General features: G+C 61.1%; 57 protein-coding genes, 4 tRNA genes and 1 pseudogene (2 of these 62 only partly in view). 8 read left to right on the top strand and 54 right to left on the bottom strand.

Translation table 11 applies throughout. From position 1 onward, the window contains the following. Window positions 1–1,046 carry the 5' portion of a dihydroxy-acid dehydratase gene (ilvD, locus tag F3H95_RS23345; protein ID WP_149747717.1) on the bottom strand. It extends 790 nt beyond the left edge of the window, so 1,046 of the gene's 1,836 nt are visible here — the first part of the coding sequence; its start codon is at window positions 1,044–1,046; its stop codon lies off the left edge, out of view. Between the two features lie 262 nt (window positions 1,047–1,308). Here ilvD and msrP point away from each other — a divergent pair, with 262 nt between their 5' ends. The 3 genes and pseudogenes from msrP to F3H95_RS27510 form a co-directional block, all read left to right on the top strand. Further along, window positions 1,309–2,256 (top strand): protein-methionine-sulfoxide reductase catalytic subunit MsrP, encoded by a 948-nt coding sequence (msrP, locus tag F3H95_RS23340; RefSeq protein WP_149747716.1) that lies wholly within the window; start codon window positions 1,309–1,311, stop codon window positions 2,254–2,256. A gap of 2 nt (window positions 2,257–2,258) precedes the next feature. Next, on the top strand, window positions 2,259–2,891 hold the full coding sequence (gene msrQ, locus F3H95_RS23335; protein ID WP_149747715.1) for a protein-methionine-sulfoxide reductase heme-binding subunit MsrQ: 633 nt from the start codon (window positions 2,259–2,261) through the stop codon (window positions 2,889–2,891). A gap of 236 nt (window positions 2,892–3,127) precedes the next feature. Beyond that, window positions 3,128–3,223 (top strand): annotated as a pseudogene (locus tag F3H95_RS27510) (DUF817 domain-containing protein); the annotation flags it as partial. A gap of 96 nt (window positions 3,224–3,319) precedes the next feature. Here the strand turns inward: F3H95_RS27510 and rplQ are convergent. From rplQ to rpsL, 31 genes are all read right to left on the bottom strand, one after another. Then, window positions 3,320–3,745 carry a 50S ribosomal protein L17 gene (gene rplQ / locus F3H95_RS23325; protein WP_143128022.1) on the bottom strand — a complete coding sequence of 142 codons (426 nt, stop codon included), beginning with the start codon at window positions 3,743–3,745 and terminating at the stop codon, window positions 3,320–3,322. 44 nt (window positions 3,746–3,789) lie between these two features. Beyond that, window positions 3,790–4,800 (bottom strand): DNA-directed RNA polymerase subunit alpha, encoded by a 1,011-nt coding sequence (locus tag F3H95_RS23320; RefSeq protein ID WP_143128023.1) that lies wholly within the window; start codon window positions 4,798–4,800, stop codon window positions 3,790–3,792. A 184-nt stretch (window positions 4,801–4,984) separates the two neighbouring features. Continuing rightward, on the bottom strand, window positions 4,985–5,374 hold the full coding sequence (gene rpsK, locus F3H95_RS23315; protein ID WP_007766864.1) for a 30S ribosomal protein S11: 390 nt from the start codon (window positions 5,372–5,374) through the stop codon (window positions 4,985–4,987). A 130-nt stretch (window positions 5,375–5,504) separates the two neighbouring features. Then, window positions 5,505–5,873, bottom strand: coding sequence for a 30S ribosomal protein S13 (gene rpsM, locus F3H95_RS23310; RefSeq protein ID WP_143128024.1), 369 nt, complete (start codon window positions 5,871–5,873; stop codon window positions 5,505–5,507). 243 nt (window positions 5,874–6,116) lie between these two features. Next, complete coding sequence (locus tag F3H95_RS23305) at window positions 6,117–6,707, bottom strand: adenylate kinase (protein ID WP_149747714.1); 591 nt, start codon at window positions 6,705–6,707, stop codon at window positions 6,117–6,119. Beyond that, window positions 6,704–8,044, bottom strand: a complete 1,341-nt coding sequence (gene secY, locus F3H95_RS23300) for a preprotein translocase subunit SecY (RefSeq protein ID WP_143128026.1) — start codon at window positions 8,042–8,044, stop codon at window positions 6,704–6,706. Before secY ends, F3H95_RS23305 begins: the two co-directional genes overlap by 4 nt. 232 nt (window positions 8,045–8,276) lie before the next feature. Beyond that, window positions 8,277–8,750 carry a 50S ribosomal protein L15 gene (gene rplO, locus F3H95_RS23295; RefSeq protein ID WP_143128027.1) on the bottom strand — a complete coding sequence of 158 codons (474 nt, stop codon included), beginning with the start codon at window positions 8,748–8,750 and terminating at the stop codon, window positions 8,277–8,279. 16 nt (window positions 8,751–8,766) lie between these two features. After that, window positions 8,767–8,964: a 50S ribosomal protein L30 gene (rpmD, locus tag F3H95_RS23290; protein WP_143128028.1), complete on the bottom strand. Its 198-nt coding sequence runs from the start codon at window positions 8,962–8,964 to the stop codon at window positions 8,767–8,769. 11 nt (window positions 8,965–8,975) lie between these two features. Continuing rightward, a complete protein-coding gene (gene rpsE, locus F3H95_RS23285) occupies window positions 8,976–9,545 on the bottom strand; it encodes a 30S ribosomal protein S5 (RefSeq protein WP_143128029.1) in 570 nt (189 codons plus the stop codon). A gap of 150 nt (window positions 9,546–9,695) precedes the next feature. After that, a complete protein-coding gene (gene rplR, locus F3H95_RS23280; protein ID WP_143128030.1) occupies window positions 9,696–10,058 on the bottom strand; it encodes a 50S ribosomal protein L18 in 363 nt (120 codons plus the stop codon). Window positions 10,059–10,070: 12 nt separating this feature from the next. Further along, window positions 10,071–10,604 carry a 50S ribosomal protein L6 gene (rplF, locus tag F3H95_RS23275; RefSeq protein ID WP_143128031.1) on the bottom strand — a complete coding sequence of 178 codons (534 nt, stop codon included), beginning with the start codon at window positions 10,602–10,604 and terminating at the stop codon, window positions 10,071–10,073. Between the two features lie 42 nt (window positions 10,605–10,646). After that, window positions 10,647–11,045, bottom strand: a complete 399-nt coding sequence (rpsH, locus tag F3H95_RS23270; protein WP_149747713.1) for a 30S ribosomal protein S8 — start codon at window positions 11,043–11,045, stop codon at window positions 10,647–10,649. A gap of 13 nt (window positions 11,046–11,058) precedes the next feature. Beyond that, window positions 11,059–11,364, bottom strand: a complete 306-nt coding sequence (gene rpsN / locus F3H95_RS23265) for a 30S ribosomal protein S14 (protein WP_143128033.1) — start codon at window positions 11,362–11,364, stop codon at window positions 11,059–11,061. Window positions 11,365–11,396: 32 nt separating this feature from the next. After that, complete coding sequence (gene rplE, locus F3H95_RS23260) at window positions 11,397–11,954, bottom strand: 50S ribosomal protein L5 (RefSeq protein WP_143128034.1); 558 nt, start codon at window positions 11,952–11,954, stop codon at window positions 11,397–11,399. After that, entirely contained in the window at window positions 11,947–12,255 is a 309-nt protein-coding gene (rplX, locus tag F3H95_RS23255) for a 50S ribosomal protein L24 (protein ID WP_143128035.1), read from the bottom strand. The genes rplE and rplX overlap by 8 nt, the downstream gene beginning before the upstream one ends. A 14-nt stretch (window positions 12,256–12,269) precedes the next feature. Then, window positions 12,270–12,638: a 50S ribosomal protein L14 gene (gene rplN / locus F3H95_RS23250; protein ID WP_007770138.1), complete on the bottom strand. Its 369-nt coding sequence runs from the start codon at window positions 12,636–12,638 to the stop codon at window positions 12,270–12,272. Between the two features lie 235 nt (window positions 12,639–12,873). Beyond that, a complete protein-coding gene (gene rpsQ / locus F3H95_RS23245) occupies window positions 12,874–13,110 on the bottom strand; it encodes a 30S ribosomal protein S17 (protein ID WP_143128036.1) in 237 nt (78 codons plus the stop codon). Between the two features lie 12 nt (window positions 13,111–13,122). Next, window positions 13,123–13,323: a 50S ribosomal protein L29 gene (gene rpmC / locus F3H95_RS23240; protein ID WP_143128037.1), complete on the bottom strand. Its 201-nt coding sequence runs from the start codon at window positions 13,321–13,323 to the stop codon at window positions 13,123–13,125. Between the two features lie 12 nt (window positions 13,324–13,335). Then, complete coding sequence (rplP, locus tag F3H95_RS23235; RefSeq protein ID WP_015915745.1) at window positions 13,336–13,749, bottom strand: 50S ribosomal protein L16; 414 nt, start codon at window positions 13,747–13,749, stop codon at window positions 13,336–13,338. Between the two features lie 38 nt (window positions 13,750–13,787). Continuing rightward, on the bottom strand, window positions 13,788–14,507 hold the full coding sequence (gene rpsC / locus F3H95_RS23230) for a 30S ribosomal protein S3 (RefSeq protein ID WP_143128038.1): 720 nt from the start codon (window positions 14,505–14,507) through the stop codon (window positions 13,788–13,790). Beyond that, the gene (rplV, locus tag F3H95_RS23225) at window positions 14,507–14,896 is read right to left on the bottom strand and encodes a 50S ribosomal protein L22 (RefSeq protein WP_143128039.1); all 390 of its coding nucleotides are present in this window, start codon (window positions 14,894–14,896) and stop codon (window positions 14,507–14,509) included. The genes rpsC and rplV overlap by 1 nt, the downstream gene beginning before the upstream one ends. Window positions 14,897–14,898: 2 nt before the next feature. Beyond that, window positions 14,899–15,177 carry a 30S ribosomal protein S19 gene (rpsS, locus tag F3H95_RS23220; protein WP_075627127.1) on the bottom strand — a complete coding sequence of 93 codons (279 nt, stop codon included), beginning with the start codon at window positions 15,175–15,177 and terminating at the stop codon, window positions 14,899–14,901. 16 nt (window positions 15,178–15,193) lie between these two features. Further along, window positions 15,194–16,030 carry a 50S ribosomal protein L2 gene (gene rplB / locus F3H95_RS23215; RefSeq protein ID WP_143128040.1) on the bottom strand — a complete coding sequence of 279 codons (837 nt, stop codon included), beginning with the start codon at window positions 16,028–16,030 and terminating at the stop codon, window positions 15,194–15,196. A gap of 17 nt (window positions 16,031–16,047) precedes the next feature. Next, on the bottom strand, window positions 16,048–16,341 hold the full coding sequence (locus F3H95_RS23210; protein ID WP_143128041.1) for a 50S ribosomal protein L23: 294 nt from the start codon (window positions 16,339–16,341) through the stop codon (window positions 16,048–16,050). After that, window positions 16,338–16,958, bottom strand: a complete 621-nt coding sequence (rplD, locus tag F3H95_RS23205; protein WP_143128042.1) for a 50S ribosomal protein L4 — start codon at window positions 16,956–16,958, stop codon at window positions 16,338–16,340. Before rplD ends, F3H95_RS23210 begins: the two co-directional genes overlap by 4 nt. Window positions 16,959–16,973: 15 nt before the next feature. After that, a complete protein-coding gene (gene rplC, locus F3H95_RS23200) occupies window positions 16,974–17,615 on the bottom strand; it encodes a 50S ribosomal protein L3 (protein WP_143128043.1) in 642 nt (213 codons plus the stop codon). Between the two features lie 35 nt (window positions 17,616–17,650). Next, the gene (gene rpsJ / locus F3H95_RS23195; RefSeq protein ID WP_003547547.1) at window positions 17,651–17,959 is read right to left on the bottom strand and encodes a 30S ribosomal protein S10; all 309 of its coding nucleotides are present in this window, start codon (window positions 17,957–17,959) and stop codon (window positions 17,651–17,653) included. A gap of 326 nt (window positions 17,960–18,285) precedes the next feature. Then, window positions 18,286–19,461, bottom strand: coding sequence for an elongation factor Tu (tuf, locus tag F3H95_RS23190; RefSeq protein WP_143128073.1), 1,176 nt, complete (start codon window positions 19,459–19,461; stop codon window positions 18,286–18,288). A gap of 73 nt (window positions 19,462–19,534) precedes the next feature. Then, window positions 19,535–21,634 (bottom strand): elongation factor G, encoded by a 2,100-nt coding sequence (gene fusA, locus F3H95_RS23185; protein ID WP_143128072.1) that lies wholly within the window; start codon window positions 21,632–21,634, stop codon window positions 19,535–19,537. Between the two features lie 33 nt (window positions 21,635–21,667). Next, a complete protein-coding gene (gene rpsG / locus F3H95_RS23180; RefSeq protein ID WP_143128071.1) occupies window positions 21,668–22,138 on the bottom strand; it encodes a 30S ribosomal protein S7 in 471 nt (156 codons plus the stop codon). Window positions 22,139–22,211: 73 nt separating this feature from the next. Beyond that, window positions 22,212–22,583, bottom strand: a complete 372-nt coding sequence (rpsL, locus tag F3H95_RS23175) for a 30S ribosomal protein S12 (protein WP_003507760.1) — start codon at window positions 22,581–22,583, stop codon at window positions 22,212–22,214. Window positions 22,584–23,071: 488 nt separating this feature from the next. Between rpsL and F3H95_RS23170 the strand changes: the two genes are divergently transcribed. Together F3H95_RS23170 and F3H95_RS23165 are read left to right on the top strand one after the other, a co-directional pair. Beyond that, on the top strand, window positions 23,072–23,365 hold the full coding sequence (locus F3H95_RS23170; RefSeq protein WP_143128070.1) for a transcriptional regulator: 294 nt from the start codon (window positions 23,072–23,074) through the stop codon (window positions 23,363–23,365). A gap of 207 nt (window positions 23,366–23,572) precedes the next feature. Beyond that, window positions 23,573–24,280, top strand: a complete 708-nt coding sequence (locus F3H95_RS23165; RefSeq protein WP_149747712.1) for a phosphatase PAP2 family protein — start codon at window positions 23,573–23,575, stop codon at window positions 24,278–24,280. Between the two features lie 100 nt (window positions 24,281–24,380). Here F3H95_RS23165 and rpoC read toward each other — a convergent pair whose 3' ends face one another. The 13 genes from rpoC to F3H95_RS23100 form a co-directional block, all read right to left on the bottom strand. Next, window positions 24,381–28,589 (bottom strand): DNA-directed RNA polymerase subunit beta', encoded by a 4,209-nt coding sequence (gene rpoC, locus F3H95_RS23160; protein ID WP_143128068.1) that lies wholly within the window; start codon window positions 28,587–28,589, stop codon window positions 24,381–24,383. Window positions 28,590–28,776: 187 nt separating this feature from the next. Continuing rightward, a complete protein-coding gene (gene rpoB / locus F3H95_RS23155; RefSeq protein WP_143128067.1) occupies window positions 28,777–32,916 on the bottom strand; it encodes a DNA-directed RNA polymerase subunit beta in 4,140 nt (1,379 codons plus the stop codon). A 258-nt stretch (window positions 32,917–33,174) separates the two neighbouring features. Then, window positions 33,175–33,552, bottom strand: a complete 378-nt coding sequence (gene rplL / locus F3H95_RS23150) for a 50S ribosomal protein L7/L12 (RefSeq protein WP_143128066.1) — start codon at window positions 33,550–33,552, stop codon at window positions 33,175–33,177. Window positions 33,553–33,612: 60 nt separating this feature from the next. After that, window positions 33,613–34,131, bottom strand: coding sequence for a 50S ribosomal protein L10 (gene rplJ, locus F3H95_RS23145; protein WP_143128065.1), 519 nt, complete (start codon window positions 34,129–34,131; stop codon window positions 33,613–33,615). A 355-nt stretch (window positions 34,132–34,486) separates the two neighbouring features. Further along, the gene (gene rplA, locus F3H95_RS23140) at window positions 34,487–35,182 is read right to left on the bottom strand and encodes a 50S ribosomal protein L1 (RefSeq protein ID WP_143128064.1); all 696 of its coding nucleotides are present in this window, start codon (window positions 35,180–35,182) and stop codon (window positions 34,487–34,489) included. Between the two features lie 2 nt (window positions 35,183–35,184). Continuing rightward, on the bottom strand, window positions 35,185–35,616 hold the full coding sequence (gene rplK / locus F3H95_RS23135; RefSeq protein WP_062553865.1) for a 50S ribosomal protein L11: 432 nt from the start codon (window positions 35,614–35,616) through the stop codon (window positions 35,185–35,187). A gap of 144 nt (window positions 35,617–35,760) precedes the next feature. Beyond that, the gene (nusG, locus tag F3H95_RS23130; RefSeq protein ID WP_143128063.1) at window positions 35,761–36,291 is read right to left on the bottom strand and encodes a transcription termination/antitermination protein NusG; all 531 of its coding nucleotides are present in this window, start codon (window positions 36,289–36,291) and stop codon (window positions 35,761–35,763) included. An 18-nt stretch (window positions 36,292–36,309) separates the two neighbouring features. Then, a complete protein-coding gene (secE, locus tag F3H95_RS23125) occupies window positions 36,310–36,510 on the bottom strand; it encodes a preprotein translocase subunit SecE (protein ID WP_143128062.1) in 201 nt (66 codons plus the stop codon). 192 nt (window positions 36,511–36,702) lie between these two features. Beyond that, window positions 36,703–36,778, bottom strand: a tRNA-Trp gene (locus F3H95_RS23120). A 178-nt stretch (window positions 36,779–36,956) separates the two neighbouring features. Then, complete coding sequence (locus F3H95_RS23115; protein ID WP_149747711.1) at window positions 36,957–37,757, bottom strand: glycosyltransferase; 801 nt, start codon at window positions 37,755–37,757, stop codon at window positions 36,957–36,959. Between the two features lie 479 nt (window positions 37,758–38,236). Then, window positions 38,237–39,412 (bottom strand): elongation factor Tu, encoded by a 1,176-nt coding sequence (tuf, locus tag F3H95_RS23110; protein WP_143128073.1) that lies wholly within the window; start codon window positions 39,410–39,412, stop codon window positions 38,237–38,239. A 172-nt stretch (window positions 39,413–39,584) separates the two neighbouring features. After that, window positions 39,585–39,658 (bottom strand) — tRNA-Gly (locus F3H95_RS23105). Window positions 39,659–39,686: 28 nt separating this feature from the next. Then, window positions 39,687–39,771 (bottom strand) — tRNA-Tyr (locus F3H95_RS23100). 207 nt (window positions 39,772–39,978) lie between these two features. On the opposite strand from F3H95_RS23100, the gene F3H95_RS23095 reads away from it, so the two are divergent. Next, window positions 39,979–40,860 carry an RNA methyltransferase gene (locus F3H95_RS23095; protein WP_149747710.1) on the top strand — a complete coding sequence of 294 codons (882 nt, stop codon included), beginning with the start codon at window positions 39,979–39,981 and terminating at the stop codon, window positions 40,858–40,860. A 46-nt stretch (window positions 40,861–40,906) separates the two neighbouring features. Here the strand turns inward: F3H95_RS23095 and F3H95_RS23090 are convergent, their stop codons facing one another. The 6 genes from F3H95_RS23090 to F3H95_RS23065 all read right to left on the bottom strand — a co-directional run bounded on the left by F3H95_RS23090 (window position 40,907) and on the right by F3H95_RS23065 (window position 46,413). Beyond that, window positions 40,907–41,314 carry a response regulator gene (locus F3H95_RS23090; protein ID WP_149747709.1) on the bottom strand — a complete coding sequence of 136 codons (408 nt, stop codon included), beginning with the start codon at window positions 41,312–41,314 and terminating at the stop codon, window positions 40,907–40,909. 98 nt (window positions 41,315–41,412) lie between these two features. After that, a complete protein-coding gene (locus F3H95_RS23085; RefSeq protein ID WP_143126711.1) occupies window positions 41,413–42,474 on the bottom strand; it encodes an HD domain-containing phosphohydrolase in 1,062 nt (353 codons plus the stop codon). Between the two features lie 12 nt (window positions 42,475–42,486). Beyond that, complete coding sequence (locus F3H95_RS23080) at window positions 42,487–44,817, bottom strand: ATP-binding protein (RefSeq protein ID WP_244618108.1); 2,331 nt, start codon at window positions 44,815–44,817, stop codon at window positions 42,487–42,489. Beyond that, entirely contained in the window at window positions 44,814–45,308 is a 495-nt protein-coding gene (locus F3H95_RS23075; protein ID WP_143126710.1) for a molybdopterin-dependent oxidoreductase, read from the bottom strand. Before F3H95_RS23075 ends, F3H95_RS23080 begins: the two co-directional genes overlap by 4 nt. Window positions 45,309–45,428: 120 nt before the next feature. Continuing rightward, on the bottom strand, window positions 45,429–45,881 hold the full coding sequence (locus F3H95_RS23070) for a chemotaxis protein CheW (RefSeq protein ID WP_149747708.1): 453 nt from the start codon (window positions 45,879–45,881) through the stop codon (window positions 45,429–45,431). A 456-nt stretch (window positions 45,882–46,337) separates the two neighbouring features. Beyond that, a tRNA-Thr gene (locus F3H95_RS23065) sits at window positions 46,338–46,413 on the bottom strand. Between the two features lie 166 nt (window positions 46,414–46,579). Here F3H95_RS23065 and F3H95_RS23060 point away from each other — a divergent pair. Continuing rightward, window positions 46,580–47,362 carry an NAD kinase gene (locus F3H95_RS23060; protein ID WP_142880353.1) on the top strand — a complete coding sequence of 261 codons (783 nt, stop codon included), beginning with the start codon at window positions 46,580–46,582 and terminating at the stop codon, window positions 47,360–47,362. An 81-nt stretch (window positions 47,363–47,443) separates the two neighbouring features. Here the strand turns inward: F3H95_RS23060 and prfB are convergent. The 3 genes from prfB to F3H95_RS23045 form a co-directional block, all read right to left on the bottom strand. Next, window positions 47,444–48,572, bottom strand: a protein-coding gene (prfB, locus tag F3H95_RS23055) for a peptide chain release factor 2 (RefSeq protein ID WP_142880352.1) whose coding sequence is annotated in 2 segments (ribosomal slippage) — window positions 47,444–48,505 and window positions 48,507–48,572 — 1,128 coding nt in all. Because the reading frame shifts where the segments join, the coding sequence is not laid out codon by codon here. Between the two features lie 119 nt (window positions 48,573–48,691). Next, window positions 48,692–51,148, bottom strand: a complete 2,457-nt coding sequence (locus tag F3H95_RS23050) for a penicillin-binding protein 1A (protein WP_142880351.1) — start codon at window positions 51,146–51,148, stop codon at window positions 48,692–48,694. A gap of 257 nt (window positions 51,149–51,405) precedes the next feature. Next, entirely contained in the window at window positions 51,406–52,665 is a 1,260-nt protein-coding gene (locus tag F3H95_RS23045; RefSeq protein WP_149747731.1) for an N-acetylmuramoyl-L-alanine amidase, read from the bottom strand. 655 nt (window positions 52,666–53,320) lie between these two features. Here F3H95_RS23045 and F3H95_RS23040 point away from each other — a divergent pair. Then, window positions 53,321–56,123 carry the 5' portion of a ribonuclease E/G gene (locus F3H95_RS23040; protein WP_149747707.1) on the top strand. 164 nt of this gene lie beyond the right edge of the window, so 2,803 of the gene's 2,967 nt are visible here — the first part of the coding sequence; its start codon is at window positions 53,321–53,323; the stop codon falls past the right edge of the window.

Genomic DNA, 56,123 nt, shown 5'->3' with positions numbered 1-56,123 from the left:
CAATCGGTATTCAGCAGGCCGCCACGTTCCAGTTCGCCGAGAATGCGCATGATGCCACCAGCGCGATGAACGTCTTCCATATGCACGTCCTGCTTGGCGGGCGCGACCTTGGAGAGGCAGGGCACCTTGCGCGACAGGCGGTCGATATCGTCCATGGTGAAATCCACGCCGCCTTCATGGGCCGCAGCGAGGATATGCAGAACCGTGTTGGTGGAACCGCCCATCGCGATGTCGAGCGCCATGGCATTCTCGAAGGCCTGCTTGGTGGCGATCGACCGCGGCAGAACGCCCTCGTCTTCCTGCTCGTAGTAGCGGCGGGCGAGATCGACGATCAGATGGCCGGCTTCCACGAACAGGCGCTTGCGGTCCGAATGGGTGGCAAGCGTCGAGCCGTTGCCGGGCAGCGAAAGCCCGAGCGCTTCCGTCAGACAGTTCATGGAATTGGCGGTGAACATGCCGGAGCACGAACCGCAGGTCGGACAGGCCGAGCGTTCGATGACCTTCACGTCCTCGTCCGACACCTTGTCGTCGGCGGCAGCCACCATGGCATCGACGAGGTCGAGCGCCACGGTCTTGCCATGCAGCACCACCTTGCCGGCCTCCATCGGGCCGCCGGACACGAAGACGGCGGGGATGTTGAGGCGCATGGCGGCATTCAGCATGCCGGGCGTGATCTTGTCGCAGTTGGAAATGCAGACCATGGCATCGGCGCAATGCGCATTGACCATGTACTCGACGGAGTCCGCGATGATTTCGCGCGACGGCAGCGAATAGAGCATGCCGTCATGGCCCATGGCGATGCCGTCATCCACGGCGATCGTGTTGAATTCCTTGGCCACGCCGCCGGCCGCCTCGATCTCGCGCGCCACAAGCTGGCCGAGATCCTTCAGGTGGACGTGGCCCGGCACGAACTGCGTGAAGGAATTGACCACGGCAATGATCGGCTTGCCGAAATCGCTGTCCTTCATGCCCGTGGCGCGCCACAGACCGCGCGCGCCCGCCATGTTGCGGCCGTGAGTCGTCGTTCTGGAACGGTAAGCAGGCATGGTGTTATCCTCGGATCGCTGATGGTCGGGTGCCGGCATTGCGATGCCCAAAACACCCGGATTTTTCCGTTTTTTCTACCGCAATCGCCTGCGGGTGTCACTATCACGACAGGCCAAAGCGGTACGGTTGCCGGCCACACGGCGATCACGTGAACGTGGGTTTGATTTTGACCGGTGGCGGTGAAACTAAAGGCCTGATGGGTTCGTAAATATACCTGTATCCACCATCACGCCATTTGCCCCTGGCACAGGAGACTGATCCATGCCGCTCTACAGACCGCCCCGCATTGCCGCCTCGGAAATCACGTCGAAGGATCTCTATCTGTCCCGACGCCATCTGCTGGGGGGCGCGGCCGCAGCGATTGCCCTGACCGCGACCGAAAGCGCATGGGCGAGCCCGCTTTCCGCCAAGCCGAGCGCCTACCGGGTGGACGAGAAGGTCACCTCGAAGCAGGACGCAACGACCTACAACAATTTCTACGAGTTCGGCACGGGCAAGGCCGATCCGGCGCAGAATTCCGCGGCCTTTAAACCCCTGCCCTGGACGATCACGGTCGGCGGCCTCGTGAACAAGCCGCAGACCATCGACATGGAGACGATCCTCAAGGATTTCCCGATGGAAGAGCGCATCTACCGCATGCGCTGCGTGGAAGCCTGGTCGATGGTGATCCCCTGGATCGGGTTTCCCCTCTCTGCCCTGCTCGACCGTGTCGAACCGCTCGGCAGCGCGAAATATGTGGCTTTCGAAACCGTCGTCAGGCCCAAGGAAATGCCCGGCCAGAGCGGCTTCTTCCAGCCGCTGGACTGGCCCTATGTCGAGGGTCTTCGTCTCGATGAGGCCCGCCATCCGCTGACATTGCTCGCCACCGGTCTTTACGGCGAAACCCTGCCGAACCAGAACGGCGCGCCGATACGGCTCGTCACGCCCTGGAAATATGGCTTCAAGGGCATCAAGTCGATCGTCAAGATCACGCTGACCGAGAAGGAGCCGCCGAGCACCTGGAACAGGCTGGCGCCGCAGGAATACGGCTTCTATGCCAATGTCAATCCGGCCGTCGATCATCCGCGCTGGAGCCAGGCGACCGAGCGGCGCATCGGTGAGGCAAGCGGCCTGTTCGGCGGAGCGCGGATGAACACCCTGCCCTTCAACGGCTATGCCGACCAGGTGGCCGGCCTCTATGCCGGCATGGATCTGAGAAAGTTCTACTGACCATGGCGACTTTTGCCGTTCCGCCGCGCTATCGCGCTGCCTCGGTCTGGGCGCTGTATGCGCTCGGGCTTCTCCCGGGTTTCTACGCCTTCTATCTCGGCATCTATGGCGGGCTCGGTGCCGATCCGGTGCGGGAGTTCGAGCACCGGCTGGGCTTCTGGGCGCTGCGTTTCCTCTGTCTGGGCCTCGCCGTCACGCCCCTGCGCGATCTCTTCGGCACCAACCTGATTGCCTATCGCCGGGCGCTTGGGCTGATCGCCTTCTATTACGTGCTCGCCCATTTCGCGGTCTACCTGACGCTCGACCGCGGGCTTATCCTCTCCTCGATCCTCGGCGACATCCTGAAGCGCCCCTATATCATGCTCGGCATGGCCGGACTGCTGATGCTGATCCCGCTGGCGCTCACCTCCAACCGCTGGTCGATCCGCAGGCTGGGGTCGCGCTGGAACCAGTTGCATAAGCTCGCCTATCCCATCCTGCTTGCCGCCGTGCTGCATTACGTGCTGTCGATCAAGTCGATCACGCTGGAGCCGGTGATCTATCTCGCCATCGTCACCGCGCTGGTGGGCTACCGGGTGGTGCGGCCCCGCATCATGGACTGGAAGCGGGGACGGCGCGCGACGGCCCTGCGATAATGCGCTCAGGCCACCTTCACCTCTCGCGCCGCTGATCTTGTTTCCTCTGGACAGAGCCGACTTTTCTCATTCGGAATGCCGGATCTACCGGCGCCTGTGCGTCAGCGGCGTAGGAGCGCCAGGCGCGGCCCAAACAGCACAGGATAGGAAAGCAAGATCCGAGTGATGGTGAAAGCAACCGAGACAGCGAGGCCCGGCATCATACCCTCCGGCGACGGTCTGAAGCCGTCCAGCCCGGCAAGTGGAGTTCGTGGACGCTGCTGGTGATCATGACCTTCACCATCGTCGCCTCGCTCAAGCATATCCGCCGGACGATCCACATCCCGAAGTGACCGCAACCGGACCTTGGTGGAGAGCCGCAGACAACAGAAAAGGCCGGGCGATCTCTCGCCCGGCCTTCCAATCACAACATCCCTTGCGGGAATGCCTTACGCGGCTTCGGCAGCTTCTGCTTCAGCAGCAACGCGAGCCTTGTCGGCGGCGCCCTTGGCGTTGACGTCGCGCTCGACGAACTCGATGACGGCGAGAGCGGCATTGTCGCCCTGGCGGAAGCCGGCCTTCATGATGCGCAGGTAGCCGCCGTTACGGCTGGCGTAACGGGTGGCGATGGCGTCGAACAGCTTGCGAACGGCGTCGACATCCTTGATCTGCGAAATGGCCTGACGACGAGCGTGCAGGTCGCCGCGCTTGCCGAGGGTTACCAGCTTCTCGACGATCGGACGCAGGTCCTTCGCCTTCGGCAGGGTCGTGACGATCTGCTCATGCGTGATGAGCGAAGCAGCCATGTTGGCAAACATTGCCTTGCGGTGGCTGGCGGTGCGGTTGAGCTTGCGGCCGGAATTCTGGTGGCGCATCTCGGGTCTCCTTTACTTGCAGGCATTCGCCTGCAGTTTAATGGTTAGTACTGGTCTTCGTAGCGCTTGGCGAGGTCTTCGATGTTCTCGGGCGGCCAGGCCGGGACTTCCATCCCGAGGTGCAGGCCCATGGATGCGAGAACTTCCTTGATCTCGTTCAGCGACTTGCGACCGAAGTTCGGCGTGCGCAGCATTTCCGCCTCGGTCTTCTGGATGAGGTCGCCGATATAGACGATGTTGTCATTCTTCAGGCAGTTGGCCGAACGGACGGAAAGTTCCAGTTCGTCCACCTTCTTCAGAAGGGCCGGGTTGAACGCAAGTTCGGTGACCGACTCTTCTTCGGCTTCCTTCTGCGGCTCGTCGAAGTTGACGAAGACCGACAGCTGATCCTGAAGAATGCGAGCGGCAAACGCCACGGCGTCCTCGCCCGTGACCGAGCCATCGGTTTCGATGGTCATGGTCAGCTTGTCGTAGTCGAGAACCTGTCCTTCGCGGGTGTTTTCCACCTTGTAGGACACCTTCTTGACCGGAGAATAAAGGCTGTCGACCGGGATGAGACCGATCGGGGCATCCTCTGCACGGTTACGTTCGGCCGGAACATAGCCCTTGCCGTTGTTGACCGTGAACTCCATGCGGATCTCCGCGCCCTCATCGAGGGTGCAGATCACGTGGTCGGGGTTGAGGATCTCGATATCGCCAACCGTCTGGATGTCTCCAGCGGTTACCGAACCAGGACCCTGCTTGCGCACGACCATGCGCTTGGCATCGTCGCCATCCATCTTGATGGCGATTTCCTTGATGTTCAGCACGATGTCCGTCACATCCTCGCGTACGCCGGGGATGGAGGAGAATTCATGCAGAACGCCGTCGATCTGGACCGCCGTCACGGCAGCACCGCGCAGCGACGACAGGAGAACGCGGCGAAGCGCGTTGCCCAGCGTCAGACCGAAGCCGCGTTCCAGCGGTTCGGCAACGAGCGTGGCCTTCGTGCGACCCGACGAGGTGAATTCCACCTTGTTCGGCTTGATCAGTTCCTGCCAGTTCTTCTGGATCATGTGTTTCAAACCTTCCGTTCGCTGCCACTATCCAATCGTGACAACCGAGCATGAGAAGCGCCAGGGAGAGAAGCCTGCCTTGGCGTTACGGCAAAGCCGCCATACCTCGAAAATCGAGATAAGGCGGCGTTACCGGAATTCGAACCGGGGCAGCATGGCAAACCACACCGCCGCCGAAGACGCATCAGACGCGGCGCTTCTTGCGCGGACGGCAACCGTTGTGCGGGATCGGCGTCACGTCGCGGATGGAGGTGATCATGAAGCCGGCAGCCTGGAGGGCGCGCAGAGCCGATTCACGGCCGGAACCCGGACCGCAAACTTCGACTTCGAGAGACTTCATGCCGTGTTCCTGAGCCTTCTTGGCGCAGTCTTCAGCAGCGATCTGGGCAGCGAACGGGGTAGACTTGCGCGAACCCTTGAAACCCTTGGCACCAGCAGACGACCAGGCAATCGCATTGCCCTGCGCGTCGGTGATGGTGATCATGGTGTTGTTGAACGTCGAGTTGACGTGGGCAACGCCCGACGTGATGTTCTTGCGTTCGCGACGGCGGACGCGTGTGGCTTCCTTGGCCATGGTCTTCCTTTCGTTGATATCGTCACCGCCGTAACACCAGCGGCTCCACCGAGGCATCGCAAGGACACCCCAAACTCAAAAAGAGGCCAGCGACAGACCGCCGGCCCCCCCATCCCGAACGAACCGGAGATTACTTCTTCTTGCCGGCAATCGCCTTCGCCGGACCCTTGCGGGTGCGGGCGTTGGTGTGCGTGCGCTGACCGCGAACCGGGAGGCCGCGACGATGACGCAGGCCGCGGTAGCAGCCGAGGTCCATCAGACGCTTGATGTTCATCGCGGTTTCGCGACGCAGATCACCTTCGACCTGATAGTCACGATCGATGGTTTCGCGAATCGAGAGGATTTCCGCGTCGGTCAGCTGGTGAACGCGACGATCAGCCGGGATACCGACCTTCTCGATGATTTCCTGAGCGAATTTGGGGCCGATCCCGTGAATGTAGGTCAGCGCGATAACAACGCGCTTCGCAGTCGGGATGTTGACGCCAGCAATACGTGCCACGCCTATTCTCCTTGCGTTCCAGTTGCCATCCGGCAAGTGGTACTTCTTCCATGAGAGCAGCCTCATGCGGCCGCCAGTTCAATATCATCCGAGACAAGTCAAAAGCGACCGGAACCGGACATCCTTCTGGATGATCCGCGCCGATCGCTGGTCAATGTCGCGAGTTGGCGCGGTGTTTAGCGGAATCGGCCCTGAAAAGCAACCGGCCCCGCCAAGATTCTTTAACCGGAACGGCCTTCGCCCTCAGGCGGAGGCCTTCTCCAGGGCCGATTCGATCGACCGTGTCACCGCGTCGACGTCCGCCATGCCATCGAGCACGACAAGCTCGCCCTGCTCACTGTAGTAGGCCGAAAGCGGCGCCGTCTTCTCGCGATATTCGGCAAGACGCTTGCGAAACGATTCCGGGTTGTCATCGGAACGGACCGTGCCGCCAGCCGCCAGCGTTTCGGCAACGCGCGATTCGATTCGGCGAATGAGGGCTTCCTCGTCCACCTTCAATTCGATCACGGCATCGAGACGAAGATTCATCGCCGCCATGTTCTCGGCCAGCGCCTTGGCCTGCGGAACGGTGCGGGGATAGCCGTCCAGGATGAACCCCTTGCTGCAATCCGCGCTCGCGATACGTTCGGATACGATCTGGTTGACGATGTCGTCGGACACGAGACCGCCAGCATCCATCACGGCCTTGGCGCGCTTGCCAATCTCCGTACCAGCACTCACCGCCGCACGCAGCATGTCGCCGGTGGAAAGCTGCGGAATGCCGAACTTGTCCGTCAAGCGCTTTGCCTGGGTCCCCTTACCCGCGCCCGGCGGCCCCAAAAAAATCAGTCTCATCGTCCCCTCTTTCCTCCACGCAGCTTGGACTTCTTGATCAGGCCCTCATACTGCTGTGCGATGAGGTGCCCCTGGATCTGTGCGACCGTATCGAGGGTAACACTGACAACGATCAAAAGCGAAGTACCACCAAGGGCTAATGGGATACCCGTCCGCGCGATCAGCGTTTCCGGAAGAATACAGACAAAGACGAGATAGATGGCGCCGATCACCGTGATTCGGGTCAGCACGTAGTCGATGTATTCAGCCGTCCGCTCGCCTGGACGAATGCCCGGAATGAAGCCGCCATGCTTCTTCAGATTATCGGCAGTATCCTTCGGGTTGAAGACGATGGCCGTATAGAAGAAGGCGAAGAAGGCAATCAGCGCGCCGTAGAACAGCATGAACAGCGGCTGGCCATGCTGCAGCGAGGCAATGATAGCCGTTGCCCAGGCCGGCAGGTTCTGGTTACCGGCAAAACCGGCCGCCGTTGCCGGCAGAAGCAGCAGTGACGAGGCAAAGATAGCCGGGATGACGCCCGCAGTGTTCAGCTTCAGCGGCAGATGCGAGGTATCGCCCTGGAACATGCGGTTGCCGACCTGGCGCTTCGGATACTGGATCAGAAGCCGGCGCTGGGCACGCTCGACGAAGACGATCAGCGCGATCACCAGGATGGCGATCACGACAACAGTCAGAATCAGTGCCGTCGACAGGGCGCCGGTGCGGCCGAGTTCCAGCGTTCCGGCCAGCGCCGTCGGCAGGCCTGCGGCAATACCCGCGAAGATGATCAGCGAAATGCCGTTGCCGATGCCGCGCGAGGTGATCTGCTCGCCGAGCCACATCAGGAACATCGTGCCGCCAAGAAGCGTGACGACGGTGGAAATGCGGAAGAACCAGCCCGGATCGACCACAATGCCATTGCCGCTCTCGAGGCCAACCGCAATCGCGTAAGCCTGGAACGTGCCGAGCAGCACGGTGCCGTAACGGGTATACTGGTTGATGATCTTGCGGCCCGCCTCGCCTTCCTTCTTCAGGTTTTCGAGCGAGGGCACGACGGAGGTCATCAGCTGCACGATGATCGACGCCGAAATATACGGCATGATGCCGAGCGCGAAGATCGCCATACGCTGCACGGCGCCGCCGGCAAACATGTTGAAGAGGCCGAGGATACCGCCGGCCTGGCCGCGGAAAGCCTGTGCATAGGCTTCGGGGTTCAGGCCCGGAAGCGGAATATGCGTGCCGAGGCGATAAACGAGAAGAGCGGCCAGCGTGAACCACAGGCGCTTCTTGAGCTCGGTTGCCTTCGAAAAAGTCGAAAAGTTAAGATTGGAGGCCAGTTGTTCAGCTGCAGAAGCCATGCATTTCTCCGCCTGACCAATTCCGGCGGCACTGTGCATACGGCCTGGCCCGGAAAGCAGTCCACATTCAGGTTCAGAAAACCGGGAGACCGAGGGCTGCCACGCAACCTTATGCCCCACCCCATTTTCCGCGATCGCCCGGGTCCCCCGCCGAAGCGGCCAAGGCGCGTGAGGCTCACATATGGGAGCAAAATCGCCCGAAGTGAAGCACTCCGGGCGATTCTCTATCAGATTATTCGGCGGCTGCCACTTCCGGCAGCTTGATCGAACCGCCGGCCTTTTCGATCTTTTCGACGGCAGCCTTGGAGGCGCCGGCAACATCGATCGAAACCTTCGCCGTCAGTTCGCCGTCGGCGAGAACGCGAACACCATCCTTCGGGCGACGGATCACGCCGGCAGCCTTGAGCGCTGCGGCATCGATCGTTGCCGATGCGTCGAGCTTCTTGGCGTCGATGGCGGCCTGGATGCGGCCGAGCGATACCGTGACGAAGTCCGACTTGAAGATGTTGTTGAAGCCGCGCTTCGGCAGGCGACGATAGATCGGCATCTGGCCGCCCTCGAAGCCGTTGATGGCGACGCCCGAACGAGCCTTCTGACCCTTCACGCCGCGACCGCCGGTCTTGCCCTTGCCGGAGCCGATACCGCGACCAACGCGGATACGGTCCTTGGTGGCGCCTTCGTTATCTTTGATTTCGTTGAGCTTCATGATCTTAACTCCCGTCTCACTTCTCGTCGACGACGCGAACGAGATGCTGGACAGCCCGGATCATGCCACGAACGGAAGGCGTATCTTCCAGCGTGCTGACACGGTGCATCTTGTTGAGGCCGAGACCGATCAGCGTCTGACGCTGAACAGCAGGCCGGCGAATGGGGCTACCGATCTGTTCGACCGTGACCGTCTTCTTGGATTCGTTGGCCATCGTTAAGCTCCTTATTCTTCCGCTGCATTGCCGGAAGCGGCACGGCGAGCCTGAAGCGTGGCGTACTTGATGCCGCGCTGAGCTGCGATGTCCTTCGGATGCACCTGGTGCTTCAGGGCGTCGAACGTTGCGCGAACCATGTTGTACGGGTTCGAGGAACCGGTCGACTTGGCGACGACGTCGTGAACGCCGAGCGTTTCGAAGACGGCACGCATCGGACCACCGGCGATGATACCGGTACCGGCCTTGGCAGAGCGCAGCAGAACCTTGCCGGCGCCATGACGGCCGTTGACGTCGTGATGCAGCGTGCGGCCATCGCGCAGCGGCACGAAGATCAGATCGCGCTTGGCAGCTTCCGTTGCCTTGCGGATTGCTTCCGGCACTTCGCGTGCCTTGCCGTGACCGAAGCCAACGCGGCCCTTCTGGTCACCGACGACGACGAGGGCTGCGAAGCCGAAGCGACGGCCACCCTTGACGACCTTTGCAACGCGATTGATCGCGACCAGCTTGTCGACGAATTCGCTGTCGCGCTCTTCACGGCTCGAGCGATCCTCGCGCGAGCCTCTCTTTTCCTGTGCCATTGTCCTTTTCCTTTTTCTTTTCCGGGTGCGAACGGCAGACTTCGAAAAGCCGGCTGCCCTCCCCTCGCAAGCGAAAAGAGAGCCGACCGGCCGGTGTGGTGGCGTCATACGCCATAAGGTCCGGCCCCGAAAGACCGGACCTTATATTTTTTAGAAGCTCAGACCACCTTCGCGGGCAGCATCAGCGAGTGCCTTGATGCGGCCGTGATAGACGAAGGCGCCGCGGTCAAAGACCACTTCGGACACGCCTGCTGCGGTGGCGCGCTCTGCAACGAGCTTGCCGACGGCAGCCGCAGCACCCTTGTCCGCACCCGTCTTCAGGGTGGAACGCAGGCCTGCGTCGAGGGTCGATGCAGCAGCCAGCGTCACGCCGGCCACGTCATCAATGATCTGGGCATAGATGTTCTTCGACGAGCGATGAACCGACAGACGCGGGCGGCCATTGGCAACCGCCTTGATCTGGCGGCGTACACGGCTCGCGCGCTTTGCAAGTGCTTCTTTCCTGCTAGCCATATCGCGTCAACCTTACTTCTTCTTGCCTTCCTTGCGGACGATCCGTTCTTCGGCGTACTTGACGCCCTTGCCCTTGTAGGGCTCCGGACCGCGGTATTCGCGGATTTCCGCGGCAACCTGACCGACCTGTTGCTTGTTAATGCCGGTGACGACGATTTCCGTCGGCTTCGGCACGGCAATGGTGATGCCCTGCGGAGGCTCATAAACGACGTCATGGCTGAAGCCGAGGGACAGCTGGAGGTTCTTGCCCTGCATGGCAGCGCGATAACCAACGCCGTTGATTTCGAGCTTGCGCTCGAAGCCGTCCTTGACGCCCTTGAAGAGGTTCTCGATCATCGTGCGGGACATGCCCCACTTTGCGCGAGCATCCTTGGAATCGTTGGCCGGAACCACCGAAACCGCATTGTTGTCGAACGATACCTTCACTTCGTCGTTTGCGACGAAGACGAGTTCGCCCTTCGGGCCCTTTGCAGTCACCGTCTGTCCTTCGACAGCGGCCGTAACACCTGCCGGAACCTGAACGGGCTTTTTACCGATACGAGACATGTTTCAATCCTGTCTGTTCGTTAAGGAGGGCTCTGACCGATCTTAGAAGACCGAGCAGAGAACCTCGCCACCAACGTTCTGTTCGCGCGCCTGATGATCGGCCATCACACCCTTCGGGGTCGAAAGAATGGTGATGCCGAGGCCGTTCGCGACCTGCGGAATGGACTTCACCGAGACATAGACCCGGCGGCCCGGCTTGGACACGCGGCCGATCTCGCGGATGACCGAAGCGCCTTCATAGTACTTCAGCTCGATCTCGAACTCGGACTTGCCGTTGCCGTAATCGACCTGGGAATAACCGCGGATGTAGCCTTCGGACTGCAGGACATCGAGAACACGAGCGCGCAGCTTGGAGGCCGGCGTCGTGACCGAGGACTTGCGGCGGGCTGCGCCGTTGCGGATGCGGGTGAGCATATCGCCCAGAGGATCAGTCATGGTCATGTGAACCGTCTCCTTACCAGCTGGACTTCACGATACCGGGAACCTTGCCCAGGTTGCCCAGTTCGCGCAGCGCGATACGGGACATCTTGAGCTTGCGATAGAAGGCGCGCGGGCGGCCAGTCACTTCGCAGCGGTTGCGGATACGGGTCTTGGAACCGTTGCGCGGCAGCGAAGCCAGCTTCAAGGTAGCCTTGAAGCGATCTTCGATCGGCAGGTCCTGGTTCATGATGATTGCCTTCAGTGCTGCACGCTTGGCAGCATGATCGGCAACCGTCTTGCGGCGGCGCTTGTTCTTTTCGATTGCGCTTGTCTTCGCCATATCGAGTTCCTTTTCTACGCTCGTCGTTACGGTTACGTACGGAACGGGAAGTTGAACTCTTTCAGAAGAGCCCGCGCTTCGTCGTCCGTGTTTGCCGTCGTGCAAACGATGATGTCCATGCCCCACATCTGATCAACCTTGTCGTAGTTGATCTCCGGGAACACGATGTGCTCCTTGATGCCCATGGCGAAGTTGCCACGGCCGTCAAAGCTCTTCGGATTCAGGCCGCGGAAGTCGCGAACGCGCGGCAGCGCGATGTTGACCAGGCGATCCAGGAATTCATACATGCGGGCGCCGCGAAGCGTCACCTTGGCACCGATCGGCATGCCTTCGCGGACCTTGAAGCCGGCGATGGAGTTACGGGCGCGGGTGATCACCGGCTTCTGGCCGGCAATGGCCGCAAGATCGGCAGCAGCAACGGTGGGCTTCTTGGAGTCGGCAGTCGCCTCACCCACGCCCATGTTGATGACGATCTTTTCCAGCTTCGGGATCTGCATCTCGTTGGCGTAGGAAAACTGCTCCTGCATCGCTGCGCGAATGCGGGATACGTATTCCGTCTTGAGACGCGGTTCGTACTTTGCCTCAGCCATCGATCACATCTCCCGTACGCTTGGCTACACGGACCTTCTTGCCATCGACAACAGCAAAACCGACACGGGTCGGCTTGCCGTCCTTCGCGACAATCGCGATGTTCGACAGATGGATCGGAGCTTCCTTGTTGATGATGCCTGCTTCCGCAGTCTGGGTCTGGCGCTGGTGGCGCTTGACCATGTTGATGCCCCGTACAACGGCGCGATCTTCCTTCGGCATCACTTGAATGACTTCACCGGTGCGGCCCTTGTCCTTGCCGGTGATAACGACGACGTTGTCGCCCTTGCGAATCTTCTGCATGGCTATCCGCTCCCTTAGAGTACTTCCGGAGCCAGCGAGATGATCTTCATATGGTTCTTGGCGCGAAGTTCGCGCGGAACCGGTCCGAAGATACGGGTGCCGATCGGCTCTTTCTTGTTGTCGATGAGGACCGCTGCGTTGTTATCGAAGCGGATGACGCTGCCGTCAGGGCGGCGGATGTCCTTGGCGGTGCGAACGACGACGGCCTTCATCACGTCGCCCTTCTTGACGCGGCCGCGCGGGATCGCTTCCTTAATCGAAACGACAATGATGTCGCCGATCGAAGCGTACTTGCGCTTGGAGCCGCCCAGCACCTTGATGCACATGACACGACGCGCGCCGGAATTATCGGCAACGTCGAGGTTTGTTTGCATCTGAATCATGTCAGGTCGCCTTCTTGTAATGACCGGAACGGTTGGGCCGAGGCCCCCTTTTCCGGCTCATGGACATATTTATTTTGTTGCGCGGGATTGGGTCTTGCCAAGGCGGTTTCCCCGGATGGGACCTTCCCTGCGCTGCAAAGCAAAAGAACGCCCGTGACCGGGCGTTCTGCGCCAATGCGCTGCTTAATACAGGTTTCCGCGCCGAACACAAGGGCCAGGCGCGGATCACTGCAAATTAAGCGTGGGCGGAGATCACCGTCCAGCACTTATCCTTGGAAATCGGCGCGCACTCCTGGATGGAGACGACATCGCCGACCTTGAACTGGTTGTTTTCGTCGTGTGCCTTGTACTTCTTGGAACGACGGACGGTCTTCTGGAGCAGCGGGTGAGCGAATCGACGCTCGACCCGGACAACTACCGTCTTGTCGTTCTTGTCGCTGACCACGACGCCCTGCAGAATGCGCTTCGGCATATTGTTCTTCCCTTAGGCCTTTGCTTCTGCCGCCTTCTGGCGGGCAATGGTTTTCACGCGAGCGATGTCCTTGCGAACCTCAGTGATGCGCGAGGACTTCTCAAGCTGACCGGTGGCCTTCTGGAAGCGCAGGTTGAACTGCTCCTTCTTGAGCTCCGCAAGCTTGTCCTTGAGCTGATCGGCCGTGAGGCCGCGTACTTCTTCGGCTTTCATGTGCCTGACCCCTTACTCTGCGATGCGCTGAACGAAGCGCGTCTTGACCGAGAGCTTGGCGGAGCCCAGACGAAGCGCCTCGCGGGCGATTTCTTCCGAAACACCGTCAATCTCGAACATCATGCGACCGGGCTTGACCTTGCATGCCCAGTATTCCACCGAACCCTTGCCCTTACCCATACGAACTTCGGTCGGCTTTGCCGTGACCGGAACGTCCGGGAAGACGCGGATCCAAACGCGACCAGCGCGCTTCATGTAGCGGGTGATCGCACGACGAGCTGCCTCGATCTCACGAGCGTTGACGCGGTTCGGTTCCAGAGCCTTGAGGCCGAATTCACCGAATGCCAGGTCGAAGCCACCCTTGGCCACGCCCTTGATGCGGCCCTTGAACTGCTTGCGGTACTTGGTACGCTTTGGCTGCAACATTTTCTTACTTCTCCGAGCTTATCTTTCGCCAGCGCCTATCAAGCGTTTTCGCGACGACGATCACGGTCACGGCTTGCCGGACCCTGAGCATCGCCTTCGAGAGCGCGACGTTCGGAAGCCATCGGATCATGCTCAAGGATTTCGCCCTTGAAGATCCAGACCTTGATGCCGCAGATGCCGAATGCGGTTTCGGCTTCAGCCGTACCGTAGTCGATGTCTGCACGCAGCGTGTGAAGCGGAACGCGACCTTCGCGGTACCATTCCGTACGAGCGATTTCCGCGCCGCCGAGACGGCCTGCGCAGGTGATCTTGATGCCTTCGGCGCCAAGACGCATCGCGGACTGCACGGCGCGCTTCATGGCGCGACGGAAGGCCACGCGGCGTTCCAGCTGCTGGGCGATCGACTGGGCAACGAGCGTTGCGTCGACTTCCGGCTTGCGCACTTCAACGATGTTGAGGTGCGTTTCCGAAGAGGTCATCTCGGAAAGCTTCTTGCGAAGCTTTTCGATGTCGGCGCCCTTCTTGCCGATGATGAGACCCGGACGGGCCGAGTGGATCGTGACGCGGCACTTCTTGTGCGGACGCTCGATCACCACCTTGGCAATGCCGGCCTGCTTCAGTTCCGACATCAGGAAGGCGCGCATCTTCAGGTCTTCGTGCAGAAGCTGGCCGTATTCGGCGTTGTCTGCAAACCAGCGGCTATCCCAGGTACGGTTGATGCCGAGGCGGAAGCCGATCGGATTGATTTTCTGGCCCATTATGCGGCCTCCCCTTTTTCCTCGACTTCACGAACCACGATGGTCAGGTGCGCGAACGGCTTCTCGATGCGGGAAGCGCGGCCGCGGCCACGGGCGTGGAAACGCTTCATCGTGATCGACTTGCCGACATAGGCTTCCGATACGATCAGGGCGTCGACGTCGAGGTCGTGGTTGTTCTCGGCGTTGGCGATAGCCGACTCGAGGGTCTTCTTCACCTGACCGGCAATGCGCTTGCGGGAGAATTCGAGCTCGGCGAGCGCGCGTTCAACCTTCTTGCCGCGGATCATGGCGGCAACCAGGTTCAGCTTCTGCGGGCTGACGCGAAGCGTACGGGCAACTGCCTGTGCCTCGTTGTCCTTCAGCCGGCGTTCGGTCTTTGCCTTCGCCATGATTACTTCCTCTTTGCCTTCTTGTCCGCGCCATGACCGTAATAGGTCCGGGTCGGAGAGAATTCACCGAACTTGTGGCCGACCATGTCTTCGTTGACGCTGACCGGAACGTGCTTGCTGCCGTTGTAGACCCCGAAGGTGAGGCCTACGAACTGCGGCAGGATCGTGGAGCGGCGGCTCCAGATCTTGATGACTTCATTGCGGCCGCCTTCGCGCACCTTCTCAGCCTTCTTGAGAAGATAGCCGTCGACGAACGGGCCTTTCCAAACTGAACGAGCCATATCTGACTTCCTTCTCTTACTTCTTCAGCTGATGGCGCGAGCGCATGATGAACTTGTCGGTCGACTTGTTCGAACGTGTGCGCTTGCCCTTCGTCGGCTTGCCCCAGGGGGTGACCGGGTGACGGCCACCGGAGGTGCGGCCTTCACCACCGCCGTGCGGGTGGTCAACCGGGTTCATGACGACGCCGCGAACGTGCGGACGCTTGCCGCGCCAGCGCGAACGGCCGGCCTTACCATCGTTGATGTTGGTGTGTTCCGGGTTGGAAACCGCACCAATCGAAGCGAGGCAGGTGCCGTGAACCAGGCGCTGTTCGCCGGAGTTCAGGCGCAGGATCGCCATGCCCTGGTCACGACCGACCAGCTGGGCGTAGGCGCCAGCCGAACGGGCGATCTGGCCACCCTTGCCGGGCTTCATTTCCACATTGTGGATGATGGAGCCGACCGGGATGTACTGAAGCGGCATCGCATTGCCGGGCTTCACGTCAACGGCCTTGTCGGACGCGATGACCTTGTCGCCGACAGCAAGACGCTGCGGAGCCAGGATGTAGGCCTGTTCGCCGTCGGCATAGCTGACGAGAGCGATGAAGGCAGTGCGGTTCGGGTCGTATTCCAGACGCTCGACCGTACCTTCCACGTCGAACTTGCGACGCTTGAAGTCGATCAGGCGGTAGGTACGCTTGTGACCGCCGCCCCGGAAGCGCACGGTGATGCGGCCCAGGTTGTTGCGGCCGCCCTTCGAGGTCAGACCCTCGGTCAGCGACTTGACCGGCTTGCCCTTGTACAGACCGGAACGGTCGACAATGACCAGCTGGCGCTGGCTCGGAGTCGTCGGGTTAAAGCTTTTCAATGCCATTGTTCTTCTTCCCTACCTCAGACGCCCGTCGACACGTCGATGGACTGACCTTCGGCGAGCGTCACGACGGCTTTCTTGACGTCCTTCTGCTTGCCGATGAAGCCGCGGAAACGCTTGGTCTTGCCCTTGCGGACGAGCGTGTTGACGGCCGTGACCTTGACGCCGAAGAGAGCTTCCACAGCGGCCTTGATTTCCGGCTTGCTGGCACCCTTGGCAACGTTGAAGACGACCTGGTTGTATTCCGAGACCAGCGTCGACTTTTCGGTGATCGCCGGAGAGACGATCACATCATAGTGGCGAAGATCCGTCATTTGAACCGCTCCTCCAGAGCCTCAACCGCTGCCTTGGAAAGCACCAGCTTGCCGCGACGCAGGATGTCGTACACATTGATGCCCTGTACCGGCAGAACATCGATGTTCGGGATGTTCTGGGCAGCGAGCTTGAAATTGTTGTCGAGCTCCGAACCGCCGATGATCAGCGCATTCGTCAGGCCGAGCGTTGCGAGCGTGCCGGCAACAACCTTCGTCTTGGCTTCGGCAGCAACGACCTGATCGATGATGATCAGTTCTTCAGCCTTCAGCTTGGCAGACAGGGCGTGACGGAGCGCCAGGGCGCGAACCTTCTTCGGCAGGTCATGCTCGTGGCTGCGGACAACCGGGCCGTGAGCCTTACCACCGCCGCGGAACTGCGGCGCACGAGCCGAATGGTGACGAGCGCGGCCCGTACCCTTCTGCTTGTACATCTTGGAGCCGGTGCGAGCGACTTCGGAGCGGCCCTTGGCCTTGTGGGTCCCCTGCTGCTTCTTGGCAAGCTGCCAGCGGACCATGCGAGCCAGGATATCCTGGCGGGGATCGAGGCCGAAGATCGCGTCAGAAAGGGAAACCTTGCCGGCGTCTTTGCCCTCGAGGGTCGTGACGTTGAATTCCATGTTCCTAAGGCTCCCTTACTTCGCGGCCGACTTGATGGCGTCGCGGACGATGATCCAGGAGCCCTTCGAACCGGGAACGGCACCCTTGACGAGGATCAGACCGCGGTCTTCATCAGTGGAAACCACTTCGAGGTTCTGGGTGGTGACGCGCGTCTGGCCCATGTGACCAGCCATGCGCTTGCCCTTCCAGACCTTGCCCGGGTCCTGGTTGTTACCGGTCGAACCGTGCGAACGGTGCGAAACGGACACACCGTGCGTGGCACGCAGACCGCCGAAGTTGTGGCGCTTCATGGCGCCGGCAAAGCCCTTACCGATCGTGGTGCCGGTCACGTCGACCAACTGGCCAGCCGTGAAGTGGCTGGGCGTTACCGCCGAACCAACATCCATGAGGTTGTCGGCATCGACGCGAAACTCGACGAGCTTCTGCTTCGGCTCGACCTGGGCAACGGCGAAGTGGCCGCGCAGTGCCTTGCTCGTATTCTTGACTTTCGCCTGGCCAGCGCCAAGCTGAACGGCCGTGTAGCCATTCTTTTCGACGGTGCGCTGCGCAACAACCTGGCAGTTGTCAACGCGCAGAACCGTTACCGGTACATGCTCGCCAGCGTCGTTGTAGACGCGGGTCATGCCGACCTTCTGTGCAATTACACCTGAACGCATCGGTTCAATCCTTCTCACTCAGCCCGAGGAAGACCTCAGAGCTTGATTTCCACGTCGACGCCGGCGGCGAGATCGAGCTTCATCAGCGCGTCAACCGTCTGCGGGGTGGGATCCACGATGTCGAGCAGACGCTTGTGCGTGCGCATTTCGAACTGCTCGCGGCTCTTCTTATCGATGTGAGGGGACCGGTTTACCGTAAACTTCTCGATGCGGGTCGGAAGCGGAACGGGGCCCCGGACGCTAGCACCGGTGCGCTTCGCCGTCGACACGATCTCGCGCGTGGAAGCATCGAGGATCCGATGATCGAACGCCTTCAGGCGAATGCGGATATTTTGGCCGTTCATTCGACGTTATCCTTGTTCTGTGTTCTTCCCCGATACCAACAGCACGGCACGGGGCGTTTCTCTCTAAAGGCGGACCACCGGTTTCAAAGATCGAGGGGGACAGAACGGCCAGCTCCGCTGGTCGCTATCCCCATCCACTCTTCGGGCCTTAAGCCCACCTTTTGGATTGGTCTGCCCGCTTCGAATACGAAGCAGGCGGCAAATCGCGCTCGCGCGCCATTTGCTACATTTCTGTGTCACAAGCAAGAGCCCGAAAGCCAAAGCCTGCAATTTTTTGTCTGCAATGAGCCAAGGGACAGGAGTTACCCCCTGCCCCTTTAGCCGAATTACTCGACGATGGCGGCGACGATGCCGGCGCCGACGGTACGGCCGCCTTCGCGGATCGCGAAGCGCAGCTTTTCTTCCATCGCGATCGGAACGATCAGCTCGACGTCAACGGTCACGTTGTCGCCCGGCATAACCATTTCCGTGCCTTCCGGAAGCGTCACGATGCCCGTCACGTCCGTCGTGCGGAAGTAGAACTGCGGACGGTAGTTCGTGAAGAACGGCGTATGACGGCCGCCTTCTTCCTTCGTCAGGATGTAGGCTTCAGCCTTGAACTTCTTGTGCGGCTTGACGGTGCCCGGCTTGCACAGAATCTGGCCGCGCTCAACGCCGTCACGGTTCACGCCGCGGATCAGCGCGCCGATGTTGTCGCCAGCCTGGCCCTGGTCGAGCAGCTTGCGGAACATTTCAACGCCGGTCACGGTCGTCTTGGAGGTGGCGCGGATGCCGACGATCTCGACTTCTTCGCCAACCTTGATGATGCCGCGCTCGACGCGACCCGTCACAACCGTACCACGACCCGAGATCGAGAACACGTCTTCGATCGGCATCAGGAACGGCTGGTCGATCGGACGCTCAGGCGTCGGGATGTAGGCGTCAACCTGGGCCATCAGCTCGCGAACGGCGTCTTCGCCGATCGTCTTGTTGCTATCTTCCAGAGCCGCCAGAGCCGAACCCTTGACAACCGGAACATCGTCGCCCGGGAAGTCGTAGGACGACAGAAGTTCGCGAACTTCCAGTTCAACGAGTTCCAGAAGCTCGGCGTCGTCAACCTGGTCGACCTTGTTCAGGAACACCACCAGAGCCGGAACGCCAACCTGGCGGGCCAGCAGGATGTGTTCGCGCGTCTGCGGCATCGGGCCGTCAGCGGCCGAGCACACCAGGATCGCGCCGTCCATCTGTGCGGCACCCGTGATCATGTTCTTTACGTAGTCGGCGTGGCCGGGGCAGTCGACGTGCGCGTAGTGACGGTTGGCCGTCTCGTACTCGACGTGAGCCGTCGAGATCGTGATACCACGGGCCTTTTCTTCCGGTGCGGCGTCGATCTGGTCATACGCCTTGAATTCACCGAAGTACTTCGTGATCGCTGCCGTCAGAGACGTCTTGCCATGGTCAACGTGGCCAATCGTGCCGATGTTCACATGCGGCTTGGTACGCTCAAACTTGCTCTTTGCCATTTCAGGCTCTCCATCTGTTTCCCCGCGCGAAGCGGAGCAATTCTTCGTTCTTCTGTCTCAAGGGTTACCCCGGTCACTTCTGACCGGAGTACTTCGCCTGAATTTCCTGAGCGACGTTGTTGGGAACCGGCGCGTAGTGATCGAAGACCATCGAGTACTGGGCGCGGCCCTGCGACATCGAACGCAGGTTATCGACGTACTTGAACATGTTGGCGAGCGGAACGTGAGCGTTGATCACGATCGCAATGCCGCGCTGCTCCTGGCCCTGGATCTGGCCACGACGCGAGTTCAGGTCGCCGATAACGTCACCGACGTAATCTTCCGGCGTCACAACCTCGACCTTCATCATCGGCTCGAGCAGCTGGGCGCCAGCCTTCTTGGAGGCTTCGCGGAAGCAGGCACGCGAGGCGATTTCGAAGGCGAGAACCGAGGAGTCGACATCGTGGAAGGCACCGTCGATCAGGGTTGCCTTGACGCCGAGCATCGGGAAGCCGGCCAGCGGACCCGAAGACAGAACGCTTTCGATACCCTTCTGGACGCCGGGGATGTATTCCTTCGGAACCGAGCCGCCGACGATCTTGGACTCGAACACGAAATCTTCGCCATCCGGATTCGGTTCGAAGACGATCTTGACGCGCGCGAACTGGCCGGTACCACCGGTCTGCTTCTTGTGCGTGTAATCTTCTTCGCAAAGCCGGGTAATGGTTTCGCGGTAAGCAACCTGCGGAGCACCGACGTTGGCTTCAACCTTGAACTCGCGACGCATACGGTCGACGATGATGTCGAGGTGAAGTTCGCCCATGCCGGCAATGATGGTCTGGCCGGATTCCTGGTCGGTCTTGACGCGGAAGGACGGGTCTTCGGCTGCCAGGCGGTTGAGCGCGAGGCCCATCTTTTCCTGGTCGCCCTTGGACTTCGGCTCGATCGCGATCTGGATGACCGGCTCCGGGAATTCCATGCGCTCGAGGATAACCGGCTTCAGGGGATCGCAGAGCGTGTCACCCGTGGTGGTTTCCTTGAGGCCGGCGAGAGCCACGATGTCGCCTGCGAAGGCTTCTTCGATGTCTTCACGGCTGTTGGAGTGCATCTGCAGCATGCGGCCGACGCGCTCGCGCTTTTCCTTGACCGTGTTCATGACCGACGAGCCCTTTTCGAGCTTGCCCGAATAGATGCGGCAGAAGGTCAGCGAACCGACGAAGGGGTCGTTCATGATCTTGAACGCCAGCATCGAGAGCGGCTCGTTGTCGTCGGCGTGACGCTCGATTTCCGCTTCGGTCTTGGCGTCGATGCCCTTGATCGCCGGAATATCGATCGGCGACGGCAGGAATTCGACAACGGCGTCCAGCAGAGGCTGAACACCCTTGTTCTTGAAGGCAGAGCCGCAGAACATCGGGAAGAACTTGACGTCGATGGTGCCGCGACGGATGAGCGCACGGATCTTGTCGTTGTCCGGCATGTTGCCCTCGAGGTAGGCTTCCATGGCCTCTTCCTCGATTTCAACGATCGTCTCGATCATCTTCTCGCGGTATTCCTCGGCGCGTGCCTTGAGGTCTTCCGGAATTTCCACGACGTCCCAGGCAGCGCCGAGCGATTCATCGCGCCAGACGAGCGCGTTCATCTCGATCAGGTCGACAACGCCCTTGAACTCGGTTTCTGCGCCGATAGGCAGCTGGCAGACGACCGGGGTCGCGCCGAGACGCGACTTGACCATCTCGACCGAGCGGTAGAAGTCCGCGCCGGTCTTGTCCATCTTGTTGCAGAAGATCATGCGCGGAACGTTGTACTTGTCTGCCTGGCGCCAGACGGTTTCCGTCTGCGGCTCAACGCCGGCATTGGCGTCGAGGAGAGCAACAGCACCGTCGAGAACGCGCAGCGAACGCTCGACTTCGATCGTGAAGTCAACGTGGCCGGGGGTGTCGATGATGTTGAAGCGGCGCATCTTGCCGTCGCGACCCTTCCAGAAGGTCGTGGTCGCAGCGGACGTGATCGTGATGCCGCGCTCCTGCTCCTGCTCCATCCAGTCCATGGTCGCGGCGCCGTCATGGACTTCGCCGATCTTGTGCGACTTACCGGTGTAGTAGAGGATACGCTCGGTGGTCGTCGTCTTGCCGGCGTCGATATGCGCCATGATACCGAAATTACGGTAGTCTTCGATTTTATACTCGCGAGCCATAGGACTGCCTTTCGAACTTCGATCGGATGAAGATTACCAACGATAATGCGAGAACGCGCGGTTCGCGTCGGCCATCTTGTGGGTGTCTTCGCGCTTCTTGACGGCGCTGCCACGGTTGTTGGCGGCATCCATCAGCTCGCCGGAGAGGCGGTCAACCATGGTGGTTTCGTTACGCTTGCGGGCGGCAGCAATCAGCCAGCGAATGGCGAGAGCCTGGCGGCGCTCCGGACGAACGTCAACCGGAACCTGGTAGGTCGCACCACCAACGCGGCGCGAACGCACTTCAACGTGCGGAGCGACGTTGTCGAGTGCCTGATGGAAGACCTGCAGGGGCTCCTGCTTGGTCTTGCCCTGAACGGCATCGAAGGCGCCGTAAACGATGCTTTCGGCGACGGACTTCTTGCCATGCAGCATGATGGCATTCATGAACTTCGTGACAACCAGATCACCGAACTTGGGATCCGGGTTGATTTCACGCTTTTCTGCTCTGTGACGTCTGGACATGCGTTCTGTCTCTTCAAAAAGGGTAAAGGCGCCTTAACACGCGGAGAACCTCGCGCGGCGCCGGAACAGGTGATTACTTCGGACGCTTCGCGCCGTACTTGGAGCGGCGCTGCTTGCGGTTCTTGACACCCTGGGTATCGAGAACACCGCGGATGATGTGATAACGGACACCCGGAAGGTCCTTGACGCGGCCGCCACGGATCATGACGACGGAGTGTTCCTGAAGGTTGTGACCTTCACCCGGAATGTAACCGATAACTTCAAAGCCATTGGTCAGGCGGATCTTCGCGACCTTACGCAGAGCCGAGTTCGGCTTCTTCGGGGTCGTGGTGTAAACGCGGGTGCACACGCCGCGCTTCTGCGGGTTTTCCTGCAGTGCAGGCACCTTGTTGCGCTTGACCTGTGCCTGGCGGGGCTTGCGGATCAGCTGGTTTACGGTAGGCATATACCCATCCCTTGCAAAATCTACTCTCAAGGCCCTCATCGGGCCAGTGTTGCGCCGTCTCCGGCCTCGGCACACATATCAACATGCGCAAAACGTGGCCCGATCCGAAATTTCGGACGGACCACATAAAGCAGAGGACGCATGTCCATGCGTCGTGCGTGCGGCATACGTGTCTTCAACGTGCGTTTTGGAACCTTGTTTAAGGCCAAGTCAGGAACGAGTCGATCCAGACGGGCAAGCCTCACATCGCTTCCGATGCCGGGCGTTTACTGTTTTAGCCTCGCCACGTCAAGGCCGATTTCCGATTTAGTCCCGCAACAGCCTGTATCACAGGGGTTTTGGCGACATCAATGATGACCTGAACAGGGAAAACCCGGGCTACCGATTATTAACCACTGTGATTTGTCAGGCAAGCCGCTAAGTATGCAGCGAGTTTGCCGGCCGCCCTGAGTCGGTTCCTCCCGTTATGCAAAAGGAGCGCAATTCCGATGATCAGCCAGCCGGACAACGACAACAGCCGCGAGCAGCCGATGATCTTCATCATCATCGGCAAGGGATATGTCACCAAGGATTCCGAAGGCGTCGAGCTGCACATCCTGCTGGCCGCGCCCGATGACGATACTGCCGTGCGCGAAGCGTTGAACGCACTGTCCGAAGAGGGTTTCATCGAGGCCGACCTCGATCAGATCGGCGTTCTCACGGAAGAGCCGGTGGAAGAGCCGCACGCGTCCGCCTATCAGGGCGCGCTCGACGGCGAAGTTTCCATCATCCGCTTCGGATAAGACCATCCACACGGGCGACGGTCGCGCCATACACCAGGATTTGCCCGCCATCCGGGCGGGTAATCAATCTTCGATAAAAAATAGAAGCCTACAGTTTCCAAAAGGTGTCCTTCGCTCGTCCTCCCCTGTCGGACGGAGCAGTCACTGTCACCGGACGTCCATGTTGCCCTGCTACCGCTTGACGGTTCACCCCAGCAAGGAGGCACCATGTCCCGCCTATCCCGTATTGCAACCCTCTGCTTTTCCATCCTGATTGCCGCAACCACAACGGTCCTCGCCGAAGAGAAGGCAAAGCCGTTCGCGGACGCCAGCGAAATCAACCTCCTCGCGCTTCTGCCGCCGCCACCTTCGCCGGACTCGGCGAAGATGAAAGCCGAACTCGGTGAGATCCTCACCATCCAGGTCACACGCACGCCGGAGATGGAAGCGCGCGCCAAGGCCGACGTCGAGGAAAACGTCTGGCGCTTCAGCGATGTCGTTGCCAATCCGAAGTTCACCCGGGAAAACCTGCCGAAGTTCGCCGCCTTCTTCGACCGCGTCGTCGCAACCGAAGGTGCCGTCGTCGATCCGGCCAAGGATGTGTGGAAGCGCCCTCGCCCGCATCTCTACAGCGATCTCGTCAAGCCCGTTGTTCCGCTGTCGAAGTCCGGCTCCTATCCGTCGGGCCACACGACGGTTGGTACGCTGATGGGCATTGTTCTCTCCAACATGCTGCCGGAAAAGCGCGACCCGATCATGCAGCGCGCCTGGGCCTATGGCTGGAACCGCGTCATCGGCGGCATCCACTATCCCTCGGACATCGAGATGGGCCGCATCTCCGGCACGGTGATTGCCCAGACGATCATGACGCATGACGACTTCAAGGCCGAGTTCGAGGCCGCCAAGACCGAGTTGCGGACCACGCTCGGTCTCTGACGGTTCTCGTCACCAGATCTCATCAGCCCGCTCGTAAAGAAGCCGCCCGGATCGCTCCGGGCGGCTTCTTTCTTGTCTGATCTGTCCGTATGGCTGGCGATTATTCGCCAGCCGGAACCTGACCGGCCATGTCCTGCAGCATCGGCGTCGCCGTCGATGCGCCCGTGCCCTTGCGACGCTCCTCGAGGATCATCTCGTCGCGCGAGGTGGCGATTCGACGGATCTGCGTCATGGTACCGCCGGTACCGGCCGGGATGAGACGGCCGACAATGACGTTTTCCTTGAGACCCTGCAGCGTGTCCATCTTGCCGGCAATCGCCGCTTCCGTGAGAACCTTGGTGGTTTCCTGGAAGGAGGCAGCCGAGATGAAGGACGGCGTCTGCAGCGAGGCCTTGGTGATGCCGAGCAGAACCGGCTCGCCGAAGGCCGGCTTCTTGCCTTCCTCGATGAGACGCTCGTTGGCATCGTCCAGTTCGATGCGGTCGACATTGTCGCCCACAATATACTGGCTGTCACCGGAATCGGTGATCTCGACCTTCTGCAGCATCTGGCGAACGATCACCTCGATGTGCTTGTCGTTGATCACCACGCCCTGCAGGCGGTAGACTTCCTGGATTTCGTTGACCAGGTACGAGGCAAGTGCCTCGACGCCCTTGATCGCCAGAATGTCGTGCGGTGCCGGGTTACCGTCGAGGATGTAGTCACCCTTTTCGATATAGTCGCCGTCCTGAAGATGGAAGGGCTTGCCCTTCGGGATCAGGTACTCGACCGGCTCGACACCGTCTTCCGCCGGCTCGATCATCACCCGACGCTTGTTCTTGTAGTCGCGGCCGAGGCGGATCGTACCATCGATCTCTGCAATGATGGCGTGATCCTTCGGACGACGGGCTTCGAACAGTTCGGCAACGCGCGGCAGACCACCGGTGATGTCCTTGGTCTTGGCGCTTTCCATGGGAACACGCGCAAGCACGTCGCCCTGGCTGACCTTCTGGCCCGGCTCGACGGACAGGATGGCGTCGACCGAGAGCATGAACCGGGCGTCGCCGCCACGGCTGAGCTTCACGATCGAACCCGACGCGTCCTTGATGACGATGGCCGGCTTCAGGTCCGTACCGCGCGGCGTCGAACGCCAGTCGATGACCTGACGCTTGGTGATACCGGTGGATTCGTCGGTCGATTCCAGAACCGAGATCGAGTCGACGACGTCTTCGAACTGGACGACACCCGACACTTCGGTGAGCATCGGACGGGTATAGGGGTCCCACTCCGCCAGACGCTGACCGCGCTTCACCTTGTCGCCGTCATCCACGAACAGCTTCGAACCGTAGGCGACACGCTGCGAGGAACGCTCCACGCCACGTTCGTCCAGGATCGTGATCGCCATGTTGCGGCCCATGGCAACCAGGTTGCCTTCGGAATTGCGCAGCGCATTGCGGTTCTTGATCTGGATCGTGCCTTCGTAGGAGGCTTCCAGGAACGACTGGTCCACTACGTTTGCCGTGCCACCCAGGTGGAACGTACGCATGGTGAGCTGCGTGCCCGGCTCGCCGATCGACTGGGCCGCGATGACGCCGACGGCTTCGCCCATGTTGACGGGCGTACCGCGGGCAAGGTCGCGACCATAGCAGACCGAGCAGACGCCCGTCTGGACTTCGCAGGTCAGCGCCGAGCGAATGCGGACGGACTGGATGCCCGCCTTTTCGATCTCGATGACATGCGGCTCGAGGATCATCTGGCCGGCCTTGACCAGATTTTCGCCGGTCACCGGGTTGTCGATGTCATCGAGCGCCGTACGGCCGAGGATGCGGGCGCCGAGCGAAGCAACGACCTGACCGGCGTCAACGATCGCCGTCATGGTCAGGCCCTTGTCGGTGCCGCAATCGACCATGTTGACGATGCAGTCCTGCGCCACGTCGACGAGACGACGCGTCAGGTAACCGGAGTTCGCCGTCTTCAGAGCGGTGTCTGCGAGACCCTTGCGGGCACCGTGGGTCGAGTTGAAGTACTCGTTAACGGTCAGGCCTTCCTTGAAGTTGGAGATGATCGGCGTCTCGATGATTTCGCCCGAAGGCTTGGCCATCAGGCCACGCATGCCGCCCAGCTGGCGCATCTGGTTCGGAGAACCGCGGGCACCCGAATGCGACATCATGTAGATGGCGTTCATCGGCTTCTGGCGACCGGTCTCCTTGTCGAACTCGACGGCCTTGATGCGGGCCATCATGTCTTCGGCAACCTTTTCTGTCGCCTTGCCCCAGGCGTCAACGACCTTGTTGTACTTCTCGCCCTGGGTGATCAGGCCGTCGTTGTACTGCTGCTCGTATTCCTTGACCAGGCTTTCGGTCTCGCCGACGATCTTGGCCTTGGTTTCCGGGATGATCATGTCATCCTTGCCGAAGGAAATGCCCGCGCGGCAGGCGTGGGTGAAGCCCAGCTGCATGATGCGGTCGCAGAAGATGACCGTGTCCTTCTGGCCGCAATGGCGGTAGACCGTGTCGATCATCTTGGAGATGTTCTTCTTGGTCATTTCCTGGTTGCAGATCTCGAACGGCACATTGACGTTCTTCGGCAGCAGTTCGCCGATGATCATGCGGCCCGGCGTGGTTTCATAGATCTTCGAGACCGGCTTGCCTTCGGCATCCACGGTCTTGAAACGACCACGGATCTTGGCATGCAGGGTGACGACCTTGTTTTCCAGCGCGTGGTGCAGTTCACCCATGTCGGAGAAGGCCATGCCTTCGCCCGGCTCGTTCTGGTTCATGATCGACAGATAGTAGAGGCCGAGAACCATGTCCTGCGAGGGCACGATGATCGGCGCGCCGTTTGCCGGGTGCAGGATGTTGTTGGTGGACATCATCAGCACGCGGGCTTCCAGCTGGGCTTCCAGCGACAGCGGCACGTGAACGGCCATCTGGTCGCCGTCGAAGTCGGCGTTGAAGGCCGTGCAGACGAGCGGATGCAGCTGGATGGCCTTGCCTTCGACCAGGATCGGTTCGAAGGCCTGGATGCCCAGGCGGTGCAGCGTCGGTGCGCGGTTCAGGAGCACCGGATGCTCGCGGATGACCTCGTCGAGGATATCCCAGACTTCCGGCTTTTCCTTTTCGACCAGCTTCTTGGCCTGCTTGACGGTCGAGGAGTAACCCTTGGCGTCGAGGCGGGCATAGATGAACGGCTTGAACAGTTCGAGCGCCATCTTCTTGGGCAGACCGCACTGGTGCAGCTTCAGTTCCGGACCCGTCACGATGACGGAACGGCCGGAATAGTCGACGCGCTTGCCGAGCAGGTTCTGGCGGAAGCGGCCCTGCTTGCCCTTCAGCATGTCGGACAGCGACTTCAGCGGACGCTTGTTGGCACCGGTGATGACGCGGCCGCGGCGGCCGTTGTCGAACAGCGCGTCCACAGATTCCTGCAGCATGCGCTTTTCGTTGCGGATGATGATGCCCGGCGCGCGCAGTTCGATCAGGCGCTTCAGACGGTTGTTACGGTTGATCACGCGACGGTAGAGATCGTTCAGGTCCGACGTCGCGAAACGGCCGCCGTCGAGCGGCACCAGCGGACGCAGATCCGGCGGGATCACCGGCACGACCTTCATGATCATCCATTCCGGGCGATTGCCGGACTCGATGAAGTTCTCAACGATCTTGAGACGCTTCATCAGCTTCTTCTGCTTCAGGTCCGACGTGGTGTCGGCCAGTTCCGAGCGCAGGTCGCCGGCCAGCTTGTCGAGGTTCATCGACGCCAGCATTTCGTAGATGGCTTCCGCACCGATCATCGCGGTGAACTGGTCTTCGCCATACTCGTCAACCGCCAGCATATACTCTTCTTCGGTGAGCAGCTGGTGTTCCTTGAGCGCGGTGAGGCCCGGCTCCGTGACGATGTAATGTTCGAAGTAGAGAACGCGCTCCACATCCTTCAGCGTCATGTCGAGCAGGGTTGCGATGCGCGACGGAAGCGACTTCAGGAACCAGATATGGGCAACCGGGGCTGCCAGCTCGATATGGCCCATGCGCTCGCGGCGAACGCGCGACAGCGTGACTTCGACGCCGCACTTTTCGCAGATGATGCCCTTGTACTTCATGCGCTTGTACTTGCCGCACAGGCACTCGTAGTCCTTGATCGGCCCGAAGATGCGCGCGCAGAAGAGGCCGTCGCGTTCCGGCTTGAACGTACGGTAGTTGATGGTCTCCGGCTTTTTGATTTCGCCGTAGGACCAGGAGAGAATCTTCTCAGGCGACGCGATCGAGATGCGGATCGAATCGAAATGCTGCGCAGGCACCTGCGGATTGAAAAGATTCATGACCTCTTGGTTCATGCCTGTCTCCTTATGGGGCTGTCAGCCCTCGGCTTGCGAACGAACCATCCTCAATGGACCCGGGGTGGACGGTCGTCGCCAAAAACGGTCGTAGCCGCAAAATGCGGCGGAATTCCCCTGCCCGGCGATGGCTTCCGCCGGAGGGGATGGCGCGCGTCCCCTGTGGGTCGCGCGCCCGCGTTTTTCTTTACTCGGCAGCGTCCGGCAGCTGGCCGGAACCATCGGCCGCGTCGAGCTTGGAATTCTCCAGCTCGACCGACAGGCCCAGCGAGCGCATTTCCTTGACGAGAACGTTGAAGCTTTCCGGAATACCGGCTTCGAACGTATCGTCGCCACGCACGATCGCCTCGTAGACCTTTGTACGGCCTGCCACGTCGTCCGACTTCACCGTCAGCATTTCCTGCAGGGTGTAGGCGGCGCCGTAGGCTTCGAGCGCCCAGACTTCCATTTCCCCGAAGCGCTGACCGCCGAACTGCGCCTTGCCGCCCAGCGGCTGCTGCGTCACGAGCGAGTACGGACCGATCGAACGGGCGTGGATCTTGTCGTCGACCAGGTGGTTCAGCTTGATCATGTACATGTAGCCGACGGTCACCCTGCGGTCGAAGGGCTCGCCGGTACGGCCATCGTACAGAACCGACTGACCCGACGGATCAAGACCGGCACGCGTCAGCATGGCGGACACGTCGCTTTCATGCGCACCGTCGAAGACCGGCGTGGCGATGGAGACGCCGCGCTTGGCTTCCTCGGCCAGACGCACCAGCGATTCGTCGTCGAAGCGCGAGACCTCGTCATGCGATTCCGACGCATAGATCTCGGTCAGCTCGTTCTTCAGATCGGTGATGTCGAGATGCTTGCGATAGTCCTCAAGCATCTGGCCGATCTTCTTGCCCATGCCGGCGCAGGCCCAGGCAAGGTGCGTTTCGAGAATCTGACCGACGTTCATGCGCGAGGGAACGCCGAGCGGGTTCAAGCAGATGTCGACCGGGGTCCCGTCTTCGAGGAACGGCATGTCCTCGACCGGCACGATGCGCGACACGACGCCCTTGTTGCCGTGACGGCCGGCCATCTTGTCGCCCGGCTGGATCTTGCGCTTCACGGCAACGAAGACCTTGACCATCTTCATGACGCCCGGAGGCATTTCGTCGCCACGCTGGACCTTTTCGACCTTGTCCATGAAGCGCTGTTCAAGGCGCGACTTGGATTCGTCGTACTGGCCACGCAGGGCTTCGATCTCCGCCTGGACCTTTTCGTCCTCGACGGCGAACATCCACCACTGCGAACGCGGATATTCGGAGACGACCGCGTTGGACAGCTCGACGCCCTTCTTGAAGCCCTTCGGGCCGGCTACCGAGATCTGGCCGCGCAGCATGTCGACCAGACGGCCATACACGTTGCGGTCCAGGATCGCCTGTTCGTCGTCACGGTCCTTGGCGAGACGCTCGATTTCCTCGCGCTCGATCGCCATCGCGCGCTCGTCCTTCTCCACGCCGTGGCGGTTGAAGACGCGAACTTCGACGACGGTGCCGAAGGTACCGGGCGGCATGCGCATGGAGGTGTCGCGCACGTCCGACGCCTTTTCACCGAAGATGGCGCGCAGGAGCTTTTCTTCCGGCGTCATCGGGCTTTCGCCCTTCGGGGTGATCTTGCCGACCAGGATATCGCCCGGCTGCACTTCCGCACCGATATAGACGATACCGGCTTCGTCCAGGTTCTTCAGCGCTTCTTCCGATACGTTCGGAATGTCGCGGGTGATTTCTTCCGGGCCAAGCTTGGTGTCGCGGGCCATCACTTCGAATTCTTCGATGTGGATGGAGGTGAACACGTCGTCGGAGACGATGCGTTCGGACATCAGGATCGAGTCTTCGTAGTTGTAGCCATTCCACGGCATGAACGCGACGAGCGCGTTGCGGCCCAGCGCCAGATCGCCGAGGTCGGTTGAAGGACCGTCCGCGATGATGTCACCCTTGGAGATGATGTCGCCGACGCTGACCAGCGGACGCTGGTTGACGCAGGTGTTCTGGTTGGAACGCTGGAACTTCTGCAGGCGGTAGATGTCGACGCCGGACTTGCCGGCATCCAGATCTTCCGTGGCGCGAATAACGATACGCGTCGCATCGACCTGGTCAACCACACCGCCACGACGGGCTGCGATCGCAGCACCGGAATCACGGGCAACCACCGGTTCCATGCCAGTACCGACGAACGGTGCCTCGGCGCGGATCAGCGGCACGGCCTGACGCTGCATGTTCGAGCCCATGAGCGCGCGGTTGGCGTCGTCGTTTTCCAGGAACGGAATGAGAGCGGCTGCGACCGAAACGAGCTGCTTCGGCGAGACGTCCATCAGGTTGATGGTATCGCGCGGCGCGAGCATCACTTCGCCGGCATGGCGGCAGACGACGAATTCTTCCGTGAAGCCGCCTTCGCCATCCAGCTCGGCATTGGCCTGCGCCACGTAATACTTCGCCTCTTCCATGGCCGAGAGGTAGATCACGTCATTGGTGACCTTGCCGTCGACGATCTTGCGGTACGGGCTTTCGATGAAGCCGTACTTGTTGACGCGGGCAAACGTGGCGAGCGAGTTGATCAGACCGATGTTCGGACCTTCCGGCGTTTCGATCGGGCAGATACGGCCATAGTGGGTCGGATGCACGTCGCGGACTTCGAAGCCGGCACGCTCACGGGTCAGACCACCCGGGCCAAGAGCCGAGAGACGGCGCTTGTGGGTGATTTCCGACAGTGGGTTCACCTGGTCCATGAACTGCGACAGCTGCGAGGAGCCGAAGAATTCGCGAACGGCGGCGGCTGCCGGCTTCGCATTGATCAGGTCCTGCGGCATGACCGTGTCGATCTCGATCGAGGACATGCGTTCCTTGATCGCGCGCTCCATGCGCAGCAGGCCGAGACGGTACTGGTTTTCCATCAGTTCGCCGACGGAGCGAACGCGACGGTTGCCGAGGTTGTCGATGTCGTCGATCTCGCCCTTGCCATCGCGCAGGTCGACCAGCATCTTGACCACGGACAGGATGTCGTCCTTGCGCAGCGTGCGGACGGTATCCGGGCAATCAAGGTCAAGACGCATGTTCATCTTCACGCGACCGACGGCGGAGAGGTCGTAACGCTCCGCATCGAAGAACAGCGAGTTGAACATGGCTTCGGCCGATTCCATCGTCGGCGGCTCACCCGGGCGCATGACACGGTAGATGTCGAACAGCGCGTCCTGGCGGTTCTGGTTCTTGTCGGCAGACAGCGTGTTGCGGATGTAGGCGCCGACATTGATATGGTCGATGCCAAGAACCGGGATCTCGTCGAAGCCGGCATCCAGAATGATGTTCAGCGTCTTTTCATCGATCTCGTCGCCGGCTTCGAGATAGATCTCGCCGGTCTGCATGTTGACGATGTCTTCGGCGAGGTAGCTGCCAAACAGGTCGTCATTGGTGGCCTTCAGAGCCTTCAGGCCCTTGTCGGAAAGCTGGCGCAGCAGACGCGGGGTCAGCTTCTTGCCGGCCTCGACCACGACTTCGCCGGTGTCAGCGTCAACGAGATCGGACAGGGCCTTCGCACCCTTCAGCGTGTCCGGCTTGAACGGCACGCGCCAGCCATTATCGTCACGCTCGTAGGTGGACTTGGTGTAGAAGGTCGACAGGATATCTTCGCCATCCATGCCGAGCGCCATCAGCAGCGAGGTCACCGGGATCTTGCGGCGACGGTCGATACGCGCATAGACGATGTCCTTGGCGTCGAATTCGATGTCGAGCCAGGAGCCACGATAAGGGATGACGCGGGCGGCAAACAGCAGCTTGCCCGAAGAATGGCTCTTGCCCTTGTCGTGGTCGAAGAACACGCCCGGCGAACGGTGCATCTGGGACACGATGACGCGCTCGGTGCCGTTCACGATGAACGTACCGTTGTCCGTCATCAGCGGCATGTCGCCCATATAGACGGACTGCTCCTTGATGTCCTTGATGGACTTCGAACCGGTATCCTCGTCAATATCGAACACGATGAGGCGCAGCGTCACCTTGAGCGGTGCGGCATAGGTCAGGTCGCGCTGACGGCATTCTTCCACGTCGAACTTCGGCGGCTCGAATTCGTAGGAAACGAATTCCAGCATGGAGGCGCCGGAAAAATCCGTGATCGGGAACACAGAGCGGAAAACGGCGTTCAGCCCCTCATCGGGGCGACCACCGGCTGGCTCTTCGACCATCAGGAACTGATCATAGGATGCCTTCTGAACCTCGATGAGGTTCGGCATCTCGGTAACTTCGGGGATCTTTCCGAAAAACTTGCGTACGCGCCTGCGACCGTTGAACGAAAGGGTCTGAGCCATCGTCGCTCCTTCAAAAATTGCATCCGGGCCTGCAACGGACGGGGCACGCTGGCCAGTCGACCCCGCCGAACAAATGGGTGGTTCAAACTCGTTCCGCCGAACGGACCGCCGGCCGGATTGCCGCACTGTCCGAAGGAGAACCATCCTCTTGAAGAACCCATTACCCAAGCGTCGTTTCACCGGCGCTTGGGTAACATGTTCTGAGGAAATGGTCGAAGGGAGAAGGCTGTAAAGCCCTCTCCCGCCGTATTTCCGATATTACTTAACGTCGACCTTGGCGCCGGCGTCCTCAAGCTTCTTCTTGAGGTCAGCGGCTTCGCCCTTGGAAACCGCTTCCTTGACCGGCTTCGGAGCGCCTTCGACGAGGTCCTTGGCTTCCTTGAGGCCGAGACCGGTGATGGCGCGGACTTCCTTGATGACGTTGATCTTGTTGGCGCCGGCATCCACCAGGATGACGTCGAATTCAGTCTTTTCTTCTTCGACAGCAGCCGGAGCAGCAGCGCCGCCAGCAGCAGCAACGGCTACGGGAGCAGCTGCAGAAACGCCCCACTTTTCTTCGAGCAGCTTGGAAAGCTCAGCGGCTTCCAGAACGGTCAGAGAGGAGAGGTCTTCAACGATCTTAGCGAGATCAGCCATTGTGATATGTCCTTGTATGTTCGGTTCGAACTGGTTGGTTTGTTACAGCGAAAAACCGCCTCAAGCGGCTTCGTCCTTCTTTGCGTAGGCCGCAAAAACGCGGGCAAGCTGAGCTGCCGGTGCCTGAACGACGCCTGCGATGCGGGTTGCCGGGGTCTGAATCATACCCAGCAGCTTTGCGCGCAGTTCGTCCAGCGAAGGCAGGGTCGCAAGCGACTTGACGCCTTCCGCGTTAAGCGTGGTCGAGCCCATGGCGCCACCGAGAACAACGAGCTTGTCGTTGGTCTTGGCGAAATCCATGACGACCTTGGGAGCCGTGATCGGGTCGGCGCTGTATGCGATCAGCGTCTGGCCCTTGAAGAGATCGATCATCCCTTCCGACTCCGTGCCCTGAAGAGCGATCTTGGCCAGACGGTTCTTCGCGACTTTGACGGTGCCGCCAGCGGCGCGCATCTTCGAACGGAAATCGTTCATCTGCGCGACGGTGACACCAGCATAGTGGGCCACGACAACCGAACCAGAAGCCTTGAAGACTTCGTTCAGCTCCGTGACGAATTCGCGTTTTTCCGCTCTTTCCACTGTCTGTCTCCAGTTGACAGGACCGATCGAATGACCGGGACCTGCCGGGTTGCCTTTGCCCCAAGGGATCTCACATGCAAGATCCCGAGCGGCGCTCGAGGATCCTGTCCCCCCGCACTTGAGCCCGAAGGCTCACGGCACAAGGCACATCAGGTTCGAACCGGAACCCTCAGGGGCGCATCACGCGCGCCTGTTGAAAATCCAGGTCTTACCCGTCTCATGCAGGTCATACGATTAAGGTCGAAACCACCCACAATCTCGGACAGGAATATCCGGGTTTCCCCGGATGTTTCCGGGCCCGAAAGCCCGGAAATTCTTGATCGGACACCGAGGCGCTCCGCCTCGGGTCAAAAACTTAAGCGAGAACCGTCGACGGCTCCACGCGCACGCCCGGACCCATGGTCGAGGACAGCGCAACGCGCTTGACGTAGTTGCCCTTGGCGCCCGTCGGCTTGGCCTTCAGAACAGCATCGGCAAAAGCCTTGATGTTTTCTTCCAGAGCCTTGGCGTCGAAGGAAGCCTTGCCGATGCCGGCATGGATGATACCAGCCTTTTCGACACGGAACTCGACAGCACCGCCCTTGGAAGCCTTGACTGCACCGGCAACATCCATGGTCACCGTACCGACCTTCGGGTTCGGCATCATGCCGCGCGGGCCGAGAACCTTGCCGAGGCGGCCGACGAGCGGCATCATGTCCGGGGTCGCGATGCAGCGATCGAAGTCGATCTTGCCGCCCTGGACGATTTCGACGAGATCTTCGGCGCCAACGATGTCTGCGCCGGCAGCCTTGGCTTCGTCAGCCTTTGCACCGCGTGCGAACACGGCAACGCGAACGTCACGGCCGGTACCGTTCGGCAGGTTGACGACGCCACGAACCATCTGGTCGGCGTGGCGCGGGTCAACGCCGAGGTTCATTGCGATCTCGATGGTTTCGTCGAACTTCGCGGTGGCGCGCTCCTTGACGAGGGAGATTGCGTCGGTGAGAGCAACCAGCTTCGTCGGATCAATGCCTTCGCGGGTCTTCTGGATACGCTTTGCAAGCTTTGCCATGATCAAGCCACCACTTCCAGGCCCATGGAGCGGGCAGAGCCCTCAACCATCAGCATTGCGCCTTCGACGTCAGCCGCGTTCAGATCCTTCATCTTGGCTTCAGCGATCGCACGGACCTGAGCCTTGGTGATGGTGCCGGCCTTGGCGCCCTTGCCGGGCGTCTTGGAACCGGACTGGATCTTCGCTTCCTTCTTCAGCCAGTACGTGACCGGCGGCTGCTTCATCGCAAAGGTGAAGGACTTGTCCTGGTAATAGGTGATGACGACCGGGATCGGCATACCCTTTTCCATTTCCTGCGTGGCGGCATTGAACGCCTTGCAGAATTCCATGATGTTGATGCCACGCTGACCAAGTGCGGGGCCGATCGGCGGGGACGGGTTAGCGGACCCTGCCTTGACCTGCAGCTTGAGCTGGCCTGCGACTTTCTTAGCCATTTCTCTGCCTTTCCTGTAAAGACCGGTTACCCGGCCCTTGATGCCGGGCCTCCCCGGCGGCTGCGGTTGCGTGGTTCGTCTGAACGGCCCGGCTTCAGGCCGTCATCCTCCCACGCGAGTCGGGGAAAAGCTCCCCTTCATCGATCAGACCTTCTCGACCTGACCGTATTCCAACTCGACCGGCGTTGCGCGACCAAAGATCGAAACCTCGACCTTCAGGCGCGAGCGCTCCTCGTCGACATCCTGAACGATGCCATTGAAGGACGCGAACGGACCATCCGAAACGCGAACCTGCTCGCCGATCTCGAAGGAGATCGACGACTTCGGCCGCTCGACACCTTCCTGAACCTGACCCAGAATCCGCTCAGCCTCATAATCCGGAATCGGAACAGGCTTATTATCGGAACCCAGAAACCCGGTCACCTTCGGCGTGTTCTTGATCAGATGATAGGCTTCATCCGTCAGGTTGGCGCGCACCAGCACATAACCCGGGAAGAACTTGCGCTCGCTATCGACCTTGCGGCCACGACGCACTTCCACCACCTTTTCCGTCGGCACCAGAATCTTTTCGAAAAGATGCTCAAGCCCCTTCTGGCGAGCCTTCTCCTCGATCGATTCGGCAACCTTCTTCTCGAAATTCGAATATGCGTGAACGATGTACCAGCGCGCCGCCATGTCTCTCTCCACCCGGAATCAGATATTGAAGTTCAGCACGAAGCTGATGAGCCAGCCGATCAGCTGGTCAGCGGCGAAGAAAAACAGCGCAGCAAAAATCACCATCACCAACACCATGGCAGTGGAGATCATCGTCTCGCGACGCGACGGCCAGGCGACCTTAGACGTCTCGGCGCGAACCTGCTGCAGAAACGCAAATGGATTGGTTTTGGATGCCATGTCTGCCCACGCAATTACGGCGCGTAAAGCTGACAACTTCAGCCCCACGCACCGCGTGTCTGTTTAACCCTACATAAACGTCGCGCTTGTCTTTCACAAGAGCAAAAACGGACGTCCGTTCATTTTGCCGCGACAGGGACGGCAACCCTCCTACCAGGGATCTATGAAATTCACATGTCACCTGGACGGAACTGGCAGGGGCAGAGGGGCTCGAACCCCCGACCTGCGGTTTTGGAGACCGCCGCTCTACCAACTGAGCTATACCCCTTTGTCCTTCCTGCGAAAGTCGCCCTTCGCAAGCATGGCGCTCCTTTAAAATGCGAATCCCGGCTTGGCAAGTGGCTTTATCGGCTTGTCGGACAAAAACTGAATGCCGCCGTCGCTCCCGATGGCCCAGCTGCGCGTGTCCACCGGCGGGACAGCCGCAAATGAGGCCCTGCGGGACATCAGGACATGTCTTCGGATGGCCTACGTTCGATGGGCCGATTCCAAAGCAGGCGTTGCAGATGCGCCGCGCGCCGGCCAAGCGAGCGCCGCCACTTGCGAATCGTGGCCAGGGACAGGAAGCGACACACACGCTGCCATACGCCCTTCAGGCCCTTTTGCGGACGGAAGCCGAAATTGCTGCGGCCCCACCCGATATGGCCGACGCCCGTGCCGGACAGCCAGGCCATGATGGCGCCCAGCTTCTTGTAATGCAGGCTGATCTCCGCCTCGTTGGCAAAACCGGCATAGCCGGATGGCAGCATCTGATAATCCGCAAGCCGCTTGAGCGAGGGATTGAACGTAAAGCTGTGCCAGACGTGATGTGCCGTCGGGGCGATCTTGCGATAGCCGAGATCCCGCATCTCGGGGATCCGGCGCACATTGTCCGGCATGTCGGCATCCGTACGCAACTGCACGAGATAGACATCCCGCTCACGCTTCAGGATCTCCACGGCACGGCCGAGAATGCCGCCCACGGGAAATTCCCAGTCATCCTCCAGGTGAAGAATATAGGGTGTCTTCACCTCGGCATAGGCCCGATCAATCGATCGAAGCTGGCCTATGTTGGTGCCGTTGATGATGAAGCGCAGCGGCTGATCCGGAAAGCGCTCGCGAATCGATTCGACAGATGCCAGATCGGAATCCTCGATAACGATGAATTCGGCGATCGGATAGTCATTGGTGCCAAAGAAGCTTTCAAGCGTCTTGACCAGAAGGTCATGGCGCCGGCAGCTCGTCAGCACGACGGTAATATCGGACATGTTGTAATCGTAGCCCCCAACGATGGGGAAGCGATAAACATGAGCACGAAACGTTGTCAACGGATGACGAACGGAACAATGCTGACCGTAAAGTGCATTCTTGAGACGGTACGCGAAGATCAAGAACACCGCTCGCAAAGTAGTGCGGCGAAACCCGTGTGGAACGAGGTGTGTTAATGTCCAAACACGACACAGAAGCCGCCGATACTACGCCGTTTTTGTGCTAAAGCGGCGCTGCCGTTTCATACTTTTTATACGCCTTGCGCCAGTCCACGGCGCAAACACACCCGAGGCTACCAGCGCGCCACACAGCAAGGGAGTTGTGATCGCATGCGTGGATGACTGAAAGCGAAAACGAAAAACACCCGGTCGAGCCTGTGCGCGACCGGGTGCCAATATTTCAGGACAACAGGCGGAAAACCAAACCGATCCCGCTGCCGCGACGGGGACAGGAGTTACCCCCTGCCCCTTTAGCCGAATTACTCGACGATGGCGGCGACGATGCCGGCGCCGACGGTACGGCCGCCTTCGCGGATCGCGAAGCGCAGCTTTTCTTCCATCGCGATCGGAACGATCAGCTCGACGTCAACGGTCACGTTGTCGCCCGGCATAACCATTTCCGTGCCTTCCGGAAGCGTCACGATGCCCGTCACGTCCGTCGTGCGGAAGTAGAACTGCGGACGGTAGTTCGTGAAGAACGGCGTATGACGGCCGCCTTCTTCCTTCGTCAGGATGTAGGCTTCAGCCTTGAACTTCTTGTGCGGCTTGACGGTGCCGGGCTTGCACAGAATCTGGCCGCGCTCAACGCCGTCACGGTTCACGCCGCGGATCAGCGCGCCGATGTTGTCGCCAGCCTGGCCCTGGTCGAGCAGCTTGCGGAACATTTCAACGCCGGTCACGGTCGTCTTGGAGGTGGCGCGGATGCCGACGATCTCGACTTCTTCGCCAACCTTGATGATGCCGCGCTCGACGCGACCCGTCACAACCGTACCACGACCCGAGATCGAGAACACGTCTTCGATCGGCATCAGGAACGGCTGGTCGATCGGACGCTCAGGCGTCGGGATGTAGGCGTCAACCTGGGCCATCAGCTCGCGAACGGCGTCTTCGCCGATCGTCTTGTTGCTATCTTCCAGAGCCGCCAGAGCCGAACCCTTGACAACCGGAACATCGTCGCCCGGGAAGTCGTAGGACGACAGAAGTTCGCGAACTTCCAGTTCAACGAGTTCCAGAAGCTCGGCGTCGTCAACCTGGTCGACCTTGTTCAGGAACACCACCAGAGCCGGAACGCCAACCTGGCGGGCCAGCAGGATGTGTTCGCGCGTCTGCGGCATCGGGCCGTCAGCGGCCGAGCACACCAGGATCGCGCCGTCCATCTGTGCGGCACCCGTGATCATGTTCTTTACGTAGTCGGCGTGGCCGGGGCAGTCGACGTGCGCGTAGTGACGGTTGGCCGTCTCGTACTCGACGTGAGCCGTCGAGATCGTGATACCACGGGCCTTTTCTTCCGGTGCGGCGTCGATCTGGTCATACGCCTTGAATTCACCGAAGTACTTCGTGATCGCTGCCGTCAGAGACGTCTTGCCATGGTCAACGTGGCCAATCGTGCCGATGTTCACATGCGGCTTGGTACGCTCAAACTTGCTCTTTGCCATTGATGCTTCCTGTGATCGTAAAGAAAGGTGGACCCGCGGGTGCGGATTGGTGTCGCCGTTTAAGGCTTTCCCGTTCGATGCGCAAGACATAATTGCGGCAGCGCCCAGCACAAGGGGCAGCACAGCCATGACGGCCCGGCAGCAGCGAAAAACGTCGGCGCTACATGATGTCTGGAGCGGGTAGCGGGAATCGAACCCGCGTATTCAGCTTGGAAGGCTGCTGCTCTACCATTGAGCTATACCCGCGGGGCGGCTTGTCGGTCGAAGATCGGAATGGTGGAGGGAGTTGGATTTGAACCAACGTAGGCTGAGCCAACGGATTTACAGTCCGTCCCCTTTAACCACTCGGGCATCCCTCCAGTATTCCGTCTGGACCGAAGACCAAGCTCGTCTTGTCTGCGTCTGCAGTTTCGTTCGCCGCAGTCACGGCGGCGTATATGACTGCCAGTTCGGCTGCTGTCAACACGGCTCGAAACGAAAAATGACAGAAAAATTTAATCGCGGCGGAGAGCCTGTGGAGGAAGCCGGGACTATGCCGGAAATGCGCCAGCCTATATAAGGCGCGCATGAGCAAGAATGATAACAAAGACAAATCCGCCCGCGATACGCATTATGCGACGCTGCGCCGCCAGGTGCGCGATGCCAAGCGCGAACGCGGGGAAATCCCCACACCGCAGCAGAAGAAGCGGCGCAGCAATGCCGACTGGACGCCGCCGCAACTGGCGCCGGAACAGGTATTTCTCTATGGACTGCACACCGTGCGTGCCGCGATCGAAAACCCCCAGCGCAAGCTGATCAAGCTCTCCGTCACGCAGAACGCACTGGCAAGGCTGGAGATCGGCCACACGGAGGCCCTGCCCTTTCCTGTGGAGATCGTCTCGCCCCAAGAGATCGATCGTGTGCTCGGCCCTGAGGCCATCCATCAGGGCGTGATGCTGGAAACCCGGCCGCTGCCGGTGCGCCGCCTGGATGCGCTGAAGGACAGCCGGCTGCTGCTGGCGCTGGATCAGGTGACCGATCCGCACAATGTCGGCGCGATCATGCGCTCGGCCGTCGCCTTCGATGCAGGCGCGATCATCACCACCCAGCGTCACAGCCCGACGGAATCCGGCGTGCTCGCCAAATCCGCCTCCGGTGCGCTGGAACTCATCCCCTATATCCAGGTGACGAATCTGGCCGATGCGCTCGGCGAACTCCACCGCCTCGGCTTCCAGACGATCGGTCTCGATTCGGAAGGCCCTGCCCCGATCGAAGGCACGTTATCCGGCGAACGGGTTGCGCTCGTGCTTGGATCGGAAGGCAAGGGATTGCGGCAGAAGACGCGGGAGACGGTGAGTGCGCTGGCACGCCTCGACATGCCGGGCGCGATCAAATCGCTCAACGTGTCGAACGCCGCGGCGATTGCCCTCTATGCGACCCGGCAGCATCTACGTAACACGGCGGTTTGAGCCCGCATTCTGTCGTGACCGCACTGGATCCGGTCAAGGGATCCGGTCAAGGTGCTCCGCGGGAAAAGCGGCGCATCCGCTCCGGCGCAAGCGCGTCTTGGCCCGCATGAACCGCGGCCGCATACTGGATTGAACCGATCAGCTCCAGATCGAACAGCGGCTTTGAAATCACGCCGAGAGCGCCGGGAATATCATCGTCCAGTGCTTCCGGATTGGCGGTCATGAACACCACCGTCTTGCCGGTTTCGGCAAGGCGCCGGCCAATCGCCGGCCCGGTCGGACCGTCCTGCAACTGAACATCCACCAATGCAATATCGCAGGAATCGGCAAGGCGCATCGCGTCGGCACGATTGGCGGCGATACCGGCCACCTCATGGCCAAGTGCGATCACCGCATCCTCGATGTGCAACGCAATGAGCAGCTGATCCTCGACGACCAGAATCTTGAATGGCATGGCCCCTCTCTACCCCTAGAGCCGCTACAACGCATGCAGGCGAAAAAGGTTCCAGCGTACAAGCAGTCGCTGCATTTCGTAAGGTAAAGACGGAAAACTCAGCCAGCCTGCGCCATTTCTCCCGCCGATCCCACCGGCGTCACGGCCATGATCTTGCGGATCTCGGGCAGTGCCGCGACAAAGGCCTCGACGCAAGCCGGATCGAACTGGCTGCCGGCACGGTCCTTGATGTGCTGGATGGCACGATCGAGACTCCAGGCCTCCTTGTAGGGACGCGCGCGCGTCATGCCGTCGAAGCTGTCGGCAATCGCAACGATTCGACCTGCCAGCGGCACATCCTCGCCCGAGAGGCGATTCGGATAACCCTGCCCGTCCCAGCGCTCGTGATGCGCGCTTGCGATTTCCGCTGCGAGCTGCAGCAGGCTGGAGCGCGACTGTCCCAGGATATGCCCGCCGACAGAGGAATAGCTGCGCACCTGCGTCGCCTCCGCATCCACATAGGTATAGCGCTTCAGGAGCATGGCATCGGGAATCCCGACCTTGCCGATGTCATGCATGGGCGCGGCAATGCGGATGTCGCTGCAGATTTCCGCCGGCAGCCCATAGGCGCGGGCGATCGCCTCGGAATAGGCGCCAACGCGCAGGGTGTGGAGTGCGGTGTCGGTATCCTTGTAGGTGGCAGCCAGCGTCAGGCGGTAGATGATCTCCTGCTCGCGCTCCCGCAACTCATCCACGGCCTTGGCAACCTCGCGCTTGATCCATTCCGCCTTGGCGGCCAGTTGGTTGCGGGCCTCCATCAGCGCCACAAGATTGCGGATGCGCGCCTGGAATTCCATCGGATTGACCGGCTTGGTCAGAAAGTCGATGGCGCCGGCGTTCAAGGCGGTCATGCGGGTCGCGGTATCGCCATCGGCGGTGACGACGACGAAGGGCTTGTCGCGATACTTGTCGAAGCGGCGGATCTCCACCAGGAGGTCGACACCGTTATAGACGGGCATCTGGAAATCGATGACACCAATGTCGAAATCCAGCTCCGGCATGGCGCTCAGCACCTCCTCCGGCGAGGAAAATCCGATGCCTGTGCAGCCGGACACGGTGCCGGCAAGCTTCTTCAGCAGGATGAGGTTCGTCTTGTTGTCATCGACGACGAGAATTTTCATGGTCATCACTCCTTAGGCGGCAAGGGAATCCTGCGCGGCCTTGACCAGCCGCGTCAGTTTTTCGATTTCATTGATCTCCGGCTCGCGATGGCGCAGGGCCTGTGCGAGCGCGGAGATGTCGACCAGCCCCACATTGGAGGCAGAGCCCTTCAGGCTGTGCAGCAGCGGATCAAGCTGTGACCGATCGCCGGACTGCATGCACTCGCCGAGCCCCCTCAGGATCTCGGCAGCATCCTCGAAGAAAGCATCCAGCAGTTCCTGGAAACCGTCCTCGCCAAGAATATCCACGATCTCCTGGCGGCGCTCAGCCTGGATGGAGGTCGCGATCTCCATCGATGCGGGGGCGTCATCGGCCGCCATCGGCGCGGCACCACTTTCCCCGCCGGGCCCAATCGCGGGCTCATCCGGCTGCACGTCGGCAGTGATGGTCGGCTCTGATGGCGCCGACGGTACCGCGGACTTTGGCATCGGCGTGATCGTTGGCAGCTTGGGCCGCTGCCGGTCGATATCGAGGATCAGCCGGTGCAGGACGGCAATACCGATAGGCTTGGCCTGGAAGCCGGACATGCCAACCGCGAGGCAGGTACGGCGATCATCTTCCGAAGCATTGGCCGTGAGTGCGACGATTGGTGTCGTGCAGGACGGTCCCGGCGTGCTGCGGATCTGCCGCGCCGCCTCGATGCCGTCCATCACCGGCATCTGCATGTCCATGAGAATGAGATCGAAGGCTTCGGCGCGGGCACGCTCGACACCGAGCAGACCGTTCTCGGCCACAACGGCCTCCTGCCCGAGATGGCGGAGATAACCGAGAATGACCTGCTGGTTCACCTTGTTGTCCTCGACCACGAGGATGCGCAGGCGCGGCGCGGGTGCAAGTGTTGCCTCGGCCTGCACGGCGCCACCTGCCGCCGGCGCCTCGGTGCGCTCCACCGGCAGTTCGAACCAGAAGATGCTGCCCTCGCCGGGCACACTCTCCACGCCCATCGTTCCGCCGAAACGGTCGATGATTTCCTTGCAGATGGTCAGTCCCAGCCCGGTGCCGCCATAGCGGCGGCTGATGCTGGCATCCACCTGCGAGAAGGGTCGAAACAGCTTGGCGCGACCGGCCTCGTCAATGCCGATGCCGGTGTCTTCGACTTCGACGCGCAGCCAGAGCGCACCCTTGCGCAGCGTCTGCTGCATGCGCAGCGTCACCATGCCGTCCTGGGTGAATTTCACGGCATTGCTCATCAGGTTGAGGATCACCTGCCGCAGACGGGTGGGATCGGACAGCACGAAGCGGGTGCGCCAGTGTTCGGGCAGATCGAGCGTCACGAGATTGCGGGATTCGGCCGCACGGCCGCGCATCATGTCGACACTGGTTTCGGCAAGCTGCTGCAGATCGACGGCGCGGCGTTCAAGTTCCAGCTTGCCGTGTTCGATCTTGGCGTAGTCGAGGATCTCGTTGATGATATCGAGCAACGCTTCGCCGGAACCGCGGATCGTGCGCACATGCGCTGCGGCTTCCGCCGAAAGCCGGGTCAGTTCGAGCAGTTCCACCATGCCGAGGATGGCATTCAGCGGCGTGCGGATCTCGTGACCCATGGTGGCCATGAACTGGGATTTGGCGCGGTTGCCGGCTTCGGCGGCCTGGTAGGATATGCTGAGTTCCTCGGCCATCGCCTCAAGGCTTACCCCTGCGGCCTGCACGTTGCGCAACTGCCGCTGCAGCGTGATGATCAGCACGGCGACGGACACGACCAGCAGGCCGATCAGGGTCATGGCCTTGCGCTGCAGCGCCTCGATCTCGACGCGGCTCTGGGCCCGCTCGGTACTGACAAAGGTATTGGTGTAGATCAGGAGATCGCTGCTGGCCTGAGACAGGACATCGAGATCCCCTTCCAGCCGCAGCAGATCCTCGCGCTTGACGGCGGTGCCCGCCATGACGGAATCGAACAGGGGCTGGCTCGTCTCGCAGATCTGCTGGATGACGCGCAGGTGCTTGCCCACTTCCGCATCCGCGGCAAAGCTTTCCTCGAACTGTGCCTTCCGCAGCGTATCGATGCGCGAATAGACGATGTCATAGCGAAGGGCCAGATCCTGCAGGCGCTGCCCGCCAAGGTCCTCCCTGGCGAGCATCAGTTCAAGAGTCTGGTGCAGATCCTGCGCCTCCCGGTTCAGCTGATAGACGGACCACATGGCGTTTTCGCGCACGGAATCGCGCATGGCACGCTGGCGGTTGGCAATGTCCATGTAGACGGACACAAGGATCGCCAGAAGCGCAACGGCGAGCACCTGCAGCACCACCGTGATGCGGCTGGCCTTGCGAATCACGTCACCGCTGAAGGGAGTGGCTGGATTCACGGCTGGACCTCGATCTCCTTGATCTGCCAGACGGAGCGCGAGAAGAACTTCTCGTTATAAAGCGCAGGCTCCAGATCGAAGGGATAGATCAGGAAGAGCGGCCCCTTGTCGCGCACCGACAAGAGCTTGCCGTTGGCGCGGGTGGCGAGCATCGTGTCATGCGCGGTCGCATCCTCCATCGGCACGGTCGCGAAATAATCGTTCAGCGCCCGCACCAGCAGCACATTGCCCTTGGCGCCGGCGGCCTCGAGCACGGCGCGCAGCAGCGGTCCCTTGAACTCGGTCTCGCCTTCAGTCCAGGGCGTCTTCATCCGGCCGGTTCGGCCGGTCAACTTGTCGAGCATCGCCATGTCGAACTGCGCGGTATTGCCGGCATTGGCATTGCTGACGGCGCCACGCACCGTCAGAACCACCGGGCCGGTGGGCTTGTCGAGCGACCAGGCGGAGGTTGCCGTGGTCAGGAGAAGGGCAAGGACAGTCAGGATGCGCATGGAATCCTCATCGACGGAAGGTTTTGGGGAACAGGATCATCTCTGCCGCCATCCTGGCGGCGCCGGTCTGTCTCGGATGGACCCTGCCCGACCGGGGCAGCCCGCGTGCCGGCGCTGAACTCAGGCCGCCTGCGGAATGACATCACCTTCGAACAGCCGCTGCACGTTGACGAAACAGATCATGCCGTTGGCGTGGATGATGATGCCGTCACAGTAACGGCTGTCGAAGGAGGAAAAGACCGCCGGCGCGGGCTGCACCTCATCCTCCGGGATCGAGAGCATGTCGGTCACATGATCCACCAGCAGTCCGAGCACCGTTTCGCCGGCCTCCACAACGATGATGGCACTGCGATCACTGCGCTCCGCCGGCGCCATGCCGAGACGCATCGCAAGGTCGATGGTGGGAATGACGGTGCCGCGCAGGTTCATCACGCCCAGCATGTAGTATGGCGCATTCGGAACCGGCATGGACGGTGCCCAGCCGCGAATTTCGCGCACGCTGGTGGTGCGGATGCAGAAATCGCGTCCACCCAGACGAAAGGCGATGATTTCAAGCACACTGGACGATCTCATGGGACAATCGCTCCTCCCGCGTTCTCCGGGCCGATTGCGGCAGGGAAAGCGGAACCGGATCTCCAAAGCCCGGAACCTTCGCCCGACGACCCGCACCCGAATGCCGGCACTTCAGCAGCTGCCCGTTCCGCGCCGACCCGCCGGTCGGCATCATAACGGCACACCCGCGCCTCGATCGGATCCGCCATCATGGACGTCTCGGATGCCACAGCATCACCCGACACCCAAAAACTAGGGCAAGGTCTCTAAGCAAGTCTGAATCACGTGCTTCAAGTTGTATCTTTGGTGAGGATTTTCTAAATTTTGGACAGTTGGCCGCGAGACGATCACGTCTCTTAGGTCTCGCAGAGGCAAGAAACTGGCGACACACGGCCTGGTAACGGGCCTGCGGAAACACCGTCGGAACGCGTTGGAACGCGTCGCTGCAAGATTTTCATCTAACCTGTGGGAATTGAATGGTGCCCCCGGCAGGGTTCGAACCCGCGACCCCCTGATTACAAATCAGGTGCTCTACCAACTGAGCTACAAGGGCACTTGCGTGTGCGAGTTAGCACATTCTGCCTTCGTGTAAAGAAAAAACTGCGCCCTGCAGCTCCTGTCCACGAAACACTGAGATCTCTGGAGAACGGCGCAGACGGGGTGCAGACTTGTCGCGGCTCATGGTTTCCCGTACCAAGGCAAAAGCGATAGGGGCTCCCATGTCTTTGACGAACCACCGCCTTTGCTTTCTCGCCTCCCCCACGCCGGAGGCGCAGACGGCCTTTGACGAACTGACGGACCTCTACGGCAATCATTCGGCGCAGGAGGCGGATACGATCGTCGCGCTCGGCGGCGATGGCTTCATGCTGCAGACGCTGCATCAGACGGTCAACAGCGGCAAGCGGATCTACGGCATGAACTGCGGATCGGTCGGCTTCCTGATGAACGATTACCGCGTCGACAAGCTGCAGGAACGGATCGATCAGGCCGTCGAGAACGATTTCCATCCGCTGCAGATGAAGACTCGCAATGCGGACGGGACCACCTCGCTGGCGCTCGCCATCAACGAAGTCTATCTCTTTCGGCAATCCTACCAGGCCGGCAAGCTGAGGGTCACCGTGGATGGCCACGTGCGGCTGGAAGAGCTGATCTGCGACGGGCTGATCATCTCCACGCCGGCCGGCTCCACCGCCTACAACCTCTCGGCCCATGGCCCGATCCTGCCGCTCGACGCGCCTTTGCTCGCCATGACGCCGGTCAGCGCCTTTCGGCCGCGGCGCTGGCGCGGCGCGCTGCTGCCAAACCGGGTCAGTGTCGAGATCGATATTCTCGAGCCCGAAAAGCGGCCGGTGAACGCGGTCGCCGACAATACGGAGGTGAAGAGCGTGCTGCATGTGCACGTCTCGCAGTCGCGCCATCGCACCGCCCGTATTCTTTCCGACCCTGATCACTCCTGGTCCGAACGCATTCTCGCAGAGCAGTTTTCCGACGGTTTTTCCTGAGATCTTGCGCGGCCATGAAAAAAGGGCGCGTCGCCCGAAGGTGACGCGCCCCATGCATGCGTTGATGCGACCGGAAGGTGATCAGTCGATGTCGGCTACTTCGCCGCCGCTGCCGCTGATGCGGTGGGCGAGTGCTGCTTCCATGAACTCGTTCAGCTCGCCATCCAGAACATCGCCCGGGGCCGTGCTTTCCACGCCCGTGCGCAGGTCCTTGACCAGCTGATAGGGCTGCAGCACGTAGGAACGGATCTGGTGACCCCAGCCGATATCGGTCTTGGAGGCAGCCTCGGCATTGGCCGCTTCCTCGCGCTTCTTCAGCTCGGCCTCATAGAGGCGAGCGCGCAGCATGTCCCACGCCTTGGCGCGGTTCTTGTGCTGCGAGCGCTCCTGCTGGCAGGCCACCACGATGCCGCTCGGAATATGCGTGATTCGCACGGCCGAGTCGGTGGTGTTGACGTGCTGGCCACCGGCGCCCGACGAACGGTAGGTATCGATGCGGCAATCGCTTTCGTTGATCTCGATCTGAATCGAGTCATCAACAACCGGATAGACCCAGATGGACGAGAACGAGGTGTGACGTCGCGCATTGCTGTCATAGGGCGAGATGCGGACCAGGCGGTGCACGCCCGATTCTGTCTTCATCCAGCCATAGGCATTGTGGCCCTTGACCAGAATGGTGGCGGATTTGATGCCGGCCTCTTCGCCCTCGTGCATTTCCAGAAGCTCGACCTTGAAGCCCGAGCGTTCCGCCCAGCGGGTATACATGCGCAGCAGCATGTTGGCCCAGTCCTGGCTCTCGGTACCGCCGGCACCGGAATGCACTTCCACATAGGTATCGTTGCCATCGGCCTCGCCGGACAGCATGGCTTCCACCTGGCGGCGCGAAGCTTCCGATTTCAGTCCCTTGAGAGCATCCTCGGCGTCGCGCACGACGCTGTCGTCGCCCTCTTCCTCGCCAAGCTCGATCAGCTCGACATTGTCCTTCAGCTGCTGCTCGAGCGACTTCACGCCGGCAATCGCCTCATCCAGCTGCTGGCGCTCGCGCATCAGCTTCTGGGCTTCCGTCGCGTCGTTCCAGAGGCTCGGATCCTCGGCCTTGTTGTTCAACCAGTCCAGTCGTCTTATCGCCTGATCCCAGTCAAAGATGCCTCCTCAGCAGGCTTATGGCCTGCTTGATTTCGTCGATGATATTCAGGGTTTCGTTGCGCATCCTGTGCCTTCTTCATCCTTTTCGGGAGATGGCCGTGCATAGTGGCCTGCACGGCAGATGTAAACCCCGACGCCGGCTGTCGCCGACGCGCCGGGGTTGCGCGGCGGGATGGCTGTCTGTCAGAACAGGCCGCCCGAGCCGGAGGTGACCGCCTGCTGGGCCTGCGGCGAACTCTTCAGGATCTCGTCCGGCGGCAGCTGGTCGCCCATGCCGATAACAGAAAGAGAATCCGCTGGTCCCGTCCCGGGCTTGAAGGCTTCCACGATCGTGTCCGGATCGCCTTCGACGGCGGCCATGCCCGTCTTGCGGTTGACGGCAATGAACTGCATGCCGGCCGGAACCTGGAACTTGCTGGGCGGCGTCACCTTGGCGGCCTGCGCCAGGAAGTCGCCAAAGATCGGCGCGGCAAGCCCGCCACCGGTACCGGCACGGCCAAGCGGCGTCGGCGTATCGAAACCGATATAAAGGCCTGCGACCAGATCCGGCGTGAAGCCGACGAACCAGGCATCCTTCTCATCATTGGTCGTGCCGGTCTTGCCGGCGACGGGACGGTCCTTGACCGGGATCTTGCCGGCGGCGGTGCCGCGCGTCACGACGCCTTCCATCATCGAGGTGATCTGGTAGGCGGTCATCGGATCGAGCACCTGCTCGCGATTGTCGACGAGCGTCGGCTCCGGCTGGTTGCCCCAATTGTCGAAGTTGCAGCCTTCGCAGGTACGGTCCACATGGCGGAAGATGGTCTTGCCATAGCGGTCCTGGATGCGGTCGACAAGCGTCGGCTTGATCTGCTTGCCGCCATTGGCGATGACCGAATAGGCGGCGACGAGACGCAGCACCGTGGTTTCGCCGGAACCGAGCGACATGGCGAGCAATGGCGCCATCTTGTCATAGATGCCGAAGCGCACGGCATATTCGGCAACCAGATCCATGCCCATGTCCTGCGCGAGGCGCACGGTCATCTGGTTGCGGGACTTTTCGATGCCGTAGCGCAGCGTCGAGGGACCTGCGCTGTCGCCGCCATAGTTTTCCGGCCGCCAGACCTGGCCGCCCGACACCATTTCGATCGGCGCGTCGAGGATCACCGAAGCCGGTGTATAGCCGTTGTCGAGGGCCGCCGAATAGACGAAGGGTTTGAAGGCGGAGCCGGGCTGGCGCATGGCCTGCGTGGCGCGGTTGAATTCCGACTGGCCGAAGGAGAAGCCGCCGACCATGGCGAGAACGCGGCCGGTATGCGGATCCATCACCACCATGCCGCCCTGCACTTTCGGCGGCTGGCGCAGACGGAAGGTGCCCTTGCGGCCTTCGATCGGCTCGACATAGACAACGTCGCCGGGTTTCAGCACGCCATCGGCGGGCGATTTCGCGGTCTTGCGGTCACCCTTGGCGTCGCGATAAGCCCACTTCATCTCTTCGGCGGGAATGGTGCCGCGCTCGCGCTTGTCATCCAGTTTGCCGCTGACCGTATCGGGCTGCAGGCCGATATCGACGCTGTTGGCAGACACGGCGAGAACAACGGCCAGATCCCATTCAGGGACATCGCGCAGCGGCGGAATCTTCGCCAGCTCCGGGCCCCAGTCGCCAGCCACCGAAATCTGGCCGACGGGACCATGGAAGCCGCGCCGCTGGTCATAATCCACGAGACCACGCTGCAAGGCGGCACGTGCCATCACCTGCATCTGCGGATCGAGCGAGGTGCGCACCGAAAGACCGCCCTCGTAGAGCGCCTTGTCGCCATAGGCCTGGATGATCTGGCGGCGCACTTCCTCGGAGAAATAGTCGGCGCCGAGCAGCGGCGAGGCGCCGCGGCGGATCCGCACGCCAAGCGGCTGCGCCTTGGCGTCCGTCGCGTCGCTGACGGTGATGTAACCGTTTTCCGCCATGCGGTCGATGACCCAGTTGCGGCGCTCAAGCGCCGCCTTCTCGTGGCGGAAAGGATGATAATTGGCCGGCCCCTTGGGCAGCGAGGCGAGATAGGCGGTCTCGGCAATCGTCAGTTCCGTCACCGACTTGTCGAAATAGGTGAGTGCCGCAGCCGCGATGCCATAGGAGTTCAGACCGAAGAAGATCTCGTTCAGATAAAGCTCGAGGATCTTGTCCTTGGAATAGGTCTGCTCGATACGGAAGGAAAGGATCGCTTCCTTGACCTTGCGGTCGATCGTCTGGTCGGCGGAGAGCAGGAAGTTCTTCGCCACCTGCTGGGTGATGGTGGATGCACCCTCGGGGCGGCGGCCAGAACCGAGGTTCTGCACATTGTTCAGCAGCGCGCGGCCGAGACCCCAGAAATCGACGCCCGGGTGATTGTAGAAATTCTTGTCTTCGGCGGAGAGGAACGCGGCCTTTACGCGGTCAGGAATGGCCTGGATGGGAAGAAACAGGCGCTTTTCCCGGGCATATTCCTCCATCAGCGCGCCGTTGCCGGCGTGGATGCGGGTCGCAACCGGCGGCTCGTAGGAGGCCAGCACTTCGTAATTGGGCAGATCCCTGGACACGCCTGTCAGATACACGGCGATCACGGCGGCCGCGGCGAAAAAGCCAACGCAGGCCAGTCCGAAGAAATATCCAAGCAATCTGATCATATGCTGCTACCGCTTTGTCATCGTGAGGCGCGTATCCGCACCATCTCATGTTTGCTGGCGTTTTGCACGGGCGCCCCGCCCAGCGCAAGGCTTGCACCGTCACTCCGGGCACGATTCGCCTTCCTCGCATCCCTTGGAGTAGCCGGTGGAATGTGAGCAAAATAGGGCTCTCTGCCGACATTCACAGGCAAGAGCGGACAAGTTGACCGGGAAGATGCACATTCCCGTTGTGCTGTAGCGCCGGGAACACGGAACGCTCAGCCGCCACCCACCACGGTTTCGGCCCTGTAATGCGCAACGGCATCCGCCAAGGCATCGGCCACCTTGTCGCGCCACTGCGGATCGAGCAGCTGTTTTTCGTCCTGCGGATTGGACAGAAAGCCGAGTTCGACGAGAATGGACGGAATGTCCGGCGCTCTCAGGACCTGGAAACCAGCCTGCCTGTGCGGGTTGTTGATCAGTTCGATCTTGCCCTGGAACGCCTTCACCACCCGGTCGGCGAGCGAGATGGAAAACGCCTGGCTTTCCCGCCGGGCAAGATCGAGCAGGATGTCGGCCACTTCGGGCGGCCCGCTCTGGATCGAAAAGCCCGCCAGTTCGTCCGAGAGGTTTTCGCGCGCAGCCAGCGCGGCGGCCATGCGGTCGGAGGCCTTGTCGGAAAGGGTATAGACGGTGGCTCCGCGAATATTCTTCTGCGCAAGCGTATCGGCATGCAGGGAGATGAACAGATTGGCCGCACCCTGCCGCGCAAGCGTGACGCGTTCGGACAGCGACAGGAAGGTATCGTCCTCGCGCGTCAGGAAGGCCTTGACACCCGCCTGCCTGTTGAGGCGCTCGGTCAGCGCCTTGGCAAAGGCAAGCGTGATTTCCTTTTCCGGCGTCTTGGTGGCTGCGCCGGTGGCCCCGGTATCGATCCCGCCATGACCGGCATCGACAGCAATGGTGAACACGCCGGGATGGGCGGGATTTTGCGCCGACTTGCCGAGATCGAGCGTCGCCGTGCTTGCCAGCGGCTGGCCCCATTTCTGCTTGGCCACCAGATCGGTGAATTCCTTTGCCGTCGTCATCTCGGCATCCAGCACAAGACGGTAACCCTGCCCCTCTGTCTCATTCTTGCGCACTTCCGCAAGCACGAGCTTCACCGGCCGGATGGCGGAGAGCACGATGCGGGCGCTGCCCTGCGCCATGGTGCCGTAGCGGATGTCCTTGAACAGGCCGCGCGGCGCCAGATCCTTGGCAGGAAAGCCGAAGGCGGTCGCAGGCAGGTCGATCACCACCCGCTCCGGCGCGGCCACATAGTGCACGGAAAATTCGGGACTTGCATCGAAGTCGATCACGATTCGCGTGCGCGCATCATCGCCGGCGATCCGGGCAGCAAAGGCCAACAGCGGCTTCGGCCCGGCCGTTTCGCTCCCCAGCGCCGGCAGGGCCATACCGGAGGCGATTGCTGCGGCCAGCACGACAAGCCCCCTTGCGACGCCCAGCAGGGAGAGAAAACCAGCAGTCGAAAGCCGCATCATGTCGCTCGTCGATCCCTTCTCCAGCCTGAGGCTGGCGTCGGCCCGCCAGGACCGCCGCTCACCGATTCTCACCTAATAAACCATGACGCGCATGGACGGGAGCCAGACTTTGCCGTCCTTGCAGCATCACCTCTCCTGGAATGCCTGCCTTAAGGCCCGGAATTTGATCCATAATAAGGCAGAACCGGCTTTCCGCTTGCTATTGTGACAGAGAAAACATACAAGGCTTATGAGGGTTTAAGTGTCGACGGGATAGTCTGTTGATAGGCTGCCAGCAAGTAAGTTCTGGCGCCGACGACCGGCAGACATCCGACGTCTCTACATTTCAGCCTGAAACTCTATCCAATCCGGCGATGGTCGGGAAAAGTACCGGATGGCTCGCCATCCACGCTCATCAGGAGCAAATTCATCGGGCCCCAGGTTGGGCCTATTGTAACGTCTTTCTCGTCTGGTCCTCGATGTCACGGCACGGATTGCAAAAACTGGATATGCGAAAGGGGCCTCAGGCTCCGGGCAGCGTCCGGGCAATCGCCTCGCCCGACAGGGCCACGGGAACTTTCTTATCCGGCGCTCTGGATGCAATGCAGGAACGGTCCGTCACCTCGACCGGTCGTCCTGTGTTGGTGCGTCCGCGCCGAGGAGCAGAACTTTCATGGCAGACAAAATGCTTATCGACGCGTCTCACGAAGAGGAGACACGCGTAGTCGTCGTTCGGGGAAACCGGATCGAAGAATTCGATTTTGAATCGCAACACAAGAAGCAGATACGCGGCAACATTTACCTGGCAAAGGTCACTCGCGTAGAACCGTCGCTCCAGGCGGCTTTCGTCGATTACGGCGGCAACCGTCATGGCTTCCTCGCCTTCGCCGAAATTCATCCTGACTACTATCAGATCCCGTTGGCCGATCGTCAGGCCCTTCTGCAGGCAGAAGCCGAGGATCAGCGCCGTCACCCTGACTTCGATCCGGCCGATGCCCCTTCCGAACCGGTGATCGATCTCTCCAAGACCGAACAGCCGGATGTCGGCATCAGCGCCAAGGTGGAAGTCGCAGAAGAGGCGCCTGCCCCGGCCGTCGAAGCGGAAGCCGCCGACAACGCGGCCGTCGCGGCCACCGAAGAGCCTGTCGAAAAGCCGAAGGCCAAGCCGCGCCGCAGCCGCTCGCGCAAGAAGGTTGCCGAGGCGACCGACGATGTGGCTGCGACGGCCGAAGCACCTGTTGAGGCCCCTGCCATCGAGACGACCGATGCCGAGGACGACAGCACGCCCGGCACGATGGCGGCCATGGTCGAGACGGATGCCATCTCCGAGGACGTCGTTGACCGTCGCGGCCGCGACGACGACGATGATGACGATGACGACCACGAGAAGGAAGAGATCGAATCCGTAGGCGCCGAAGACGCCATGGAAGAGGTTCCGGATCGGGTTTACCGCAAGCCGCGCAAGCAGTACCGCATCCAGGAAGTCATCAAGCGCCGGCAGATCCTGCTGGTGCAGGTGGCAAAGGAAGAACGCGGCAACAAGGGTGCAGCGCTGACTACCTATCTGTCGCTTGCCGGCCGCTATTCGGTCCTGATGCCGAACACGGCGCGGGGCGGCGGCATTTCCCGCAAGATCACCAATCCGGCTGACCGCAAGCGGCTGAAGGAAATCGCCCGCGAGCTGGATGTGCCGCAGGGCATGGGCGTCATCCTGCGTACCGCCGGCGCCAACCGCACCCGTGTCGAGATCAAGCGCGACTTCGAATATCTGATGCGCCTGTGGGAGAACGTGCGCACGCTGACGCTGAACTCGATCGCGCCCTGCCTCGTCTATGAGGAAGGATCGCTGATCAAGCGTTCGATCCGCGACCTCTACAACAAGGACATTTCCGAGATCATCGTGTCCGGCGAGGAAGGCTATCGTGAAGCGAAAGACTTCATGAAGATGCTGATGCCGAGCCACGCCAAGGTGGTCCAGCCTTACCGCGACCTGCATCCGATCTTCGCACGCTCCGGCATCGAGGCACAACTCGACCGCATGCTGCAGCCGCAGGTCACCCTGAAGTCCGGCGGTTATCTCATCATCAACCAGACGGAAGCGCTGGTCGCTGTCGACGTGAACTCCGGTCGCTCCACCCGCGAGCACTCGATCGAAGAAACCGCCCTCCAGACGAACCTGGAAGCAGCGGAAGAAGTGGCACGTCAGTTGCGCCTGCGCGACCTCGCGGGCCTGATCGTCATCGACTTCATCGACATGGAAGAAAAGCGCAACAACCGCGCCGTCGAGAAGAAGCTGAAGGATTGCCTGAAGAACGACCGCGCCCGCATCCAGGTCGGCCGCATCTCGCATTTCGGCCTTCTGGAAATGTCGCGCCAGCGCATCCGGGCCAGCGTGCTCGAATCGACGACGCAGGTCTGCTCGCATTGCGGCGGTACCGGTCACGTGCGCTCGCAGTCCTCCGTCGCCCTGCATGTGCTGCGCGGCGTGGAAGAGTATCTGCTGAAGAACACCACGCACGACATCACGGTGCGCACCACCCCTGACATCGCGCTCTACATTCTCAACCAGAAGCGCGGCAATGTCGTGGATTACGAGAACCGCTTCGGCGTCTCCATCTTCATCGAATCGGATGTGGGCGTTGGGGCTGCGCATTTCGCCATCGATCGCGGCGAGCCTGTCGCCAATCCGGTCAAGATCGAAAGCCTGATGCAGTTCGCCGCCCTTCCGGTGGAGGACGAAGACGACGATTACATCCCCGAGGAGGATGAAGCCGAGGAACTGGAAGAGGCCACACCCGCCGCCGCTGCCCAGGAAGCCCGCAATAACGATGACGACCAGAACGGCCGCCGTCGCAAGCGCCGTCGCCGTCGCCGTGGCCGCAACCGCAATGGCGGCGAGAACGGCCAGGCGTCTGGCGACTCGCTCGAGGGCGATGACGACGAGGCCGACGATCAGGACGGCAGCGACGACAACGGCGATACATCCGACTCCGAGGATAGCGCATCCGAAGCGCAGGCCGATGGTGATGAGGGCGCGCGCCGCAAGCGTCGCCGTCGTGGCAAGCGTGGCGGTCGTCGCAACCGCAATGGCGACGAAATCTCTGCCTCCGGCGACGAGACGGACGGTGAAGAGGGTGGCGAAGAGGACGACGCAGACGGTTCTGCCGTAGACGCCGCGGAAGCCCCCGCGGAGGCGGAAGCGCCGGTCGTCGTGGAAACCGTGGAAGCAGAGGTGGAAGCCAAGCCCGCCCGTCCGCGCCGCACCCGTCGCGCCAAGAGCAGCGCCAGCGAAGCCAGCACGGAGACGGCGCCTGTCGCCGACGCAGGCGAAGCGACCTCGGTGGCAGCGGCGCCTGAGGAAGCCGCCGTCGAAATCCCGGCTGTTGAGGAAGCGGTTGTCGAGCCGCTAACGCCTGCGGCCGCACCCGAAGTGTCCGAGTTGCAGTCCTCCGAGGCCCCGCTCGCCGACGAGTCTG

This window comes from Rhizobium sp. RU35A (assembly GCF_900156005.1).
Classification (GTDB): domain Bacteria; phylum Pseudomonadota; class Alphaproteobacteria; order Rhizobiales; family Rhizobiaceae; genus Neorhizobium; species Neorhizobium straminoryzae.
The sequence above is the reverse complement of the archived record's forward strand: the minus strand, read 5'-3'. Positions and strand labels throughout refer to the sequence as shown.

Coding starts and splice junctions, on each gene's coding strand:
- msrP (WP_149747716.1), top strand. CDS start 1,309: ATGCCGCTCTACAGACCGCCCCGCATTGCCGCCTCGGAAATCACGTCG.
- msrQ (WP_149747715.1), top strand. CDS start 2,259: ATGGCGACTTTTGCCGTTCCGCCGCGCTATCGCGCTGCCTCGGTCTGG.
- rplQ (WP_143128022.1), bottom strand. CDS start 3,745: ATGCGCCACCAGAATTCCGGCCGCAAGCTCAACCGCACCGCCAGCCAC.
- F3H95_RS23320 (WP_143128023.1), bottom strand. CDS start 4,800: ATGATCCAGAAGAACTGGCAGGAACTGATCAAGCCGAACAAGGTGGAA.
- rpsK (WP_007766864.1), bottom strand. CDS start 5,374: ATGGCCAAGGAAGCCACACGCGTCCGCCGTCGCGAACGCAAGAACATC.
- F3H95_RS23305 (WP_149747714.1), bottom strand. CDS start 6,707: ATGAGACTGATTTTTTTGGGGCCGCCGGGCGCGGGTAAGGGGACCCAG.
- secY (WP_143128026.1), bottom strand. CDS start 8,044: ATGGCTTCTGCAGCTGAACAACTGGCCTCCAATCTTAACTTTTCGACT.
- rplO (WP_143128027.1), bottom strand. CDS start 8,750: ATGAAGCTCAACGAAATCAAAGATAACGAAGGCGCCACCAAGGACCGT.
- rpmD (WP_143128028.1), bottom strand. CDS start 8,964: ATGGCCAACGAATCCAAGAAGACGGTCACGGTCGAACAGATCGGTAGC.
- rpsE (WP_143128029.1), bottom strand. CDS start 9,545: ATGGCACAGGAAAAGAGAGGCTCGCGCGAGGATCGCTCGAGCCGTGAA.
- rplR (WP_143128030.1), bottom strand. CDS start 10,058: ATGGCTAGCAGGAAAGAAGCACTTGCAAAGCGCGCGAGCCGTGTACGC.
- rplF (WP_143128031.1), bottom strand. CDS start 10,604: ATGTCTCGTATCGGTAAAAAGCCCGTTCAGGTTCCGGCAGGTGTTACG.
- rpsH (WP_149747713.1), bottom strand. CDS start 11,045: ATGACCATGACTGATCCTCTGGGCGATATGCTCACCCGCATCCGCAAC.
- rpsN (WP_143128033.1), bottom strand. CDS start 11,364: ATGGCGAAGACAAGCGCAATCGAAAAGAACAAGCGCCGCCGCAAGACG.
- rplE (WP_143128034.1), bottom strand. CDS start 11,954: ATGGCTGAGGCAAAGTACGAACCGCGTCTCAAGACGGAATACGTATCC.
- rplX (WP_143128035.1), bottom strand. CDS start 12,255: ATGCAGAAGATTCGCAAGGGCGACAACGTCGTCGTTATCACCGGCAAG.
- rplN (WP_007770138.1), bottom strand. CDS start 12,638: ATGATTCAGATGCAAACAAACCTCGACGTTGCCGATAATTCCGGCGCG.
- rpsQ (WP_143128036.1), bottom strand. CDS start 13,110: ATGCCGAAGCGCATTCTGCAGGGCGTCGTGGTCAGCGACAAGAACGAC.
- rpmC (WP_143128037.1), bottom strand. CDS start 13,323: ATGAAAGCCGAAGAAGTACGCGGCCTCACGGCCGATCAGCTCAAGGAC.
- rplP (WP_015915745.1), bottom strand. CDS start 13,749: ATGTTGCAGCCAAAGCGTACCAAGTACCGCAAGCAGTTCAAGGGCCGC.
- rpsC (WP_143128038.1), bottom strand. CDS start 14,507: ATGGGCCAGAAAATCAATCCGATCGGCTTCCGCCTCGGCATCAACCGT.
- rplV (WP_143128039.1), bottom strand. CDS start 14,896: ATGGCGAAGGCAAAGACCGAACGCCGGCTGAAGGACAACGAGGCACAG.
- rpsS (WP_075627127.1), bottom strand. CDS start 15,177: ATGGCTCGTTCAGTTTGGAAAGGCCCGTTCGTCGACGGCTATCTTCTC.
- rplB (WP_143128040.1), bottom strand. CDS start 16,030: ATGGCATTGAAAAGCTTTAACCCGACGACTCCGAGCCAGCGCCAGCTG.
- F3H95_RS23210 (WP_143128041.1), bottom strand. CDS start 16,341: ATGACGGATCTTCGCCACTATGATGTGATCGTCTCTCCGGCGATCACC.
- rplD (WP_143128042.1), bottom strand. CDS start 16,958: ATGGAATTCAACGTCACGACCCTCGAGGGCAAAGACGCCGGCAAGGTT.
- rplC (WP_143128043.1), bottom strand. CDS start 17,615: ATGCGTTCAGGTGTAATTGCACAGAAGGTCGGCATGACCCGCGTCTAC.
- rpsJ (WP_003547547.1), bottom strand. CDS start 17,959: ATGAACGGCCAAAATATCCGCATTCGCCTGAAGGCGTTCGATCATCGG.
- tuf (WP_143128073.1), bottom strand. CDS start 19,461: ATGGCAAAGAGCAAGTTTGAGCGTACCAAGCCGCATGTGAACATCGGC.
- fusA (WP_143128072.1), bottom strand. CDS start 21,634: ATGGCTCGCGAGTATAAAATCGAAGACTACCGTAATTTCGGTATCATG.
- rpsG (WP_143128071.1), bottom strand. CDS start 22,138: ATGTCCAGACGTCACAGAGCAGAAAAGCGTGAAATCAACCCGGATCCC.
- rpsL (WP_003507760.1), bottom strand. CDS start 22,583: ATGCCTACCGTAAACCAGCTGATCCGCAAGCCCCGCCAGGCACAGGTC.
- F3H95_RS23170 (WP_143128070.1), top strand. CDS start 23,072: ATGATCAGCCAGCCGGACAACGACAACAGCCGCGAGCAGCCGATGATC.
- F3H95_RS23165 (WP_149747712.1), top strand. CDS start 23,573: ATGTCCCGCCTATCCCGTATTGCAACCCTCTGCTTTTCCATCCTGATT.
- rpoC (WP_143128068.1), bottom strand. CDS start 28,589: ATGAACCAAGAGGTCATGAATCTTTTCAATCCGCAGGTGCCTGCGCAG.
- rpoB (WP_143128067.1), bottom strand. CDS start 32,916: ATGGCTCAGACCCTTTCGTTCAACGGTCGCAGGCGCGTACGCAAGTTT.
- rplL (WP_143128066.1), bottom strand. CDS start 33,552: ATGGCTGATCTCGCTAAGATCGTTGAAGACCTCTCCTCTCTGACCGTT.
- rplA (WP_143128064.1), bottom strand. CDS start 35,182: ATGGCAAAGCTTGCAAAGCGTATCCAGAAGACCCGCGAAGGCATTGAT.
- rplK (WP_062553865.1), bottom strand. CDS start 35,616: ATGGCTAAGAAAGTCGCAGGCCAGCTCAAGCTGCAGGTCAAGGCAGGG.
- nusG (WP_143128063.1), bottom strand. CDS start 36,291: ATGGCGGCGCGCTGGTACATCGTTCACGCATATTCGAATTTCGAGAAG.
- secE (WP_143128062.1), bottom strand. CDS start 36,510: ATGGCATCCAAAACCAATCCATTTGCGTTTCTGCAGCAGGTTCGCGCC.
- F3H95_RS23115 (WP_149747711.1), bottom strand. CDS start 37,757: ATGTCCGATATTACCGTCGTGCTGACGAGCTGCCGGCGCCATGACCTT.
- tuf (WP_143128073.1), bottom strand. CDS start 39,412: ATGGCAAAGAGCAAGTTTGAGCGTACCAAGCCGCATGTGAACATCGGC.
- F3H95_RS23095 (WP_149747710.1), top strand. CDS start 39,979: ATGAGCAAGAATGATAACAAAGACAAATCCGCCCGCGATACGCATTAT.
- F3H95_RS23090 (WP_149747709.1), bottom strand. CDS start 41,314: ATGCCATTCAAGATTCTGGTCGTCGAGGATCAGCTGCTCATTGCGTTG.
- F3H95_RS23085 (WP_143126711.1), bottom strand. CDS start 42,474: ATGAAAATTCTCGTCGTCGATGACAACAAGACGAACCTCATCCTGCTG.
- F3H95_RS23075 (WP_143126710.1), bottom strand. CDS start 45,308: ATGCGCATCCTGACTGTCCTTGCCCTTCTCCTGACCACGGCAACCTCC.
- F3H95_RS23070 (WP_149747708.1), bottom strand. CDS start 45,881: ATGAGATCGTCCAGTGTGCTTGAAATCATCGCCTTTCGTCTGGGTGGA.
- F3H95_RS23060 (WP_142880353.1), top strand. CDS start 46,580: ATGTCTTTGACGAACCACCGCCTTTGCTTTCTCGCCTCCCCCACGCCG.
- F3H95_RS23050 (WP_142880351.1), bottom strand. CDS start 51,148: ATGATCAGATTGCTTGGATATTTCTTCGGACTGGCCTGCGTTGGCTTT.
- F3H95_RS23045 (WP_149747731.1), bottom strand. CDS start 52,665: ATGCGGCTTTCGACTGCTGGTTTTCTCTCCCTGCTGGGCGTCGCAAGG.